Origin of the sequence: Streptomyces sp. NPDC006743, assembly GCF_040703815.1 — a bacterium.
Lineage (GTDB): Bacteria > Actinomycetota > Actinomycetes > Streptomycetales > Streptomycetaceae > Streptomyces.
Map to the genome: position 1 here is coordinate 1 of NZ_JBEYJA010000023.1, position 57,018 is coordinate 57,018.

At 74.5% G+C, this 57,018-nt stretch carries 48 protein-coding genes and 1 pseudogene (1 of these 49 only partly in view); 31 read left to right on the plus strand and 18 right to left on the minus strand.

What is annotated here, in order from left to right; genetic code table 11:
• Positions 1-248: 248 nt before the first annotated feature.
• The 12 genes from ABZ719_RS19955 (at position 249) to ABZ719_RS20010 (ending at position 15,640) form a co-directional block, all read left to right on the plus strand.
• Entirely contained in the window at positions 249-788 is a 540-nt protein-coding gene (locus tag ABZ719_RS19955) for a GNAT family N-acetyltransferase (protein ID WP_366726590.1), read from the plus strand.
• Between the two features lie 269 nt (positions 789-1,057).
• Positions 1,058-1,783, plus strand: a complete 726-nt coding sequence (locus ABZ719_RS19960; protein WP_366726502.1) for an FAD binding domain-containing protein — start codon at positions 1,058-1,060, stop codon at positions 1,781-1,783.
• 766 nt (positions 1,784-2,549) lie between these two features.
• A complete protein-coding gene (locus ABZ719_RS19965) occupies positions 2,550-3,611 on the plus strand; it encodes a cytochrome c oxidase assembly protein (RefSeq protein ID WP_366726503.1) in 1,062 nt (353 codons plus the stop codon).
• A 444-nt stretch (positions 3,612-4,055) separates the two neighbouring features.
• Positions 4,056-7,133, plus strand: a complete 3,078-nt coding sequence (locus tag ABZ719_RS19970) for an FAD-linked oxidase C-terminal domain-containing protein (RefSeq protein WP_366726504.1) — start codon at positions 4,056-4,058, stop codon at positions 7,131-7,133.
• A 56-nt stretch (positions 7,134-7,189) separates the two neighbouring features.
• Positions 7,190-9,013: a thiamine pyrophosphate-requiring protein gene (locus ABZ719_RS19975; RefSeq protein WP_366726505.1), complete on the plus strand. Its 1,824-nt coding sequence runs from the start codon at positions 7,190-7,192 to the stop codon at positions 9,011-9,013.
• Positions 9,014-9,101: 88 nt separating this feature from the next.
• Entirely contained in the window at positions 9,102-10,868 is a 1,767-nt protein-coding gene (locus ABZ719_RS19980; RefSeq protein ID WP_366726506.1) for a glycoside hydrolase family 15 protein, read from the plus strand.
• 11 nt (positions 10,869-10,879) lie between these two features.
• On the plus strand, positions 10,880-11,902 hold the full coding sequence (locus ABZ719_RS19985; RefSeq protein WP_366726507.1) for an SDR family oxidoreductase: 1,023 nt from the start codon (positions 10,880-10,882) through the stop codon (positions 11,900-11,902).
• Positions 11,903-11,912: 10 nt separating this feature from the next.
• Entirely contained in the window at positions 11,913-12,170 is a 258-nt protein-coding gene (locus tag ABZ719_RS19990) for a hypothetical protein (protein ID WP_366726508.1), read from the plus strand.
• Between the two features lie 127 nt (positions 12,171-12,297).
• Positions 12,298-12,876: a MarR family transcriptional regulator gene (locus ABZ719_RS19995; RefSeq protein ID WP_366726509.1), complete on the plus strand. Its 579-nt coding sequence runs from the start codon at positions 12,298-12,300 to the stop codon at positions 12,874-12,876.
• A 421-nt stretch (positions 12,877-13,297) separates the two neighbouring features.
• A complete protein-coding gene (locus ABZ719_RS20000) occupies positions 13,298-13,978 on the plus strand; it encodes an ABC transporter permease (RefSeq protein ID WP_366726510.1) in 681 nt (226 codons plus the stop codon).
• A 31-nt stretch (positions 13,979-14,009) separates the two neighbouring features.
• Positions 14,010-14,684, plus strand: coding sequence for an ABC transporter permease subunit (locus tag ABZ719_RS20005; RefSeq protein WP_366726511.1), 675 nt, complete (start codon positions 14,010-14,012; stop codon positions 14,682-14,684).
• Between the two features lie 26 nt (positions 14,685-14,710).
• Positions 14,711-15,640 (plus strand): ABC transporter substrate-binding protein, encoded by a 930-nt coding sequence (locus tag ABZ719_RS20010; protein ID WP_366726591.1) that lies wholly within the window; start codon positions 14,711-14,713, stop codon positions 15,638-15,640.
• A 106-nt stretch (positions 15,641-15,746) separates the two neighbouring features.
• Here the strand turns inward: ABZ719_RS20010 and ABZ719_RS20015 are convergent, their stop codons facing one another.
• From ABZ719_RS20015 to rhaI, 7 genes are all read right to left on the minus strand, one after another.
• Positions 15,747-16,901, minus strand: coding sequence for a betaine/proline/choline family ABC transporter ATP-binding protein (locus ABZ719_RS20015; RefSeq protein ID WP_366726512.1), 1,155 nt, complete (start codon positions 16,899-16,901; stop codon positions 15,747-15,749).
• 22 nt (positions 16,902-16,923) lie between these two features.
• Complete coding sequence (locus tag ABZ719_RS20020; RefSeq protein ID WP_366726513.1) at positions 16,924-17,571, minus strand: LUD domain-containing protein; 648 nt, start codon at positions 17,569-17,571, stop codon at positions 16,924-16,926.
• Positions 17,568-19,046, minus strand: a complete 1,479-nt coding sequence (locus tag ABZ719_RS20025) for a lactate utilization protein B (protein ID WP_366726514.1) — start codon at positions 19,044-19,046, stop codon at positions 17,568-17,570. The genes ABZ719_RS20020 and ABZ719_RS20025 overlap by 4 nt, the downstream gene beginning before the upstream one ends.
• On the minus strand, positions 19,043-19,798 hold the full coding sequence (locus ABZ719_RS20030; protein ID WP_366726515.1) for a (Fe-S)-binding protein: 756 nt from the start codon (positions 19,796-19,798) through the stop codon (positions 19,043-19,045). Before ABZ719_RS20030 ends, ABZ719_RS20025 begins: the two co-directional genes overlap by 4 nt.
• 138 nt (positions 19,799-19,936) lie before the next feature.
• Positions 19,937-21,376, minus strand: a complete 1,440-nt coding sequence (locus ABZ719_RS20035) for a rhamnulokinase family protein (protein ID WP_366726516.1) — start codon at positions 21,374-21,376, stop codon at positions 19,937-19,939.
• Between the two features lie 8 nt (positions 21,377-21,384).
• Entirely contained in the window at positions 21,385-23,424 is a 2,040-nt protein-coding gene (locus tag ABZ719_RS20040; RefSeq protein WP_366726517.1) for a bifunctional aldolase/short-chain dehydrogenase, read from the minus strand.
• Positions 23,425-23,658: 234 nt separating this feature from the next.
• Positions 23,659-24,819, minus strand: coding sequence for an L-rhamnose isomerase (gene rhaI, locus ABZ719_RS20045; RefSeq protein ID WP_366726518.1), 1,161 nt, complete (start codon positions 24,817-24,819; stop codon positions 23,659-23,661).
• 272 nt (positions 24,820-25,091) lie between these two features.
• Here rhaI and ABZ719_RS20050 point away from each other — a divergent pair, with 272 nt between their 5' ends.
• The 7 genes from ABZ719_RS20050 (at position 25,092) to ABZ719_RS20080 (ending at position 33,045) form a co-directional block, all read left to right on the plus strand.
• A complete protein-coding gene (locus ABZ719_RS20050; RefSeq protein ID WP_366726519.1) occupies positions 25,092-26,606 on the plus strand; it encodes a sugar ABC transporter ATP-binding protein in 1,515 nt (504 codons plus the stop codon).
• Positions 26,603-27,643, plus strand: a complete 1,041-nt coding sequence (locus ABZ719_RS20055; RefSeq protein WP_366726520.1) for an ABC transporter permease — start codon at positions 26,603-26,605, stop codon at positions 27,641-27,643. The genes ABZ719_RS20050 and ABZ719_RS20055 overlap by 4 nt, the downstream gene beginning before the upstream one ends.
• The gene (locus tag ABZ719_RS20060; RefSeq protein WP_366726521.1) at positions 27,636-28,679 is read left to right on the plus strand and encodes an ABC transporter permease; all 1,044 of its coding nucleotides are present in this window, start codon (positions 27,636-27,638) and stop codon (positions 28,677-28,679) included. Before ABZ719_RS20055 ends, ABZ719_RS20060 begins: the two co-directional genes overlap by 8 nt.
• Before the next feature lie 55 nt (positions 28,680-28,734).
• On the plus strand, positions 28,735-29,820 hold the full coding sequence (rhaS, locus tag ABZ719_RS20065; protein ID WP_366726522.1) for a rhamnose ABC transporter substrate-binding protein: 1,086 nt from the start codon (positions 28,735-28,737) through the stop codon (positions 29,818-29,820).
• A 19-nt stretch (positions 29,821-29,839) separates the two neighbouring features.
• A complete protein-coding gene (locus tag ABZ719_RS20070) occupies positions 29,840-30,160 on the plus strand; it encodes an L-rhamnose mutarotase (RefSeq protein ID WP_366726523.1) in 321 nt (106 codons plus the stop codon).
• 458 nt (positions 30,161-30,618) lie between these two features.
• Positions 30,619-31,644, plus strand: a complete 1,026-nt coding sequence (locus tag ABZ719_RS20075) for a LacI family DNA-binding transcriptional regulator (protein ID WP_366726524.1) — start codon at positions 30,619-30,621, stop codon at positions 31,642-31,644.
• Positions 31,645-31,743: 99 nt separating this feature from the next.
• Entirely contained in the window at positions 31,744-33,045 is a 1,302-nt protein-coding gene (locus ABZ719_RS20080) for an alpha/beta fold hydrolase (RefSeq protein ID WP_366726525.1), read from the plus strand.
• A gap of 118 nt (positions 33,046-33,163) precedes the next feature.
• Here the strand turns inward: ABZ719_RS20080 and ABZ719_RS20085 are convergent, their stop codons facing one another.
• Positions 33,164-34,207 (minus strand): alcohol dehydrogenase catalytic domain-containing protein, encoded by a 1,044-nt coding sequence (locus tag ABZ719_RS20085; RefSeq protein WP_366726526.1) that lies wholly within the window; start codon positions 34,205-34,207, stop codon positions 33,164-33,166.
• A 624-nt stretch (positions 34,208-34,831) separates the two neighbouring features.
• Here ABZ719_RS20085 and ABZ719_RS20090 point away from each other — a divergent pair.
• The 4 genes from ABZ719_RS20090 (at position 34,832) to ABZ719_RS20105 (ending at position 39,045) form a co-directional block, all read left to right on the plus strand.
• Positions 34,832-36,061 (plus strand): GNAT family N-acetyltransferase, encoded by a 1,230-nt coding sequence (locus ABZ719_RS20090; protein WP_366726527.1) that lies wholly within the window; start codon positions 34,832-34,834, stop codon positions 36,059-36,061.
• A 263-nt stretch (positions 36,062-36,324) separates the two neighbouring features.
• Complete coding sequence (locus ABZ719_RS20095; protein ID WP_366726528.1) at positions 36,325-37,254, plus strand: sigma-70 family RNA polymerase sigma factor; 930 nt, start codon at positions 36,325-36,327, stop codon at positions 37,252-37,254.
• Between the two features lie 58 nt (positions 37,255-37,312).
• Positions 37,313-38,152 (plus strand): alpha/beta hydrolase, encoded by an 840-nt coding sequence (locus ABZ719_RS20100; RefSeq protein ID WP_366726529.1) that lies wholly within the window; start codon positions 37,313-37,315, stop codon positions 38,150-38,152.
• A 44-nt stretch (positions 38,153-38,196) separates the two neighbouring features.
• Positions 38,197-39,045: a pentapeptide repeat-containing protein gene (locus tag ABZ719_RS20105; protein ID WP_366726530.1), complete on the plus strand. Its 849-nt coding sequence runs from the start codon at positions 38,197-38,199 to the stop codon at positions 39,043-39,045.
• Here the strand turns inward: ABZ719_RS20105 and ABZ719_RS20110 are convergent.
• Complete coding sequence (locus tag ABZ719_RS20110; RefSeq protein WP_366726531.1) at positions 39,007-40,533, minus strand: cytochrome P450; 1,527 nt, start codon at positions 40,531-40,533, stop codon at positions 39,007-39,009. The two genes, ABZ719_RS20105 and ABZ719_RS20110, sit on opposite strands and share 39 nt — an antisense overlap.
• A 142-nt stretch (positions 40,534-40,675) precedes the next feature.
• Between ABZ719_RS20110 and ABZ719_RS20115 the strand changes: the two genes are divergently transcribed.
• Together ABZ719_RS20115 and ABZ719_RS20120 are read left to right on the plus strand one after the other, a co-directional pair.
• Entirely contained in the window at positions 40,676-41,284 is a 609-nt protein-coding gene (locus ABZ719_RS20115) for a TetR/AcrR family transcriptional regulator (RefSeq protein ID WP_366726532.1), read from the plus strand.
• A 269-nt stretch (positions 41,285-41,553) separates the two neighbouring features.
• Positions 41,554-42,279 carry a DUF2470 domain-containing protein gene (locus ABZ719_RS20120; protein WP_366726533.1) on the plus strand — a complete coding sequence of 242 codons (726 nt, stop codon included), beginning with the start codon at positions 41,554-41,556 and terminating at the stop codon, positions 42,277-42,279.
• Here the strand turns inward: ABZ719_RS20120 and ABZ719_RS20125 are convergent.
• The 3 genes from ABZ719_RS20125 to ABZ719_RS20135 all read right to left on the minus strand — a co-directional run bounded on the left by ABZ719_RS20125 (position 42,247) and on the right by ABZ719_RS20135 (position 45,520).
• A complete protein-coding gene (locus ABZ719_RS20125; RefSeq protein ID WP_366726534.1) occupies positions 42,247-43,491 on the minus strand; it encodes a lactonase family protein in 1,245 nt (414 codons plus the stop codon). The two genes, ABZ719_RS20120 and ABZ719_RS20125, sit on opposite strands and share 33 nt — an antisense overlap.
• Before the next feature lie 160 nt (positions 43,492-43,651).
• Positions 43,652-44,905, minus strand: a complete 1,254-nt coding sequence (locus ABZ719_RS20130) for an aromatic acid exporter family protein (protein WP_366726535.1) — start codon at positions 44,903-44,905, stop codon at positions 43,652-43,654.
• Between the two features lie 120 nt (positions 44,906-45,025).
• Complete coding sequence (locus ABZ719_RS20135; RefSeq protein WP_366726536.1) at positions 45,026-45,520, minus strand: FBP domain-containing protein; 495 nt, start codon at positions 45,518-45,520, stop codon at positions 45,026-45,028.
• A gap of 102 nt (positions 45,521-45,622) precedes the next feature.
• On the opposite strand from ABZ719_RS20135, the gene ABZ719_RS20140 reads away from it, so the two are divergent.
• Both ABZ719_RS20140 and ABZ719_RS20145 read left to right on the plus strand, forming a co-directional pair.
• Complete coding sequence (locus ABZ719_RS20140) at positions 45,623-46,615, plus strand: DUF3626 domain-containing protein (RefSeq protein ID WP_366726537.1); 993 nt, start codon at positions 45,623-45,625, stop codon at positions 46,613-46,615.
• 111 nt (positions 46,616-46,726) lie between these two features.
• Positions 46,727-48,013, plus strand: a complete 1,287-nt coding sequence (locus tag ABZ719_RS20145) for an ROK family transcriptional regulator (protein WP_366726538.1) — start codon at positions 46,727-46,729, stop codon at positions 48,011-48,013.
• Between the two features lie 162 nt (positions 48,014-48,175).
• Here the strand turns inward: ABZ719_RS20145 and ABZ719_RS20150 are convergent, their stop codons facing one another.
• The 3 genes from ABZ719_RS20150 to ABZ719_RS20160 all read right to left on the minus strand — a co-directional run bounded on the left by ABZ719_RS20150 (position 48,176) and on the right by ABZ719_RS20160 (position 50,466).
• The gene (locus tag ABZ719_RS20150; RefSeq protein WP_366726539.1) at positions 48,176-48,985 is read right to left on the minus strand and encodes an SAM-dependent methyltransferase; all 810 of its coding nucleotides are present in this window, start codon (positions 48,983-48,985) and stop codon (positions 48,176-48,178) included.
• A 331-nt stretch (positions 48,986-49,316) separates the two neighbouring features.
• Positions 49,317-49,595: a DUF397 domain-containing protein gene (locus ABZ719_RS20155; RefSeq protein WP_366726540.1), complete on the minus strand. Its 279-nt coding sequence runs from the start codon at positions 49,593-49,595 to the stop codon at positions 49,317-49,319.
• A gap of 4 nt (positions 49,596-49,599) precedes the next feature.
• The gene (locus ABZ719_RS20160; RefSeq protein ID WP_366726541.1) at positions 49,600-50,466 is read right to left on the minus strand and encodes a helix-turn-helix transcriptional regulator; all 867 of its coding nucleotides are present in this window, start codon (positions 50,464-50,466) and stop codon (positions 49,600-49,602) included.
• Between the two features lie 374 nt (positions 50,467-50,840).
• Between ABZ719_RS20160 and ABZ719_RS20165 the strand changes: the two genes are divergently transcribed.
• The 3 genes from ABZ719_RS20165 (at position 50,841) to ABZ719_RS20175 (ending at position 52,620) form a co-directional block, all read left to right on the plus strand.
• Positions 50,841-51,371 carry an ATP-binding protein gene (locus ABZ719_RS20165; protein ID WP_366726542.1) on the plus strand — a complete coding sequence of 177 codons (531 nt, stop codon included), beginning with the start codon at positions 50,841-50,843 and terminating at the stop codon, positions 51,369-51,371.
• Positions 51,368-52,315 carry a DUF6624 domain-containing protein gene (locus tag ABZ719_RS20170; RefSeq protein WP_366726543.1) on the plus strand — a complete coding sequence of 316 codons (948 nt, stop codon included), beginning with the start codon at positions 51,368-51,370 and terminating at the stop codon, positions 52,313-52,315. Before ABZ719_RS20165 ends, ABZ719_RS20170 begins: the two co-directional genes overlap by 4 nt.
• A 110-nt stretch (positions 52,316-52,425) precedes the next feature.
• Positions 52,426-52,620 (plus strand): hypothetical protein, encoded by a 195-nt coding sequence (locus ABZ719_RS20175; RefSeq protein WP_366726544.1) that lies wholly within the window; start codon positions 52,426-52,428, stop codon positions 52,618-52,620.
• A 281-nt stretch (positions 52,621-52,901) separates the two neighbouring features.
• Here the strand turns inward: ABZ719_RS20175 and ABZ719_RS20180 are convergent, their stop codons facing one another.
• Positions 52,902-53,930 (minus strand): SDR family oxidoreductase, encoded by a 1,029-nt coding sequence (locus ABZ719_RS20180; protein ID WP_366726545.1) that lies wholly within the window; start codon positions 53,928-53,930, stop codon positions 52,902-52,904.
• A gap of 172 nt (positions 53,931-54,102) precedes the next feature.
• On the opposite strand from ABZ719_RS20180, the gene ABZ719_RS20185 reads away from it, so the two are divergent.
• On the plus strand, positions 54,103-55,068 hold the full coding sequence (locus ABZ719_RS20185; RefSeq protein WP_366726546.1) for an alpha/beta hydrolase: 966 nt from the start codon (positions 54,103-54,105) through the stop codon (positions 55,066-55,068).
• Between the two features lie 60 nt (positions 55,069-55,128).
• Here ABZ719_RS20185 and ABZ719_RS20190 read toward each other — a convergent pair whose 3' ends face one another.
• Together ABZ719_RS20190 and ABZ719_RS20195 are read right to left on the minus strand one after the other, a co-directional pair.
• The gene (locus ABZ719_RS20190) at positions 55,129-56,103 is read right to left on the minus strand and encodes an SDR family NAD(P)-dependent oxidoreductase (RefSeq protein ID WP_366726547.1); all 975 of its coding nucleotides are present in this window, start codon (positions 56,101-56,103) and stop codon (positions 55,129-55,131) included.
• Between the two features lie 625 nt (positions 56,104-56,728).
• Positions 56,729-57,018 (minus strand): annotated as a pseudogene (locus ABZ719_RS20195) (FUSC family protein); its annotated part runs 781 nt beyond the window's last position; the annotation flags it as partial.

The following is a 57,018-nucleotide window of genomic DNA, read 5'->3' on the forward strand; positions in this document are numbered from 1 at the left end:
CCACCCCCCAGGTCATCCACTCGACAGGGGGCAACAGTCATACCGGGCCCGGAGGCCAGCGGCCCTCTTGCAGGACCGCGAAGAAGATAACGGGGGGCCGGGTACGTACCAGGTGCTCGGCCTGGTCGAGGACCGCTCCGGATGTCCTTCGGGGCCACCGGTCCCAAGGAGTCGACGATCGCCGTCGGCGGACCGTACGGCGTGAGCTACGCGAGGAAAACGCAGACGGAACGGGGGAGTTGAGCGAAGTGCGTGATCATGTGCCGTTGCCGGCCGGACTGTCGCTGCGCACCTGGGTGCCCTCCGACGCCCGGGCCGTGCTGCGGGCGTTCGGGGAACCCCTGATGGAGCGGCAGTGCGACGCGCCGGTCGCCACGCTCGCGGACGCCGAGCGGTGGATCGAACGGCGGCGCGGCCAGTGGCGCGGTGGGACCGCCTACGCCTTCGCCGTGACCGACGGCGCCGACCAGGCGCTGGGCGGTGTGGCGGTCGGGAGTCCGGACCCGCGGCACGGCACCGGGTGGATCTCCTACTGGACCACCTGCGCGGCCCGCGGCCGGGGCGTGGCGACCCACGGCTGCCGGGGGATCGCCCAGTGGTGCTTCACCGAACTCGGCCTGTTCCGCCTCGAACTGGGGCACCGCACCGACAACCCCGCCTCCTGCCGGGTGGCGTGCGCGGCGGGGTTCGCCGCCGAGGGCGTGCAACGGCAGAAACTCGCCTGGGACGGCGTCCGGTACGACGTCGAGACGCACGCGCGGCTCGCGACCGACCCGTACCCGGTGTAGCCGCGAACGGCTCCGCCCGTACCTCGCGCGGTCGCGAACGGCTCGGCCCGCACCCGGGGCAGTGGGAGCACTGCGCCCGGGGGCGCCGCTGGGCACGAGGGGGAGGAGGCGCGAGGGCACAGGACGTGGACGGCGCGGCGCCCGGCATGCTCGCGTGAGCCCTGTACGCGCCCCCCGGCCGCGCGGCAAGAATGCGCCGTGCCGGACGGGCGGACGACCGAGGGCCCGGCCGCCCGGCACTCCACTTCCAGGAAGGCAGGTCGGCCGCGGTGCTCTTGCGTCTGCCCACATCCGTGTCCGAAGCGCGGCACTGCGTGGCCGAGGGGGCCGTCCCGATAGGCGGGGCGACCTTGGTGTGGGCCACCTGGCAACGCGACGGGTTTCCCGAACAGGCCATGTCCCTGCGGGAGTTGCCCGAGGCCAACGTCATCGGCCCGGAGACACTGGGTGCCGCGGTGGTGCTGCACCGGATCGACGAACGGGTCCCGGAGGTGCTGCGCCGGGCCGCGGCCACCGTCGGCACCGGGGCCGTGCGCCGGACGGCCACCGTCGGCGGCAACCTCGTGGGCAGCTCGCTGCGCTGCCTGCTGCCCGCCGCCCTCGTCCTGCGGGCCCGCGCCACGGTGCTGGACGCGGAAGGCGTCCGGGAGGCCGGTCTGGCCGAGGTCACGGCCAAGGGCCCCCTCCTCCTCGGCCTCCACTGGCGTACCCCGCTCGCCGGCGCGTACCGCAAACTGCCGGGCGAGGCGGGCGGGCCGCCGCCCCTGGTCGTCGCGTCGGCCCTGCACGCCGAGGCGGGGGGAGGCCGTAGTCTCCACGTCGCCGTCCGCGACGGCTACGACGTACGGGACGACAGCGTCGTGTGCGACGGCGGTGCCGCACCCGCGCTCGACGCGCTGCGGACGACCACCGCCTTCGGGGACCTGCCCGCCGCCGCCTGGGAGCAGGTACGCGGCCAGACCACGGACCTCCTCGCCGCAGCCGAGGGGGCGTGATTGGAAGGGGCGTGACCGGACGGGGCGGCGGGCGGGGTGTGACTGGCGGTCGGTGTGACTGACGGGGTGTGGCTGGTCCGGTGCGGCCGGTCGGGCCCGGCCGGTCGGGCCCGGGGGCCTCTTTGCCGGAGTTCCGGAGTCCCACCGTCCCGGAGTCCCGCCGTCCCGTAGTCCGGGCCTCCCGCCGTCCGGCCGTCCCGTTCGGCGTTCCGCGCGATGACGGCTTTCCACGCACTCCCGGCGACGACCTTGGAGGCGCTGGAGGCCGAGGCACGCTCCCTCCTGGACCTGCCGGCCGCCCGCGAGCCGCGGGTGTACGGCCGGTGCGGCCACTGGTGGGCGAAGCCGCCCCCGGCCGCCCAGGGGCGACGGGCCCGGCCCCCGACCCGCCAGAGACGGCCCGCCTGAGAGGCGGCCTCCCGGCGCCCCTGGCGCCCGCGCTCCTCGCCGCGCCCTGTTCGTTCAGACATGAATGAACACCTCGGAGCTGACCGGTGACGCGTCCCTGGCGGCCTCGTCGTGCTGCCGGAGCCTGCGCGGCCGTGACCGCGTGCGCGCGGTTCGGCTGGTCCTTCGCCGCGGCGGGTGCCTCCCGCCCCCCTTCGGCGGCAAGAACGTCACCCCGGTGGCAGCGCCCCGGATCCGCACCGGCCCCGCGCCCCCGCGTCCGGCGGTACCCCGCCGCCGGACGCGGGGGCGCGGGGCGCTACCGTCCCGGGGGACCTGTACCGACTCGTCCCCCGGTGGGCGAAGGAGACCGATACGCATGACGGCGGACGCGATGACCGGCATGTCGCTGCCGGCGGGCCACCTGGCGGAGCCGACGGTGGGCAGGCTGCTCACCTCGTGGCAGCCGGACGTGCCCGCCCTGGTCCTGGTGGCCGTCCTCGGCGGGCTCTACGGGTGGGGCGTGCTGCGGCTTCGCCGCCGGGGCGGGTCCTGGCCGGTGGCCCGCACCGCCGCGTTCGTGCTGCTCGGGCTCGGCGCGCTGGTGGTGGCCACGATGTCGGCGCTGGCCGTCTACGACCACGTCCTGTTCTGGCCGGCCGCCGTGCAGAACGTCCTGCTCGACCTGCTCGCGCCGCTCGGTCTCGCCCTCGGTGACCCGCTGCGGCTCGCCGTCGAGGCACTGCCCGAGCCGCGGGCGGCCCGGGTCCGGAGGGCCGTCACCGGCCGGGTCGTGCGCGTACTGACCTTTCCGCTGGTCAGCACGGCGCTGGTGCTCACCACCGAGCTGGTCGTCTACTTCACGCCGTACTTCGCCACCGCACTGCGGGTGGGCTGGCTGCACCAGCTGATGTACCTGCACCTGCTGGCGGCCGGGTGCCTGTTCGTCGTCCCGGTGCTCACCCGGGAGCAGACCCTGCCCGCCTGGTGCACGCACCCGGTCCGCGCCGCGCTCGTCTTCCTGGACGGCCTCGTCGACGCGGTGCCGGGCGTCGTGGTGATGACCCACGGCACGCTGATCGCCGGTGCCTGGTACCTCCACCACGCTCCCGCCTGGGCCCCCGACGTCCGCCACGACCAGCAGATCGGCGGCGGGGCCATGCTCAGCATCGCGGAACTGGTCGCGCTGCCCTTCCTGCTGGCCGTCCTCGCGCAGTGGGCCCGCGCCGAACGCCTCCAGAACGCGGCCCTCGACCGGCGCCTGGACGAGGAGCGTGGCACGGCACTCGCGACGGCGGGCGCCTCGGCCGCCGGCTCGGTGGACGGTGCTCCGGCGCCGCGCCCGGCCGAACCGCCCGCGCCCGAGCGGGTGCGCCCCTGGTGGGAGACCGAGCACAACGAGGTGGCCGACCGGATCCGCCGCCAGCACGGCGACCACTGAGCCGGCACGGCCCCCGGTGACGCCACCGCGCCCGTGAGGCGGACGGACCGCGCGGTCGCTGACCCCGCGCAGCCGTGGGGCCGCCCCTCGCGCCGCTCCCGTCCCGCCCGCTCACCCGATCGGCCCAGCGTCGGCCGGTGAGCCGCGCCGTCGGTGTGTCCGGTTCGCCGGACCGGTGCGGTGGTGCCGCGCGCCGGGCCGGGGCGCGGTGTCTCATGCGCGCGGAGGGCGTACGCCCCGCCCGCGCACCGTCCGTGAAGGCGTCCGGCGGCCCCGGTCCGGCGCGCGCCGGAAAAGGCACCCTTGCACACTGCAAGGGCGGGTACCCGGGGGAGCGTCGGCGGCACGGGCCCGCCACCCCGGCAGGGCCGGTGACCGGCCACGGAGCCGGCAGGCCCGGGTCGCCGGGACGCCCCGCACGGTCCAGGAAGGCGGTTGCCGCTGATGAGTCGTACACCCCCGCTCGACGCCCCCACGGTGGACGTCACCGCCCTGGAGGCGGCGCTGCGCGAGTCCGTGGACGCCGAGGTCCGGTTCGACGCCGGGAGCAGAGGCGCGTACGTCACGGACGGCTCCAACTACCGCCAGGTGCCGCTCGGCGTGGTCGTGCCCCGCACCGTGGAGGCGGGCGCGGAGGCCGTGGCGGTGTGCGCCCGGTTCGGGGCCCCGGTCCTCTCCCGCGGCGGCGGCACCAGCCTGGCCGGGCAGTCCACGAACACCGCCGTCGTCATCGACTGGACCAAGTACTGCCACGCGCTGATCTCCGTCGACCCCGACGCCCGCACCTGCGTGGTCGAACCCGGCATCGTCCTGGACGAGCTGAACCGGCGCCTTTCCGACCACCGTCTCCAGTTCGGCCCGAAACCCTCCACGCACAGCCACTGCGCGCTCGGCGGCATGATCGGCAACAACTCGTGCGGCGCGTCCGCGCAGGCGTACGGGAAGACCGTCGACAACGTGCGCCGGCTGGAGATCCTCACCTACGACGGCCTGCGGACGTGGGTGGGCCCCACCTCCGAGGCCGAGCGGGCCCGGATCGCCGCCGAGGGCGGCCGCAAGGCCGAGATCTACGCCGGGCTCGACCGCATCGCCACCGAGTACCTGGCGGACATCCGGCGCGGCTACCCGAAGATCCCGCGCCGGGTCTCCGGCTACAACCTCGACTCCCTGCTGCCCGAGAACGGCTTCGACGTCGCCCGCGCCCTGGTCGGCAGCGAGGGCACCCTGGTGACGGTCCTGCGGGCCGAACTGGAACTCGTGCCGGTGCCGCCGTACCAGTCGATCCTGGTCCTCGGCTACGAGGACATCTGCCGGGCCGGGGACGACGTCTCCCGGGTGCTCGAACACTGCTCGCCCAGCCAGCTGGAGGCACTGGACGGGCGGATGGCGCAGCTGATGCGCGAGGAGGGCGCCTACCTCGACTCCCTGCGCGTCCTGCCGAAGGGCGACAGCTGGCTGCTGGTGCAGTTCAGCGGGGACAGCCAGGAGGCCGTCGACGAGCAGGCGCACGCCCTGCTGCGCGCCCTCGGCCGCAGCGAGAAGGATCCGGACGTCGCCTTCTCCGACGACCCGGAGCGCGAACAGGAGATGCTCAAGGCCCGCGAGGCGGGACTCGGCGTGACCGCGCGGCCCCCGGACGACCGGGAGACCTGGGAGGGCTGGGAGGACTCCGCCGTGCCGCCCGAGCGCCTCGGCGACTACCTGCGCGACCTGAAGAAGCTGTTCGAGGAGTTCGACTACGACCACCCCTCGCTGTACGGGCACTTCGGGCAGGGCTGTGTGCACACCCGGATCCCCTTCGGGCTGAAGACGGCCGAGGGCGTCGCCGACTTCCGCCGTTTCCTGGAGCGCGCCGCCGACCTCGTCTCGTCCTACGGCGGCTCGCTGTCGGGCGAGCACGGCGACGGCCAGTCCCGGGGCGAGCTGCTGGTACGGATGTTCGGGCCGCGTCTGGTGACCGCGTTCGGCGAGCTGAAGAGGCTGTTCGACCCGGGCGACCGGATGAACCCGGGCAAGATCGTCGACCCGAACCCGGTCGACGGCCAGCTCCGCCTCGGCGCCGACTGGCGGCCGGCCACACCCGAGACGCACTTCGGCTACCCGGAGGACGACCACTCCTTCACCCGCGCGGTGATGCGCTGCGTCGGCATCGGCAACTGCCGCAGCCACGAGGGCGGCGTCATGTGCCCCTCCTACCGCGCCACCTGGGAGGAGGAGCACTCCACCCGGGGCCGGGCCCGGCTGCTGTTCGAGATGCTCGACGGCCACGCGGACTCCACGGTCACCGACGGCTGGCGCTCCACCGAGGTCAAGGACGCGCTCGACCTCTGCCTCGCCTGCAAGGGCTGCAAGTCGGACTGCCCGGTCAACGTCGACATGGCCACCTACAAGGCCGAGTTCCTCTCCCACCACTACGAGGGCAGGCTGCGTCCGCCCGCCCACTACTCCATGGGCTGGCTGCCGCTGTGGGCCCGCCTCTCCCGCGTCGCCCCCTCCCTGGTCAACACCCTCCTGCGCGCGCCCGGCCTGTCCCGGGCGGGCAAGGCGCTGGCCGGGGTGGCCGAGGAGCGGCAGGCCCCCGTGTTCGCCCGGCAGTCCTTCCTCGAGTGGTGGCGGGAACAGGACGCCGAGGAACCCGACCCCGCCGACCCGCGGACCGTGGTGCTGTGGCCCGACACCTTCAGCACCTACTTCCACCCCTCCATCGCGATCTCGGCCGTACGGGTCCTGCGCGACGCGGGCTTCAAGGTCGCCGTCCCCACCGAACCGGTGTGCTGCGGCCTCACCTGGATCTCCACCGGGCAGCTCGACACCGCCAAGAAGGTGCTGCGCCGCTCCCTCGACGTGCTGCGCCCCTACCTGGACGCGAGCACGCCGATCATCGGCCTGGAACCCTCCTGCACGGCCGTCTTCCGCTCCGACGCGACCGAGCTGATGCCCGCCGACCTGGACGTCAAGCGGCTGGCCGGCCAGGTGCGCACCTTCGCCGAGCACCTGGTGCACCACGCGCCCGACGGCTGGCAGCCGCCGAAGCTGTCCCGGCAGGCCACCGTGCAGACCCACTGCCACCAGCACGCGATCATGAAGTTCGACGCGGACCGGGAACTCATGCGCCGCGCCCACCTCGACGCCGACGTCCTGGACGAGGGCTGCTGCGGCCTGGCCGGCAACTTCGGTTTCGAACGCGGCCACCACGAGGTCTCCATGGCCGTCGCGGAACAGGGCGTCCTGCCCGCCGTCCGCGCGGCCGCCCCCGACAGCCTGGTCCTCGCCGACGGCTTCAGCTGCCGCACCCAGATCGAACAGGGCGGCACCGGCCGCCGCGCCCTGCACCTGGCCGAGGTGCTTGCCCTCGGCCTGGACGGGAACCTGCCCCAGGAGCAGCCCGAACGGCTGGCCACCCGGCCCGCCGAACCGTCCCGCGCGGCCCGCTGGGCGGCCACCGCGGGCGTCGCGGCCCTGACCGCGGCGGCCGTCACCGCGGCCGGCCGGACAGCCGTCCGCTCCCTGCGCCGCCCCTGACCGGGCGCGCCCTGACCGAGCCCTGAGAACGCACCCTCCGGAAAGGTTTTCCGCACATGTCGAAGAAAGTCTCCGACCACCTCCTCGAGCGTCTGCGCGACTGGGGTGTGGAGTATGTCTTCGCCTACCCCGGCGACGGCATCAACGGGCTGCTCGCCGCCTGGGGCCGGGCCGACGACAACCCCCGGTTCATCCAGGCCCGGCACGAGGAGATGGCCGCGTTCGAGGCCGTCGGCTACGCCAAGTTCTCCGGCAAGGTCGGCGTGTGCGCGGCCACCTCCGGCCCCGGCGCCATCCACCTGCTCAACGGCCTCTACGACGCCAAGCTCGACCACGTCCCGGTCGTCGCGATCGTCGGCCAGACCAACCGCAGCGCCATGGGCGGCTCCTACCAGCAGGAGGTCGACCTGCTGAGCCTGTACAAGGACGTCGCCTCCGACTTCTGCGAGATGGTCACCGTCCCCGAGCAGCTGCCCAACGTGCTGGACCGGGCGATGCGCACCGCCATGGCCCGCCGCTCGGTGTGCGCCGTGGTCATCCCCGCCGACGTGCAGGAACTCGACTACTCGCCGCCCGAGCACGCCTTCAAGATGGTCCCCTCCAGCCTCGGCATGTCGCACTACGCGCCGGTCCCCTCCGACGAGGACCTCACCCGCGCGGCCGAGGTGATCAACGCGGGCGAGAAGGTGGCCATCCTCGTCGGGCAGGGCGCGCGCGGGGCCCGGCAGGAGGTCATGGCGGTGGCCGACCGGCTCAACGCCGGCGTCGCCAAGGCGCTGCTCGGCAAGGACGTGCTGGACGACGAGCTGCCCTACGTCACCGGGGCGATCGGCCTGCTCGGCACCAGGCCGTCGTACGAGATGATGGAGAACTGCGACACGCTGCTCGTCATCGGCTCCTCCTTCCCGTACACCCAGTTCATGCCGGAGTTCGGGCAGGCGCGGGCCGTGCAGATCGACATCGACCCGCACATGGTCGGCCTGCGCTACCCGTTCGAGGTGAACCTCGTGGGCGACGCCCGCGAGACGCTGACCCGGCTGCTGCCGCTGCTCAAGACGAACAAGAACAAGAGCTGGCGCAAGACCATCGAGAAGGACGTCGCGCGGTGGTGGGAGGTGATGCAGCGGCGGGCCGCCGTCGACGCCGAACCCATCAACCCCGAGTACGTCGCGCACGCCCTGAGCGACCTGCTGCCCGACGACGTCATCCTCGCCTCCGACTCCGGCTCCGCCGCCAACTGGTACGCCCGTCACCTCAAGCTGCGCGGCGCCATGCGCGGCTCGCTGTCCGGCACGCTCGCCACCATGGGCCCCGGAGTGCCGTACGTCATCGGCGCCAAGTTCGCGCACGGCGACCGTCCGGCGATCGCCCTGGTCGGCGACGGCGCCATGCAGATGAACGGCATGGCCGAGCTGATCACCATCGCCAAGTACTGGCAGGAGTGGCAGGACCCGCGCCTGATCGTCGCCGTCCTCAACAACCAGGATCTCAACCAGGTCACCTGGGAGATGCGCGCCATGGCCGGCGCTCCTCAGTTCCTGCCCTCCCAGTCGATCCCCGACGTCGCCTACGCCGACTTCGCCCGCTCGCTGGGCCTGAACGGCATCCGGGTCGAGGAACCGGACGGCGTCCGCGGCGCCTGGGAGAGCGCGCTCAGGAGCGACAAGCCGTGCGTGCTGGACTTCGTCACCGACCCGGCCGTGCCGCCCATCCCGCCGCACGCCACCCTCGACCAGATCGAGGCCGCCGCGACCTCCGTCCTCAAGGGCGACAGCGACCGCGCCGGCATGGTCCGCCAGGGCTTCAAGGCCAAGGTGCAGGAGTTCCTGCCCGGCGGCCGGCACCGCTCGGACCGGCCGGGCGCCGAGGAGGGCCGGTGAGGCACGGTCCGGTGACGGCGGGGGCGGGCGCCGCGGTGCCCGCCCCCGCCGCGCGGACCTCCACGACACACGGTGAGGCCCCGCGGACATGAGCACCACATCCTTCCCCCCGCACGCACTGCACGACTACGCGCTGCTCGCCGACGGCGAGCGCGGCGCCCTCATCGGCCAGGACGGCGCGGTCAACTGGCTGTGCGCGCCGACCTGGCACGACGACGCCGTCTTCGCCTCCCTCATCGGCGGCCGGGGCGTCTACGCGGTCACCCCGCGCGGCCGGTACGTCCCCGGCGGCTACTACGAGGAGGGCACCCTGATCCGGCGCAGCCGCTGGATCACCACCGACGGGGTGATCGAGTGCCGCGAGGCCCTCGCCTTCCCCGGCGAGCGGGACCGCCTCGTCCTGCTGCGCCGCCTGATGGCCGTCGACGGCACCGCGCACGTGCGCGTCGTCCTGGACGCCCACGCCGACTACGGCCGCGCCCCCTCCTCCGTCCCGCACCGGGACGACGACGGCGTCTGGCACGTCAACTCCGGCCGCCACCGGCTGCGCTGGCAGGGCGCCCCGACGGCGACCGTCCGCGCCGAGGGCCTGACCGCCGACCTGGTCCTGGCACCCGGCGAGCACCACGACCTGGTCCTCGAGTGCTCCGACGCGCCGCTGCCCCGCACCCCGCCCCGGGCCGGCCACGCCTGGGCCGCCACCGAACAGGCCTGGCGGGAGAGCGTGCCCGCCCTGGACCGGACCGTCGCCCCCGGCGACGCCCGCCGCGCCTACGCCGTGCTGCGCGGGCTGACCACGCACGGCGGCGGCATGGTCGCCGCGGCCACCACCAGCCTGCCCGAACGCGCCGAGGCGGGCCGCAACTACGACTACCGGTACGTGTGGATCCGCGACCAGAGCCTGGCCGGGCAGGCGGCGGCCGCCGCGGACGCCCCCGAACTCCTGGACGCCGCCGTCCGTTTCGTGCGCGAACGGCTGCTGGACGACGGCCCCGGCCTCGCCCCCGCCTACACCGTGCACGGCCGGCCGGTCCCCGGCCAGCGCGAGCTGGACCTGCCCGGCTACCCCGGCGGCTCCAGCCGGATCGGCAACCACGTCGAGAAGCAGTTCCAGCTGGACTGCTTCGGCGAGGCGCTGCTGCTGTTCGCCGCCGCCGAACGCGCCGGCCGCCTCGACACCGACGGGCGGCGGGCCGCCGAGGTCGCGGTCCGGGCGATCGCCGAACGGTGGCGGGAACCCGACGCCGGTATCTGGGAACTGGACCCCGAGCACTGGACCCACAGCCGGCTCACCTGTGTCGCCGGACTGCGCGCCCTGGCCGCTGCGGCACCGCGCGCCGCCGGGACCGGCACCTGCGACCGGCTCGCCGACACCCTGCTCGCCCACACCGCCGCCACCAGCGTGCACCCCGACGGCCACTGGCAGCGCACCCCCGACGACCCCAAGGCCGACGCCGCGCTGCTGCTGCCCCCGCTGCGCGGCGCCCTGCCCGCCGACGACCCGCGCACCCGCGCCACCCTCGCCGCCTGCCGCGACCAGCTCGCCCAGGACCACTTCATGTACCGCTTCCGGCACGACGACCGGCCCCTGGAAGAGGCCGAGGGAGCCTTCCTGCTGTGCGGGTTCGCCATGGCGCTCGCCGAGCACCAGCAGGGCAACGAGACCGACGCCTACCGCTGGTTCGAACGCAACCGCGGAGCCTGCGGATCGTCGGGACTGTACGCGGAGGAGTTCGACGTCGCCCAGCGGCAGTTGCGCGGCAACCTTCCCCAGGCCTTCGTCCACGCCCTGCTGCTGGAGGCCGCCGCCCGCCTCCCGAAGGAACCGAGTTCACCGGCGGACACCGCCGGGTAAGGAGCCCACCCATGCCCCAGACCGTCGTCATCACCGGTGCCAGCGCCGGCATCGGCCGCGCCACCGCCCGCCTGTACGGCAGGCGCGGCGCCAACGTCGTGCTGCTGGCCCGCGGCCGGGCCGGCCTGGACGCCGCCGCGCAGGAGATCGAGGCGCTCGGCGGCCGGCCCCTCGTCCAGGTCACCGACACCTCCGACGCCGGGCAGGTCGAAGCCGCCGCCGACGCCGCCGAGGAGGCCTTCGGCCCCGTCGACGTATGGATCAACTGCGCGTTCAGCAGCGTCTTCGCGCCCTTCGACGAGATCACCGCCGAGGAGTACGAGCGGGTGACCCGGGTGACGTACCTGGGCTTCGTGAACGGCACCCGGGCCGCGCTGAAGCGGATGCTGCCCCGCGACCGCGGCACCATCGTGCAGGTCGGCTCCGCGCTCGGGGAGCGGGCCATCCCGCTGCAGTCGGCGTACTGCGGCGCCAAGCACGCCATCAACGGATTCACCTCCTCGCTGCGCACCGAACTCCTGCACCGCGGCAGCAAGGTCCGGGTGACCGTCGCCCAGATGCCGGCCGTCAACACCCCGCAATTCTCCTGGGTCCGCTCCCGGCTGCCCAAGCACCCCCAGCCGGTGCCGCCGATCTACCAGCCGGAGGTCGCCGCCCGCGGGGTCGTGCACGCCGCCGACCACCCCGGCCGCAAGCAGTACTACATCGGCGCCAGCACCGTGGCCACCGTCTGGGCCAACCGGCTCGCCCCCGCCCTCCTCGACCGCTACCTGGCCCGCACCGGCTTCGACTCCCAGCAGACCGACCAGGTGGCGCCGACCGGCGAGAGCAACCTCTTCGAACCGCTGGACCGGCCCGGGGGCGACGACCGCGGCGCCCACGGCGCCTTCGACGACTCGGCGCACAGCCGCTCCCTGGAAGCCGCCCTGGCCCGCCACCCCGCCGCCGTCGCCTCCGTGATCGCCGTCGGCGCCGTCGGTGCCGTGGCCGCGAGGGCGGCGCTGGGCAGGGGCGCCCGCTCCGACGCCGCGTGAGGAGACCGCGATGACCCTGACCGAACGCCCGCACCGCCTCCTCGACGAGGCGACCGACATCGTGGCCATCGTGGGCGGGGTGACCCGCGACCGGGCCCGTGCCGTGCTGCGCGCGATGGCCGCGCACACCCGCATCAAGGAGCAGCACGTGGCCGAACTCGTCGTCGAATGGGCCACGTCGGGGCGGCTGCCGGCCGACCTGCTGCGCGAGCTGAGACACCAGCTCGACAGCGGGCGCGGGGCCCCGGCCCCCGGACCGGCCCGCTGACAGGAGGGCGGTGCGCGCGGCGACGGGACGCCGGGACAATCCCTGCCGGGCACCGTTGTCCTCTGCAATGATGCTCCGCGCCTGATCGTTTCCGCCCGTACGGGCGGAGCGGCGGAAGGGGGACACCATGGCACAGCGTGACACCGACCGGGGACGGACCCGGTCCGGTGGCCGCTTCGGGCAGGCCGCGCTCGACCGTGAGGCCGAGGAGCTGAGCGTGGCCGTGATGGCCGCGTCCCGGCTGTTCGTGGCGATCTCCGCCCGCGCCCTGGCGTCCACCGCGGACTCGCTGACCCTGCCCCAGCTGCGGGCGCTGGTGGTGCTGGACACCTGCGGACCGGTCAAGCTGGTCGTGCTCGCCGCCACCCTGGGCGTCAACCCGTCCACCGCGCTGCGCATGGTGGAACGCCTGGAGGCGCTCGACCTCGTCGACCGCAGGACCAACCCGGCCAACCGGCGCGAGGTCGTGCTGAGCCTCACCGGCGGCGGCCACGAACTGGTCAGCCGGGTCCTCGACCGGCGCCGTGCCGAGATCCGCCGCCTGGTGCAGCGGCTGCCCGCCCAGGAACGGGCCGCGCTGGTCCCCGCCCTGCACGCGCTGACGGAGGCGGCGGGGGAGACGGCGGTGGACGCCTACGACGACGCGCGCAGGGACCGCGGCGTCGTGGACGACGCCCTGGACCCGGCCGCCCCGCCGGACACGTGAGCCGGGCGCACCGGGGCGGACGGGCGCCTGCCGGGCCCGGCGAGCGAACGGGAACGCCCGCCCCGGCGGGCGACACGCTTTCGGCGCTGCCCCGAAGGAGCAGCGCTCTCCCGCCGGGGCGGCCATCGCGTCCACGGCCGGAGCGCGCGCCACCCGACACCCCGTCGGCGCTGTGGGCCACCGGGCCTTCACGGTCCCGCCGTCCGGTCCGGCCGCGTACCCCGGCTGCGCCGACCCGCCCGGCCCCGGAGGACCCGACACCACGGCGGACCTCACGTGTTCCAGGCTGAGCGAGCCCCTTCCGGTGACCGCACGGCAACCGCCGTCGCTGCCGTGGGCTCCTGGCCCCGGGTACCCGGCGACGCCCCGGACGGGCCACCACAACGAGCCGAACCGGTGGAGCACCCGCTGCAATGGACGGGTGACCGCGCCCCCCGACGACTGCCTCGCGCGCAACGAATGGATCTGCGGTGCCTACCTGAGCACCCGACGGCACATGCTGCTCGACGCCGTGCTCCAGCACCTGCGCCTGACCGCCCTGGCCGTGCTCATCGGGCTCGTCGTCGCGCTCCCGCTCGCTGTGCTCGCCCGCCGCCTGCGCTGGACGGCGGCCCCCGTGCTGGCCCTCACCACCGTCCTCTACACCATCCCCTCACTGGCCATGTTCTCCCTGCTCCTGCCCCTGTACGGCCTGTCGGCCGGCCTCGTCGTCGCGGGCCTGGCGCTGTACTCGCTCACCGTGCTCGTCCGCAACCTCCTCGCCGGACTGCGCGCGGTGCCCGAGGAGATCCGGCAGGCGGCCCGCGGCATGGGATACGGTCCCGTCCGGCTGCTGCTCGCGGTCGAACTGCCGCTCGCCCTGCCCGCCGCGACGGCCGGACTGCGCGTCGCCACCGTCTCGGCGGTCTCCCTGGTCACCGTGGGCGCGATCGTCGGCTTCGGCGGGCTCGGCAACCTCATCTACGCGGGCATGAACACCTACTTCAAGGCCCAGGTGCTCACCGCCTCCGTGCTGTGCGTGGTGATCGCCGTCGCCGCCGACCTGCTCCTGCTCGGCGTCCAGCGCGCGGTCACCCCCTGGACCCGGGCGGCGCGCCGGTGACCCGCGCGGCGGGGGAGAGGGCCCCGCGCCCATGAGCACGCTCACCGACGCCTGGGGATGGCTCACCGACCCCGCGCACTGGACGGGCGAGGACGGCATCGCGCACCGCCTGCTCCAGCACCTGCTGCTCACCGTCGTCTGCCTCGCCGTCAGCTGCCTGATCGCCCTGCCGGTCGCGCTCGTCCTCGGCCACCTCGGCAAGGGCGGCGCCCTCGCCGTCAACATCTCCAACGCCGGCCGCGCCGTGCCCACCTTCGCCGTCCTCGTCCTGCTGCTGCTCACCCCGGTCGGCCGGTGGGGCGAGGGACCCACGGTCGTGGCCCTCGTCCTGTTCGCGGTGCCGCCGCTGCTGACCAACGCCTACGTCGGCATGCGGGAGGTGGACCGCGACGTCGTGCGGGCGGCGCGCGGCATGGGGATGACCGGCGGCCAGACCCTGCGGCGCGTCGAACTGCCCCTGGCGCTCCCGATGGTCCTGAACGGGGTGCGGATCGCCGCCGTGCAGCTCGTCGCCACCGCCACCATCGCCGCCCTGGCCGGCGGCGGCGGCCTCGGCCGGATCATCACGGCCGGCTTCAACCTGGCCGACACGCCGCAGGTGGTGGCGGGCGCCGCCCTCGTCGCCGCGTTCGCGCTGGCCGTCGAGGCCGCCTTCGAGGCCGCCGAACGGCTGGCCCCCCGACACGGCCGGGGCGGCACCCGGTGACAGCCCCCGCCGTACGCCCGCCGGCCCTGCTGCTCCTGCTGCTCCTGCTCGGCCCGCTCGCCGCCTGCGCCGCCGGCCCGTCCCTGGAGGACCGCGGCCGGGTCACCGCACCGCCCGGCGACAGCAGACACCTGACCGTCGGGTCCGCGGGCTTCACCGAGAGCGACCTGCTCGCGCAGATGTACGCCCTGCTCCTGGGCCAGGCCGGGTACAGGACGTCCCTGATCACCGTCGCCAACCGCGAACTGTACGAACCGGCCCTGGAGTCCGGCCGGATCGACGTCGTCCCCGAGTACGCGGCCACCTTCGCGGACTGGCTGAACGCCAAGACCCACGGCGCCGACGCGCCCCCGGCCGGCTCGCCCGATCTCGCCGCCACCATGAAGGCCCTGCGCGCCCTGGCCGCCCCCCGCGGCCTGACCGTCCTCGACCCCGGCCGGGCCGTCGACCAGAACGCCTTCGCGGTGAGCCGCGCCTACGCCCGCGCGCACGGCCTGAAGACCCTCGGCGACCTCGGCGCCTCGGGCCTGAAGGTGCGGCTCGCCGCGGGCGACGAGTGCGTGCGGCGGCCGTACTGCGCACCGGGGCTGAGGAAGACGTACGGCATCGACGTCACCGGCGTCGACCCCAAGGGCGTCGGCACCGTCCCCGCGAAACAGGCGGTGGCCGGCGGCCGCGACCAGCTGGTGCTCACCACGACCACGGACGCCACCCTGGACGCCTTCGGTCTCGTCCTCCTCGCCGACGACAAGCATCTGCAGAACGCCGACTACGTCGTCCCCGTCGTGAACCGCGCCCGCGCCGGGGGCCGGGCGGTGACCGAGGTGCTCGGCAGGCTCAACGCCGTCCTCACCACCGCCGACCTCGCCGCGCTGAACCAGCGCGTCGACGACTGGCGCCGCCTGCCCTCCGACGTGGCCCGCGCCTACCTGAAGGAGAAGGGCCTGCTGAAGTGATCCGGCGCGGACGTCTTCGACGCGCCCGCACGCCCGGTGCGCGCCCCCGGCCCGCCGCCCGGCGCGCGGTCAGGCACACCGAGTCGAAGCCGATGTGCCCACCGGGTCAGGCGTCCGCCACCGAGTCGAAGCCGACCTGCCCGCGCGGCACCCCGCGCGCGTCCGCGTCCACCGAACGGCGCAGCGCCTCGTGCAGCTTCGCCGGAGTCAGCACGCCGAGGAAACGCGCACCGTCCAGCACGGCGACCCAGCCCGCGTCGTGCTGGAGCATCACCCCGAAGGCCTGTTTCAGCGGGGCGCCCACCGGCACCCACGCGTTCATCCGGTGCGCCAGGTCACCGACCGCGCCGCCCGCGCCCAGCGCGTCCAGGCCGACCCAGCCGTGCAGGTTCCCGAAGGTGTCGAGGACCACCGCCCAGCGGGCGCCCGCGGCCCGCAGCCGTCCGGCCGCGCGCTCGGCCGGCTCGTCGAGCCGGGCGACCGGCGGCTGCTCCAGATCGCCTTGTTCGACCGCCGTGACCGACATCCTCTTCAGACCGCGGTCGGCGCCCACGAACGAGGCGACGTACCCGTTCGCCGGAGTGCCCAGCACCGCGGCGGGCGTGTCGAACTGCTCGATGCGCCCCTGCCCGTACACGGCGATGCGGTCGCCGAGCCGCACCGCCTCCTCGATGTCGTGGGTGACCAGCAGCACCGTCTTGCGCACCGCGGCCTGCATGCGCAGGAACTCGTCCTGCAACTGCTCGCGCACCACCGGGTCCACCGCCCCGAACGGCTCGTCCATCAGCAGCACCGGCGGGTCCGCGGCCAGCGCCCGCGCCACGCCGACCCGCTGCCGCTGACCGCCCGAGAGCTGCTCGGGGTAGCGCGGCCCGTACGTCGCCGGGTCCAGGCCCACCAGCTCCAGCAGCTCGGCGGCCCGCGCCCGCGCCCTCGCCCGCTTCCAGCCCAGCAGCGCGGGCACGGTCGCGGTGTTGTCGAGGACCGTGCGGTGCGGGAAGAGACCGACCTGCTGGATGACGTAGCCGATCCGGCGGCGCAGCCGCACCGGGTCGACGGCGGCGACGTCCTCGCCGTCCACGAGGACGCGGCCCGAGGTCGGTTCGACGAGCCGGTTGACCATCATCATGGTGGTGGTCTTGCCGCACCCGGACGGCCCGACCAGGGTGACGAGTTCGCCCTCGGCCACCTCCAGGTCGAGGCCGTCCACGGCCGTGGTCCCGTCCGGGTACCGCTTGGTGACCTGCTCGAACCGGATCATGTTCTCACGCTAGCCGCGTCCTTCACTCCCCGCTCACCAGCACCACCTCCAGGGTGCGCGGTCCGTGCACCCCCTCCACCCGGTCCAGCTCGATGTCGCTGGTCGCGGAGGGGCCGGAGATCCAGGTCAGCGGGCGCCGCGGATCCAGACGGGCCAGGGCCTCGGGCACCGAGGAGACCACCTGGCCCGGGACGCGGACGACGCAGACGTGGTGGTCGGGGACGAGCGTGATCCGGCGGCGGCCCTGGCCGGCGGAGCCGTCCAGCACGATCGTGCCGGTCTCCGCGACGGCGACCGCGCAGCCGGTGACCACACTGTCGACGCGGTCCAGTTCGTGCGGCGAGCTGTCCGCCCGGTCCTCGACCCGCGTCACCCGTGCCTGCGCCGTCCACGCCTCCTCCAGGCCCGGCGGCACCAGGACGGTCGCCGAGCCCCGCTCGGCGAGCAGCCGGGCGATCAGGGCGGGCAGCCCGGCCGCGTCGGTGCGGTGCACCAGCGCCCGGTAGTCGGCCAGGTTCGCGGCCAGCAGCTCGACCGTCGCCGGGACGTCCAGGTCGCCGTGCCGGCGCAGATAGTCCCGGACGACCGCCTGCTCGTAGGGCGTGTCGTCGGGCGGTACGTCCGCCAGCGCGCGCCGCACCCGGCCCAGGATCCGTTCCCTGCTGCTCACGTCGTGCCCTCCTCGCCGCCGTGCGTACGCTGCCACCAGTCCCGGAACGGCTCCGCGGGCAGCGCGGGCAGGTCCCGGGACCCCGTCCAGGCCCGGCCCGGACCGGGCAGGGTGCGCGGGTGGAAGCGCCGGGTGCGCGACGCCAGCCGCTGGCCGCCGCGCAGCAGGGCCGGGTGGGTGAGGGCGACGCGGGCCGCGCGCATCGCCGCCCGCTCGGCCCGGTGTCCCCGGGCGGGCCTGAGTACCACCTTGTTGCCCTCGCGGGTCGCCCCGCCGCCCTGCGCTACCCGTTCCCGCAGGTGCACCAGGACCTCGGGGATGTCGATGGCGACCGGGCACACGTCGTAGCAGGCGCCGCACAGCGAGGACGCGTACGGCAGGGAGGCGTCGATCGCGCTGCCGGTGCCGCGCAGCTGCGGGCTCAGGACGGCGCCGATCGGCCCGGGGTACACCGAGCCGTACGCGTGCCCGCCGGCCCGCTCGTAGACCGGGCACACGTTCAGGCAGGCCGAGCAGCGGATGCAGCGCAGGGCCTGCCGGCCGACCTCGTCGGCGAGGGTGTCGGTGCGCCCGTTGTCGAGCAGCACGAGGTGGAAGGTGGCCGGCCCGTCCCCGTCGGTGGTGCCGGTCCAGGTGGACGTGTAGGGGTTCATCCGCTCGGCGGTGGAGGAGCGGGGCAGGGTCTGCAGGAAGACCTCCAGGTCCTGCCAGGTCGGCACGATCTTCTCGATGCCGACGACCGAGATCAGCGTCTCGGGCAGAGTCAGGCACATGCGTCCGTTGCCCTCGGACTCCACGACCACCAGCGTGCCGGTCTCGGCCACCACGAAGTTGGCGCCGGAGATGCCGACCTTGGCGCGCAGGAACTTCTCCCGCAGGTGCAGCCGGGCCGCCTCGGCGAGTTCGGCCGGTGCGTCGGTCAGGCCCTCGGGGGCCGGACGCCCCCACTCCTTCATCTCGGAGCGGAAGATGTCGCGGATCTCCCCGCGGTTGCGGTGGATCGCGGGCACCAGGATGTGGGACGGCCGGTCCTTGCCCAACTGCACGATCAGCTCGGCGAGATCGGTCTCGTAGGCGCGGATGCCCTCGGCCTCCAGCGCCTCGTTGAGCCCGATCTCCTGGGTGGCCATCGACTTGACCTTGACGACCTCGCTCTCGCCGGTCGCCCGGACCAGGCCGGCGACGATCCGGTTCGCCTCGGCCGCGTCGACCGCCCAGTGGACGGTGCCGCCGGCCGCGGTGACCGCCTCCTCCACCTGCACCAGGTAGCGGTCCAGGTGGCGCAGCGTGTGGTCCTTGATGCGCCGTCCCGCCTCGCGCAGCAGCGCCCAGTCGGAGACCTCGGCCACCGCCTTGGCCCGTTTGGCGCGGATGGTGTGCGTGGCGTGGTGCAGGTTGCCGCGCAGCGTCGCGTCGCGCACGGCCTCGCGCGCGGCCGCCGGGAACGCCGGCATGCCGACGAACGTACCGCTCATGCCAGGGGCTCCTCTTCCGTGCTCGCCAGGATCTCCGCGATGTGCACCGGCCGCATCCGGCTGCGCAGCCGGGTCATCGTCCCGCCGATGTGCATCAGACAGGAGTTGTCGGCCGCGCACAGCACCTCGGCGCCGGTCGACTCGGCGCCGCGCACCTTGTCGGCGCCCATCGCCGCGGAGACGTCGGGGTTCTTCACCGCGAAGGTGCCGCCGAAGCCGCAGCACTCCTCGGCACCGGGCAGCTCCACCAGTTCGAGACCTTTCACGGCCTCCAGCAGCCGCCGGGGACGGTCCCCGAGACCCAGCGCGCGCAGCCCGTGGCAGGTCGGGTGGTAGGTGACGGTGTGCGGGTAGTACGCCCCCACGTCCGTCACGCCCAGCACGTCGACCAGGAACTCGGTCAGCTCGTACGTCTTCGGCACCACCGGTGCCAGCGCGCGGGCCAGCGAGTCGCCTCGCCCCTCCGCCCGCGCCCGTTCGCCCATGCGCGGATACAGCTCCCGCACCATCGCACCGCAGGACCCGGACGGTGTGACGATCGCGTCGTAGTCCCGGAAGACATCGGAGAACTGCCGGGCCAGCGGCTCCGCCTCGTGCCGGTACCCGGTGTTGTAGTGGGCCTGTCCGCAGCACGTCTGTCCCAGCGGGAAGTCCACCCGGACGCCCAGTCTGGTCAGCAGTTTCACCACCGCGCGGCCGGTGTCCGGATAGAGCGTGTCATTGACGCAGGTCAGGAACAGGGCGACACGCATCGAGGCTCCTTGTGGTCGGTCATCGGACGGGTGAAGCGTAGTCAGGCGGGCAGCGGGGCGGGAGACCCCGGGACCGCTCCGGGCGTGGCGGTGCGGGCGCCCCGCTCCCGGCCCGGCCCCGGCCCCGGCCGGGTGACCTCACGGCGCGGTGCCGAGCCGGGCCCCGGCCGCCCGCCACGCCGCCGCGTCGCCGCGCGGCTCGTACCGCGTCAGCGACCGGGTACGGGCCAGCAGGCGCCGCATCCCCGCCCGGTCACCGACGAGCCCGTGCGCCCGGGCCTGCACCAGCACGTTGCCGAAGGCGGCGGCCTCGGTGGGCCCGGCCACCACCGGCAGCCCGCACGCGTCGGCGGTCAGCTGGCACAGCAGCGCGTTGCGGGTGCCGCCGCCGACGACGTGCACCACGTCGACGGAACGGCCGGCCAGGTGCTGCGCCTGCCCGATCGCCCGCCGGTGGGCGAGCGCCAGGGAGTCGAGGATGCACCGGGTGGTCTCGGCGGGCGTGCCGGGCACCGGCTGTCCCGACGCCCGGCACGCCTCGGCGATCCGCTCCGGCATCCGCCCGGGCGCCAGGAACGCCGCGTCCCCCGCGTCCACCACCGACCGCAGCCCGGGCACGGCCGCCGCCTGCCGCAGCAGCCCGCCCAGATCCGGCTCGCCCCAGGCCCGCAGGCACTCCTGGAGCAGCCACAGGCCCATGATGTTGCGCAGGTAGCGGACGGTGCCGTCGAGCCCGAGTTCGTTGGTGAAGTTCGCGGCGCGGCTCTCCTCGGTGAGGACCGGCGCGTCCAGCTCCAGACCCGCCAGCGACCAGGTTCCCGTGCAGATGTACGCGAACCGCTCGCCGGTGGCGGGCACCGCGGCCACCGCCGACGCCGTGTCGTGCGAGGCGACCGTGGTGACCGGCACCGGTCCGGTGAGCCCGGTCTCCTCCAGCACGGCGGGCCGCAGCAGCCCCGCCGGATCGCCCGGCCGGCGCAGCGGCGCGAACAGGCCGAGGTCGATCCCGAGCCGGTCCGCGACCTCCCGCGACCAGCGCCGCGTACGCGGGTCGACGAGCTGGGTGGTCGAGGCGTTGGTCAGCTCGGTGCCCTCCTCGCCCGTCAGCCAGTACGTCAGCAGGTCGGGGACGAGCAGCAGCCGCCGGGCCGCCGCGAACCGCGCCGTCGAACGGGCCGCCATCAACTGGTAGAGGGTGTTGAACGGGGCGTACTGGATCCCGGTCGCCGCGTACAGCTCCGCGGCCGGCAGCGTCGCCCACACCTTCTCGGCGACACCCTCGGTGCGCGCGTCGCGGTAGTGCACCGGGTTGGCGAGCAGCGCCCCCTCGGCGTCCAGCAGTCCGTGGTCCACGGCCCAGCCGTCGATGCCGACGGAATCCACCGCACCGGCCGCCCGCAGCCCGTCCAGGACGCCCGCGTACAGGCCGAGCACGTCCCAGTGCAGGCCCTCGGGAAGCCGCACCGGCCGGTTGGGGAACCGGTGCGCCTCGGTCAGCTCCAGGATGTCCGGGCCGACGCGGCCGACCATGACGCGCCCGCTGGACGCGCCGAGGTCGACCGCGGCGTACGTCCGCATGTGCGCTCTCACCGCAGGAAGGCGGCGGCGACGCCGGCGTCGACCGGGACGTGCAGGCCGGTGGTGTGGGTGAGTTCGCCGCCGGTCAGCGCGAAGACGGCGTTCGCGACGTGCTCGGGCAGCACCTCCCGCTTGAGCAGGGTGCGCTGGGCGTAGAACTCGCCGAGTCTGTCCTCGGGCACCCCGTAGACGGCGGCGCGCTGCGCGCCCCAGCCGCCCGCGAAGATCCCGGAGCCGCGGACGACCCCGTCGGGGTTGACCCCGTTGACGCGGATGCCGTGCTCGCCCAGTTCGGCGGCGAGCAGACGGACCTGGTGGGCCTGGTCGGCCTTGGTGGCGGAGTAGGCGATGTTGTTCGGACCGGCGAAGACCGCGTTCTTGGAGGCGATGTAGACGATGTCGCCGCCCAGCCGCTGCGCGGTCATCACCCGGGCCGCCTCGCGGGAGACGAGGAAGGAGCCGCGCGCCATGATGGCGTGCTGGAGGTCCCAGTCCTTCGCGGAGGTCTCCAGCAGCGGCTTGGAGACCGAGATCCCGGCGTTGTTGACGACGAGGTCCACGCCGCCGAAGGCGAGGACGGCGGCCCGGAAGGCGGCCCGGATCTGCTCCTCGTCGGTGACGTCCACGGTGACGGCCACGGCCTTGTCGCCGCCGCCGATCTCTTCGGCGACGGCGGTGGCGTTCCCGGCGTTCAGGTCGGCGACGACCACGCAGGCTCCCTCGCCGGCGAGCCGGCGGGCGATGGCCCGGCCGATCCCGCTGCCCGCGCCGGTGACCAGCGCGATACGGGTGGCCAGCGGTTTGGGCTCCGGCATCCGCCGGAGCTTGGCCTCCTCCAGCGCCCAGTACTCGATGCGGAACTTCTCCGCCTCCTCGATCGGCGCGTAGGAGGAGACGGCCTCGGCGCCGCGCATCACGTTGATGGCGTTGACGTAGAACTCGCCGGCCACACGTGCGGTCTGCTTGTCCTTGCCGAAGGAGAACATGCCCACGCCCGGGACCAGGACGATCGCCGGGTCGGCGCCGCGCATGGCGGGGGAGCCGGGCTCGGCGTGACGCTCGTAGTAGGCGGCGTACTCCTCGCGGTAGGCGCTGTGCAGCTCCTCCAGCCGGGCCACGGCCTCGTCGAGGGGGGCGGTGGCGGGAAGGTCGAGGACCAGCGGACGCACCTTGGTGCGCAGGAAGTGGTCGGGGCAGGAGGTGCCGAGCGCGGCGAGCCTGGGGTGCTCGGCGCGGGCGAGGAAGTCCAGTACGGCCTCGCAGTCGGTGAAGTGCCCGACCTGCGGCCGGTCCTGCGAGGCGAGGGCGCGCACGTGCGGCGCCAGCGCGGCGGCGCGCTCGCGGCGCTCGGCCTCGGGCAGCGCCTGGTGGCCCGCGGTCACCGGGCCGAACGGCTCGGGCCTGCCGTGGGCGTCGAGGAAGGCCTGGGCGGTGCGGATGATGTACAGGGAGTTCTGTTCGCACTCCTCGGAGGTGTCGCCCCAGGCGGTGATGCCGTGCCCGCCGAGGATGCAGCCGACGGCCTGCGGGTTGGCCGCCTTGACGGCGGCGATGTCCAGTCCCAGCTGGAAGCCGGGCCGCCGCCAGGGCACCCACACCACGCGGTCGCCGAAGCACTCGGCGGTCAGTTTCTCCCCGTCGGCGGCGCAGGCCAGCGCGATGCCGGAGTCGGGGTGGAGGTGGTCCACGTGCGGCGCGTCGACCAGTGCGTGCATCGCGGTGTCGATGGAGGGGGCGGCGCCGCCCTTGCCGTGCAGGCAGTAGTCGAACGCGGCGACCATCTCGTCCTCGCGCTCGACGCCCGGGTAGACGCCGGTGAGTGCCCGCAGCCGGTCCAGCCGGAGCACGGCGAGCCCGGCCTCGCCGAGGGTGCCGAGGTCACCGCCGGAGCCCTTCACCCACATCAGTTCCAGGTCGCCCCCGGTCACCGGGTCGGTGGCGGTGCCCTTCGCGGACGCGTTGCCGCCGGCGTAGTTGGTGTTGCGGGGATCGGCGCCCAACCGGTGGGAACGGTCGAGGAGGGCGGCGGCTTCGGGGTGAACAGCCATGTCTGTCCGGTCCTTTCGAACGGGGGAGGAGTGAAGCGCCCCGAAAGGGCGCGGGGGGCTGCGCCTTCAAACAGGGCCTGAGCGAAGCGCCCCCGAAGGGGCGCGGGGAACTGCGCGATCAACCACGACCGAGCCGCACCCGGCAACGGACCGGAACCCGGCACACGCGCCGCCGGAGCCGGGAACCCGGCACACGCGGCACCACAGCCGGCGACCCGGCCCGCCCGGCCGTGCTCACGCTCCCCACCCCGCCTGCCGCCCGCCCACCCGTTCGGCGACGATCTTCTCCGCCCACCCGGACCGCCGGTAGGCGTCCAGCGGCTCGGGGTCCAGCCCCATCTCCTCGCGCACCTCCCGGAGCAGGGGCCGCACATCGGTGTTGTACGCGTCCATGAGGACGGCGTTGGCCTCCAGCACGTCCCCCGCGGCCTGGGCGGCGGACAGGGCCGCACGGTCGACCAGCAGCGCCTTGGCCGTGGCCTCCTGGACGTTCATCACGGACCGGATGATCGCCGGGATCTTCGCCTCGATGTTGTGGCACTGGTCGAGCATGAAGGCGACCCCGGGCACCAGCCCGCCGCCGCGGACGACCTCGTACATGATCCGGAAGAGCTGGAAGGGGTCGGCGGCGCCGGCCATCAGGTCGTCGTCGGCGTAGAAGCGCGAGTTGAAGTCGAACCCGCCGAGCCTGCCCTCGCGCAGCAGCGTCGCCACGATGAACTCGATGTTGGTGCCCGGCGCGTGGTGCCCGGTGTCGACGACGACCTGGGCCCTGGGCCCGAGCTTGAGGCAGTGGGCGTAGGCGGTGCCCCAGTCGGGGACGTCGGTGGTGTAGAAGGCGGGCTCGAAGAGCTTGTACTCCAGCAGCATCCGCTGGTCCTCGCCGAGCCGTTCGTAGACCTCGGCGAGGCCCTCGGCGAGCCGGTCCTGCCGGCCGCGGATGTCGTCCTGGCCCGGGTAGTTGGTGCCGTCGGCGAACCACAGCTTGAGGTCGCGCGACCCGGTCGCGTCCATGATGCCGACACACTCCAGCAGGTGGCCGACGGCCTTGCGGCGCACCGCCGCGTCCGGGTGGCAGATGCTGCCCAGCCGGTAGTCGTCGTCCTGGAAGGTGTTGGAGTTCACCGCGCCCAGCCGCACGCCCAGCTCTTCGGCGTGCGCGGCGAGCGCCGCGTAGTCCTCGACCCGGTCCCAGGGGATGTGCAGGGCCACGGTCGGGGCGACGCCGGTGAACTCGTGCACCTTGGCCGCGTCGTCGAGTTTCTCGAACGGGTCGCGGGGCACGCCGGCTTGGGCGAACACCTTGAAGCGCGTCCCCGAGTTCCCGTACGCCCACGACGGTGTCTCGACGGCCTGGGTCTTGAGCGCGGCCTTCACCGCGGCGAGCTCGGTCACTTCAGGGCTCCTGTGACGTCGGTCGGAAAGTCTCCTGGACGACTTCCGTGTGAAACGATTCAGAACGGGAAGCTAGGGGCCCCCGGCGGAGGTGTCAACCCTCCCCGCGCGGGCCGCTGTCCGTGATGCTGCCGTGACCTTCAGGCGTGGCGAGATTTTCGACCCCTACCCATTGACGTGACGTGGGCTACATGCCTAACGTCCCGGCAACCCAGTTGAAACCTTTCACGGCGTGATGCGGCTCTTCGGCCCGCGCCGTCGAGGAGCCCCCAATGACCCACCCGTCCCACACGGGTCCGGCCCCGGTGCTGGCGCTGAAGGACATCTCGAAGTCCTTCGGCGCGGTGCGCGCACTCAGGAACGTGTCCCTGCAACTGTTCCCCGGGGAGGTGCACGCCCTCGCCGGGGAGAACGGTGCCGGCAAGTCGACCCTCATCAAGACCCTCGCCGGGGTGCACCGGCCGGACGCCGGCCAGGTGCTGCTCGACGGCGAGCCCGTCACCTTCCAGGGCCCCGGCGACGCCCGCGACGCCGGCATCGCCGTCATCTACCAGGAACCGACCCTCTTCCCCGACCTGTCGATCGCCGAGAACATCTTCATGGGCCGCCGGCCCCGGCGCTCGCTGGGCCGCATCGACCACAAGGCCACCCGCGCGGCCACCGCCGCCCTGATGCGGCGCCTGGGCGTCGACCTCGACCCCGACCGGCCCGCCCGCGGCCTGTCCATCGCCGACCAGCAGATCGTCGAGATCGCCAAGGCACTCTCCTTCGACGCCCGCGTCCTGATCATGGACGAGCCGACCGCCGCGCTGACCGGCAGCGAGGTCGCCCGCCTCTTCGGCGTCGTGCGCACCCTGCGCGACCAGGGCGCCGCCGTCCTGTTCATCTCGCACCGCCTGGAGGAGATCTTCGAGATCTGCCGGCGGGTGACCACCCTGCGCGACGGGGCCTGGGTCGCCAGTGAACCGCTGACGGGCATGAGCGAGGACGACCTGGTGCGCCGCATGGTCGGCCGCGACCTCGACGAGCTGTACCCCAAGCAGGACGTCACCCCGGGCGAGGTCGCCCTCAGCGTGCGCCGGCTCACCCGCGAGGGCGTCTTCACCGACATCTCCTTCGAGGTGCGGCGCGGCGAGATCGTCGGCCTCGCCGGACTGGTCGGCGCCGGCCGCACCGAGGTCGCCCGCGCCGTGTTCGGCGTCGACCGCTGGGACGCGGGCGAGGTCGAGGTCGACGGCCGCGCCCTCACCAACGGTGCCCCCTCCACCGCGATGGCCGCCGGACTCGCCCTCGTCCCCGAGGACCGGCGCGCGCAGGGCCTCGTGATGGACATGTCGATCGAACGCAACATCGGCCTGACCGGACTGCGCACCACCGCCAGGGCCGGTCTGGTGGACCGCGGCGCCGAGCGCAGCCGCTCCCTGGACTGGGCGGTCCGGCTCCAGGTCAAGTACGCCCGGATCGCCGACGCCGTCTCCACCCTCTCGGGCGGCAACCAGCAGAAGGTCGTGCTCGCCAAGTGGCTCGCCACCGGCCCCAAGGTGCTCATCGTCGACGAACCCACCCGGGGCATCGACGTCGGCACCAAGGCCGAGGTGCACCGGCTGCTGAGCCGGCTGGCGGCCGACGGCGTCGCCGTGCTGATGATCTCCTCCGACCTGCCCGAGATCCTCGGCATGGCCGACCGCGTGCTCGTGATGCACGAGGGCCGGCTGACCGCCGAGATCCCCCGTTCCGACGCCACCGAGGAAACCGTGATGGCCGCAGCCACGGGGAGGGCCGCGTGACCGTGACCGCTCCCGACCCCGCCCCCACCGCCGAGGCGGCCAGGTCCGGCGGCACCCGCCTGGCCGACCGCGTGTTCAGGATGCGCGAACTCGCCATCCTGGCCGTCTTCCTGGTGATGATCGCCGTCACCCAGGCCGGCAACAGCGAGTTCCTCTCCCAGCAGGGCATCAAGGACCTCCTGCTCAACGCGACGATCCTGGTGCTCGTCGCCACCGGCCAGTCGCTGGTCGTCATCACCCGCAACGTCGACCTGTCGGTCGGCTCCACGCTCGGCATCACCGCGTTCGCCGCCGGCACCTACCTGCACGGCGGCGGGAACCCGCTGGTGGCCGTCGTCCTCGCGGTGCTCCTCGGCGTGGGCTGCGGTCTGCTCAACGGCCTGCTCGTCAGCCTGGGCCAGGTGCCCGCCCTCGTCGTCACCCTCGGCATGCTGTACATCATCCGCGGCGTCGACTCCATCTGGGTGGGCTCCCGCCAGATCACCGCGGCCGACCTGCCCGGCGGCTTCGTCGACTTCGGCTCGGGCGGCGTGTGGGCGGTCCCCTACCTCGCGCTGATCGCCCTGGTTCTCCTGGCCGGCACCGCCTACTACCTCAAGCACTTCGGCAGCGGCCGCGAGCTGTACGCGCTCGGCTCCAACCCGGAGGCGGCACGGCTGGCCGGCATCCCGGTGCGCAGGCGGATCCTGGCCGCCTACACCTTCTGCGGCGCGCTCGCCGGTCTCGCGGGCGCCCTGTACCTCGCCCGGTTCGGCAACGTCGACTCCGGCACCGGCAACGGCTACGAACTCACCGTCGTCAGCGCGGTCGTGGTCGGCGGCGTCGTCTTCACCGGCGGCTCCGGCAGCGTCTACGGCGCGGCCCTCGGCGCCCTGCTGCTGACCTCGATCAACAGCGTGCTGCCCGCCCTCGGCGTCAGCTCCGTGTGGGTGCTCGCGATCAACGGCATCCTGCTCCTGCTCGCCATCGCCGTCGACCGGATCGTCGCGCTGCGCGTGGCCTCGGCCCTGAAGAAGAGGAACGCCCGCCATGGCTGACTTCTCCGCGTCCTCACTGACCCGAGCCGTGCGCTGGGACACCGTCGTCGGCGCCCTGCTCGTCGTGGTCCTGCTGTTCTCCTTCGGCTTCGTCGACGGCTTCGGCAACGCCCTCAACCTGTCCTTCCTCATCGGCAACACCCTGCCGATCGCGCTGATCGCGCTGCCGATGACCCTGCTCGTCGTCTCCGGCGAGATCGACCTGTCGGTCGCCTCCACCGCCGGTCTGTCCGGCGCGGTGATGGGCGCCCTGTGGAACCAGGGCATGACCATCGAGACGATCATTCCGCTGTGTCTGGTGCTCGGCGCGGGGTGCGGCCTGGTCAACGGCCTGCTGGTGACCAGGCTCGGGCTGCCCTCCCTCGCCGTGACCATCGGCACGCTGGCCGCCTACCGCGGCATCGCGCAGATCGTGCTCGGCTCCGACGCGGTCACCGACTTCCCCTCGCAGTACCTGGACTTCGCGGCCGGACGCCTCGGCGGCAGCTTCCTCCCGCAGGCCTTCCTGCCCTTCCTCGTCCTGCTGGCCGTCGCCGTCGTCACCCTGCACGCCACCCCGTTCGGCCGGTCGCTGTTCGCCATCGGCGCCGGCGAGGAGGCCGCCCGGTTCGCGGGCATCCGGGTCAAGCGGCACAAGCTGATCCTGTTCACCGCCACCGGCCTCATGTCCGCCCTGACCGGCGTCTTCTGGGCCCTGCACTACGCCAGCGCCCGCTACGACAACGCCACCGGTCTCGAACTCTCCGTCGTCGCCGCCGTGCTGCTCGGCGGCATCGACTTCGACGGCGGCAAGGGCACCCTCGGCGGCGCCGTCGCCGGTGTCTTCCTGCTCGGCGCGCTGCAGAACGTGATGAGCCTGCTGAACGTCTCCGCCCAGTCCCAGATCGTCGTCACCGGCGTCCTGCTGGTCGTCTCCGTGCTCGGCCCCCGGGTCGCCCGCCAGATCGCCCTCGCCCGGGCCGGGCGCCGTGCCGCGGAGCCGGGACCGCGGCCCGCCGCGGCCCCCGGACCACAGGCGCCCACCGCGGCCCCGTGACCGGCGCCACCACGATCTCGTCGAGCCCGTCCTCCCGTACCCGTAAGGAACCCTCATGCGCAGAGCCTCGATCCGCCGCACCGGCGCCGCCCTGGCCGCCGTCACCTCGCTCGCCCTCGCCCTGACCGCCTGCGGCGGCACCACCAAGAACGACGTGAGCAAGGACGGCGGCGCGGCGGCCGCCCCGGCCGGCAAGGCGGACCCGAACGCCGCCACCAAGAAGGGCCTGACCGTCGGCTTCCTGCCCAAGCAGGTCAACAACCCCTACTTCACCACCGCCGACGACGGCGGCCAAAAGGCCCTGGAGGAACTGGGCGAGAAGTACAAGGAGGTGGGCCCCTCCAGCGCCACCGACACCTCCGGCCAGGTCTCCTACGTCAACACCCTCACGCAGCAGCAGGTCGACGCGATGGCCGTGTCCGCCCAGGACCCCGGCGCCCTGTGCACCGCGCTCAAGCAGGCCATGAGCAACAAGATCAAGGTCGTCACCTACGACTCGGACACCAAGCCCGAGTGCCGCAACGCGTTCATCTCCCAGGCCTCCGCCGACGACCTCGGCCGCACCGAGGTCCAGCTGCTGGCCGAGCAGATCGGCTACAAGGGCCGGATCGCGGTCCTGTCCGCCGCGCAGACCGCCACGAACCAGAACGCCTGGATCGACATCATGAAGCAGGAGCTGAAGGACCCCAGGTACAAGGACATCGAGCTGGTCAAGATCGCCTACGGCAACGACGACGCCCAGGCCTCCTTCCAGCAGACCCAGGGCCTGCTCCAGGAGTACCCGGACCTGAAGGGGATCATCTCCCCGACCACCGTCGGCATCAAGGCCGCCGCCCAGTACCTGTCCGGCTCCAAGTACAAGGGCAAGGTCAAGCTGACCGGCCTCGGCACACCGAACGACATGCGCAAGTACGTCAAGAACGGCACCGTGGACGCCTTCGAGCTGTGGGACCCGGCCAAGCTGGGCGAGCTGGCCGCGCGCACCGCCGTCGCCCTGGCCTCCGGGCAGATCACCGGCAAGGAGGGCGAGACCTTCAAGGCCGGCGGCATGGGGTCGTACACCATCGGCAAGGACGGCGTGATCGACCTCGGCAAGCCGACCGTCTTCGACGCCAAGAACATCGACCAGTACGACTTCTGACCCCCGGGCGGTACCTCTCATGCAGCGCGTCTGTTTCCTCCTCGAGATCCGCGAGGACCGGATCGCCGAGTACCGCGCCCGCCACGCGGCCGTGTGGCCCGAGATGCGCGAGGCGCTCTCGGCCACCGGCTGGCACAACTACTCGCTCTTCCTGCGCGAGGACGGCCTCCTCGTCGGCTACCTGGAGACCGAGGACTTCGAGGCGGCCAGGGCCGCCATGGAGGCCACCGACGTCAACGCCCGCTGGCAGGCGGAGATGGCGCCGTTCTTCGCCTCGCCGGACGGCGCCCGGCCCGACGAGGCCATGAAGCCCCTCACCGAGGTCTTCCACCTCGCCTGACCCCCGGAGCAGCGCATGAGAGCGTCGGTCACCCCACGCGGCCGCGGCCGGCCGCACGCTCCGCCCACCCGGCACGAGGACGCCGGGGCACCGGCCGGCACCACCGGCGGCCCCCGCCGGGCCGGCGTCACCCGGCCCGGCGCGGCCCTCGGCCCGCCGCGGCGCGGGGCAGCCCGGCGGGACCGGTCCGGCGGCTCTCCTGGTTCTCCGGCACGGGCCGGTGCCCTCGTCCGCCCCGCCCCCGGCCGCCTCGGCCCCCGCACCGCCCCCTGCGCGGCCGCCCGCCGCACCGCGCACGGCAGCGCCGTCCGCCACCGGCCAAGGCCCGGGAGCACCACGCCCCCACCGCCGCACGTCGCAGGCTGCGCGCTGCCCGTCTGATCCGCTCGGGCGTGCGGGGATGACGGTAACCTGATGGCCCGCCCGCCGCCCACATCCCTCATGGAGGTCCCGCTCCGATGTCCCAGTCGGTGGGTATCAAGGACGTCGCCCGTGCCGCCGGTGTCTCCGTGGGCACCGTCTCGAACGTCATCAACCGCCCCGAGACCGTCGCCACCGAGACCCGCGCCCGGGTGCTCTCGGCCATCGACCGGCTCGGCTACGTCCGCAGCGAGTCCGCACGCCAACTGCGCGCGGGCCGCAGCCGGATCATGGGCCTGCTCGTGCTCGACATGGGCAACCCGTTCTTCGTCGACGTCGCCCGCGGCGCGGAGCGGGCCGCCCGCGACGCCGGGCTGGGCGTGATGGTCTGCAACAGCGCCCAGAGCATCGGCGAGGAGGCCGAGTACCTCGCGCTCTTCGCCGAACAGCGGGTCCGCGGCGTGCTGCTCACCCCCACCGACGCCACCGGCCGCAACATCGCGGCCTTCCGCCGCCACAACATCCCCTTCGTCCTGGTCGACCGGGTCGCCGAGGGAGCCACCGAGTGCTCGGTCTCCGTCGACGACGTGGCGGGCGGCGCCCTGGCCGTACGGCACCTCGTGGACGCCGGGCACCGCTCCATCGCCTACGTCAGCGGCCCGCCCGGCCTCAACCAGGTCCGCGACCGCCGCACCGGCGCCCTGACCGCGCTCGCGGAGGCGGGACTCGGCCCCGACGTGCTGCGCGAACTGCCCACCGAACGCCTCGACGTCGCCGCCGGCCGCGACGCCGGAGCCCGGCTGCTCGGCCTCGCCGACCGGCCCACCGCCGTGTTCTGCGCCAACGACCTGCTCGCCCTGGGCGTCCTGCAGGCCATGTACGCGGCCGGCGTGGGCGTCCCCGACGACCTCGCCATCGTCGGCTACGACGACATCGAGTTCGCCGCCGCCGCGGCCGTCCCGCTCACCTCGGTCCGCCAGCCCGCCGTCACCCTGGGCGCCCTGGCGGCCGGACTGCTGCTGGAGGAGACGGAGACCCGGGGCGGCCCCGAGACGCACGAGCACCGGCGGGTGGTGCTCCAGCCCGAACTGGTGGTCCGCAGCTCCACCCTCCCCGGCCGCTGACCGGCCGTTCAGCACGTTTCCCCCTCCCGCCGACCCGGGGGCGCGGCGGCATGTGCTCCACTGGGACGCGGCCGTAGCACCTCCGTCCTGGGAGAACCGTTGACCGTCAGCTACCACCAGCCCGGCGTCGTCCTCACCGACCGCTTCTTCACCGTGCCGCTCGACCACGACGACCCGGCGGGGGAGACGATCCAGCTCTACGCGCGTGCGGTGGCCGCCCGTGACAAGGCCGACCGCGACCTGCCGTGGCTGCTCTACCTCCAGGGCGGCCCCGGCTTCGGGGCGAACCGGTTCATCGGCAGGCAGGCCTGGCTCGGCCGGGCCCTGCAGGAGTACCGCGTCCTCCTCCTCGACCAGCGCGGCACCGGCCGCTCCACCCCCGCCAACCGCCAGACCCTCCCGCTGCGCGGCGGCCCGGCCGCACAGGCCGACTACCTCACCCGCTTCCGCGCCGACTCCATCGTCCGCGACTGCGAGGCGATCCGCCCCGAGGTCACCGGCGGCGCACCCTGGACCGTCCTGGGCCAGAGCTTCGGCGGCTTCTGCACCGTCCACTACCTCTCCACCCACCCCGAAGGCCTCGACACCGCCCTGATCACCGGCGGCCTGCCCGCCCTGGACGCACACGCCGACGACGTCTACCGCGCCGCCTACCCGCGCATGGAGCGCAAGGTCGCCGCGCACTACGCCCGCTACCCGCAGGACGTCGCCCGCGCCCGCGAGATCGCCGAACACCTCCTCACCCACGACGTGGTGCTCCCCGGCGGACACCGGCTGACCGCCGAGGCCTTCCAGTCCCTGGGCATCATGCTCGGCGGCGCGGACGGCAGCCACCGCCTCCACTTCCTCCTGGAGCAGGCGTTCGTCCCCACCCCCGGCGGACCGGCCCTCTCCGACGCCTTCCAGGAGGAGGTCCGCGGCGCGCTGTCCTACGCCGCCCACCCGCTCTACGCCCTCGTCCACGAGGCCATCTACGCCCAGGACAGCCGGCCCACCGCCTGGTCGGCCGAGCGGGTGCGCGCCGAGTTCCCCCAGTTCGACGCGGCCAAGGCGCTCGCCGGGGACGGGCCGCTGCTGTTCACCGGCGAGACCGTGCACCCCTGGACGTTCGACTGCGACCCCGCGCTGCGGCCGCTGCGCGAGTGCGCCGACCTGCTCGCCGCCCGCACCGACTGGCAGCCCCTGTACGACCCGGCCCGGCTCGGCGCCAACGAGGTCCCGGTCGCCGCCGCCGTCTACCACGACGACATGTACGTCGACACCGGCCACGCCCTGGCCACCGCCCGCGCCGTGCGCGGCCTGCGCACCTGGGTCACCGACGAGTTCGAGCACGACGGGGTGCGGGCCGGCGGCCCCCGCGTTCTCGACCGGCTCCTCGCCCTCGCCCGCGACGACGCCTGACACCGGCCCGCCCCCCCGGCGCCGGGGTGCCGCGAGGAGAACGCCCGGGGCCGGGGCGCCGCGGGTGTGAACGCCAGGTGCCGAGGGGGCGGTCGGGCTCCCCGGCCCCGCGGGTGGGTCAGGGCTTGACGAGAACCTTGAGTGCCTTGCGGTCGGCCATGTCCTGGTAGCCGGCCGGGACGCCGTCGAGGCCGGTCGTGGCGTCGAAGACCTTCCCGGGCCGGATCGTGCCGTCGAGGATGTCGGGCATGAGTTCCTCGATGTAGGCGCGCACGGGCGCGGGGCCTCCGGCGAGGCGGACGTTGTGGCGGAAGAGGCTGCCGAAGCCGACGGGCGCGTCCTCGTACTGGGGGACGCCGACGCGGCTGATCACGCCGCCGGGGCGGACGGCACCGAGGGACTGCTCGTAGGCGGGCATGTTGCCGACGCATTCGAGGACCACGTGCGTGCCGTGCCCGCCGGTCAGCTCACGGACGGCCTCGACGCCTTCCTCGCCACGGGCGGAGACGACGTCGGTGGCGCCGAACTCGCGGCCGAGGTCGGTGCGCGCCCGGTGGCGGCCCATGAGGATGATCTGCTCCGCCCCGAGCCGCTTGGCGGAGAGCACCGCGAGCAGGCCGACGGCGCCGTCGCCGACCACGGTGACGCGCGTGCGCTCGCCGACCCCGCCCGCCACGGCGGCGTGGTGGCCGGTGCCGAGGACGTCGGAGAGGGTCAGCAGGGACGGGACGAGGGCGGAGTCCGCCGCGACGGGCAGCTTGACCAGGGTGCCGTCGGCCAGCGGGACGCGGACGGCATCGGCCTGGCCGCCTTCTTCCGGCTCTCCGTCCCAGAAGCCGGCCTGCGGGTGGGCGCAGGAGGTGTGCAGGCCCTCGCGGCAGAACTCGCAGGCGTTGTCGGAGATCGCGAACGGGGCGACGACGAGGTCGCCGCGCTCGACCGTGGTGACCTCCGATCCGGTGTCCTCGACGACGCCGATGAACTCGTGGCCCATGCGGACCGGGCCGTCCTCGGGGTTCATCGAGCCGTAGGGCCACAGGTCGCTGCCGCAGATGCAGGACGCGGTGATCCGGACCAGGGCGTCGGTGGGCAGCCTGACGGCGGAGTCGGGGACGTTCTCGACGCGGACGTCGCCGGCGCCGTACATGAGGGTTGCGCGCATGAGGTGCTCTCCGGTGGGGGGATCGGGTGGTTCGAAGGTGCGGGTCGGTGGTTCCTGGGCGAGTGCGCGCCCCGGCCGTTCTCAACCCTGACGGGCACGGCCGGCGGGCGCACCCGGAAGCTCCTGGGAGCCGGCCGCGGTGCCGCGGCCGCGGTCCGCGCGGAGGACGGTGGTGGGGATCGGGGCAGAGCGGCGACGGCGGTGCCGGCGACGGCGGGGCCGGTGGGGCCCGGGCCGGAGCCGAGGGCCCGCTGCGAGGACCTTCCGGTGCCGTGCGATCACAGGCACCGGACACCGTCCGCCGATCGGCCCCCACCCCGCTGGCAGCTATCGGACTCCTCGCCTCCCTCGCGGTCCTCCGCCCGGCCGACGGAGTCCGACCGGCCTCGCTGAGCCGGCCGTCCGCGGACGTCCACCCCGCGCGACCGGGCAGCCGTCCAAGGGCGTCCACCCTCGCGACCGGGCAGCCGTCCACGGGCGGCCTTCCCCGCGACCGGGCCCGCGTCCGCCGGGCCGGTCCCCGTCCGCCGCCGTAATTCACTTGCCCCGGCCCCGGGCCGCCGCTGCACTGAGGGCAGACACCGCGCGTCGTGGCGTCGGCAACCCGGGGAGGCAGCGGCGACCATGGACATCCGTCCCACGACCGACAGGGATCTCGGCGTCTTCGTCGACACCGTCCACGCCGCGTTCGGGCGCTTCCCGGAAACCCCCGTCGAGGGCGGCGGGCTGTGGTGGTCGGCGCTCGAGACGGACCGCTGCCTGCTCGCGCTGACCGCGGACGGGCGGCCCGTCGGCACCGCCGCCGCGCACTCCTTCGAGCTGACCCTGCCCGGTGGGAACCTGGTCCCCGCCGCCGGGGTGACCGCGGTCGGTGTCCTCCCCTCGCACCGGCGCCAGGGCGTGCTCACCGCGATGATGCGGCACCAGCTCGACGAGCTGCGGGCCCGGGGGGAGTTCCTTTCCGTGCTGCTGGCCTCCGAGGCCCCGATCTACGGCAGGTACGGCTACGGACCGGCGACCTACACGGCGCGGCTGACGGTGCCGCGTCACGGGGCCGCCCTCGCCGTCCCCCGGGCGCGCGCGGTGGCCGGCGCACCAGCGGCCGGCCCGGACGACGGCTCGGTCGAGATCCTGCGGCGTGCCGAGTGCGGAGCGATCCTGGAAGAGGTCTACGACCGGTACCGCCGCGCCCAGCCCGGCGCGCTGTCCCGGCCGCACCGCTGGTGGGCCCTGCGCGCGGGACAGCCCCCGGTCTCGCCGGCGGCGCGCCACGTCGCTGTGCACCGGGACGCCGACGGTGTCCCGGACGGGTACGCCAGCTACTCGGTCGAGTCCGGCACCCTGACGGTCGACGAGACCATCGCCGCCGACGACGCTGTCTTCACGGCCCTGGCCCGGTTCGCACTCGGCCACGACCTGGTCTCCCAGGTGGTGTTCAGGCACGTCCCGCCCGGTCACCCGCTGCGCTGGCGGTTCGCGGACTTCCGGGCCGGCGAGGTGAGTGGCGACACCGACTGGCTCTGGGTGCGGCTGCTGGACGTCCCGCGCGCGCTGACCGCGCGCGGCTGGTTCACCGACGGCGAACTCGTCCTCGCTCTCCACGACCCGTTCCTCGGCGGACACGACCGCTACCTGCTGACCGTCCGGGACGGCGAGGCGAACTGCGCCCCGACGGACCGCGAGCCCGACCTGTCCCTGGACATCGGCGACCTGGGCGCCGTCTACCTCGGCGGCACCGCTCCGAGCACGCTCGTACGCGCCGGACACGTCCGGGCCCACCGCCCGGGCGCGGTCACCCTCGCCGACGCCCTCTTCCGCGCCGAGCGCGCCCCGCACTGCCTGCACTGGTTCTGACCGCGCCCGCGGCCCCGGACGGCCTCGCCGGCCGGACGGGCCCTGCGCCGTCCGCGCTTTCCTGACCGTGAGCGCCGAGGCGGCGGCCGGACCGTCCGGCGGGGAACCGGCGGTGACCTCCGGATCGTCCGGCCGGTGACGCCCTCCTCGGCCTAGGATGATCGACCGGAGGCGGCGGGACACCGCGCCGACGGGCAGGGCGCAGGGGCGAGCCGGCCGCGGACGAGACGTCCGGGCCCGGGACGGGGAACGGGGATCGGGACATGGTGGACGGCACGACCGGCACGACCGGCACGGCGGCCGGTGAGGAAGCCCTGGCGCGGCGGTTCGAGGAGCACCGGGGCCGGCTGCGCGCGGTCGCCTACCGGATGCTCGGCTCGCTGACGGAGGCCGAGGACGCCGTCCAGGAGACCTGGCTCAAGCTCACCCGCACCGACACCGCCGGCATCGGGAACCTGGCGGCCTGGCTGACCACGGTGACCGGCCGGGTCTGCCCGGACCTGCTGCGCACGCGCGGCGCGCGGCGCGAGGAACCCATCGACGAGACGTTCGTCCCCGACCCCCTCGTGCGGCCCCTGACGACGGCCGACCCGGAACAGGAGGCGCTGCGGGGCGACTCGGTGGGGCTCGCCCTGCTCGTCGTGCTGGAGACCCTGGAGCCCGACGAACGGCTCGCGTTCGTGCTGCACGACCTGTTCGCCGTGCCGTTCGACGACATCGCGCCGGTGGTGGACCGTTCCGCGGCCGCGACCAGACAGCTGGCCAGCCGGGCCCGCCGCCGCGTCCAGGGCGCCACCCCCTCCGCGGAGACCGACCTCGGACGGCAGAGGGAGGTGCTGGAGGCCTTCCTCGCCGCCTCGCGCGGCGGTGACTTCGAGGCACTGGTCGCCGTGCTGCACCCCGATGTGGTGCTGCGGGTCGACGCCGGCGCCCTGGTCCGCGGCGCCGCCGGGTCCAAGGTGGTCCACGGCGCGCGCACGGTGGCGGCGCAGGCGCTCACCTTCTCCCGCTACGCGCCGACCGCGCGCCTGGTGCTGGTCAACGGCGCGGTCGGGCTGGCCAACACCCCCGAGGGCGGCCCGCACTCGGTCATGGGCGTCACCGTCGCGGACGGCCGGATCACCCACCTCTACATCCTGTCCGACCCCGGCCGGGTGGCACACCTCGGGCTGCGCGAGGCCATGGCGGGCTGAACTCCGGCCGCCGCAAAACCGATGGCCCGGCCGGGACGGCGCTGTCGTGGTCGGCGCCATGCCTGTCTTCCCGGCCCACGACGGAACCCGCCTCGCCTGCCACGAGAGTGGTGAGGGCGCGCCGTTGATCTGCCTGCCCGGCGGGCCGATGCGCGCCTCGGCCTACCTCGGGGACCTCGGCGGGCTGTCCGCCCACCGCCGGCTGGTCCGCCTCGACCTGCGCGGCACCGGCGCCTCGCAGTCGCCCCGGGACCCGGCGACGTACCGCTGCGACCGGCTCGTCGGCGACATCGAGGCGCTGCGCGAGCACCTGGGCCTGGAGCGGGTGGACCTGCTCGCGCACTGCGCGGGCGCGAACCTGGCGGCGCTCTACGCGAGCCGCTTCCCCGAGCGGGTCGGACGGCTCGCGCTGATCACACCGAGCGTCGTGGCGGTCGGCATCACCGTCACGGCGGACGTCCGGCTCGCGACCGCACGCCTGCGCGCGGACGAACCGTGGTATCCGCGGGCGTACGCCGCCCTGGAGCACGTCGTGGCGGGCCGAGCCACGGACGTGCGCCGGGAGGCGATCGCCCCCTTCCTGCACGGCCGCTGGGACGACGCCGCGCGGGCGCTGGACGCCGCGGACGCCGAGGAGAAGAACCCCGAGGCCGCCGCGGTGTACAGGTCCGAGGGCGCGTACGGTCCGCAGGCCACCCGGGTCGCGCTCGGCGGGCTGGCCGCCCCCGAGCTGGTGCTCGCGGGCGAGGCCGACCTCAACTCACCGCCGCCCGCGATGGCGCAGTACGCCGGGCCGTTCCCGCACGGCGACCTCGCCGTCCTGCCCGGTGCGGGGCACTTCCCGTGGCTCGACGACCCGGCCCGGTTCGTGGCGGCCACCGCCGCCTTCCTGCGCTGACCCGGCGGTCCGGGGCCCGCCGCGCGGGTCGGTAGGGTGGGGACATGCCAGATCAGACAGCCGAACGGCGCGAGCCGAGCGCGCGGCCCGGACTGCGCGGTGACTGCGCGAACTGCTTCGGGCTGTGCTGCGTCGCCCTGCCCTTCACGGCCTCCGCGGACTTCGCGCGGGACAAGCCCGCGGGCAGGCCGTGCCCGAACCTGGGCGAGGACCACCGCTGCGGCATCCACGCCCGGCTGCGGGACGAGGGCTACACCGGCTGCACGGTCTACGACTGCTTCGGCGCGGGTCAGAAGGTCTCCCAGATCACCTTCGGCGGCCGCGACTGGCGCAGCGGAGAGGCCGGCGCGCTGCGGCAGATGTCCGACGTGTTCCCGGTCGTACGGCAGCTGCACGAACTGCTCTGGTACCTGACCGAGGCGCTCACCCTGCCCGCCGCCCGGCCCGTCCACGCCGATGTGCGCCGGGCTCTCGAGCGGACCGAGCGGCTCACCCTGCTGCCGCCCGAGGGCCTGGCCGCGCTGGACGTCGCCGCCCACCGGCAGGAGGTCAACGTGCTGCTGCTGCGCACCAGCGAACTGGCCCGGGCCGCGGTGCGCGGCAGGAAGAAGGACCGGCGGGGCGCGGACCTGATGGGCGCCCGGCTCAGGGGCGCCGACCTGCGCGGGGCCAGTCTGCGCGGCGCCTACCTGATCGCGGCCGACCTCACCGGCGCGGACCTGCGCGGCGCCGATCTGATCGGGGCCGACCTGCGGGACGCCGACCTCACGGACGCCGACCTGACGGGCGCGTTCTTCCTGACCCAGCCGCAGCTCGCAGCGGCCCGCGGCAGCGCGGGCACCCGGCTGCCCGGGTCAGTCACCCGTCCCGCGCACTGGACAGCGCGGGGCTGACCCGCCCTCGTCGGGCACCGGCACGGCCGCGGTTCGGGCGGGCGCCGTCCGCCGCTCCAGGCGCAGCCGCAGTCCCTGCGGCATGAGGGTGAGCCGTTCGGTCACCTTCAGCCGGTAGTCGGGCCGCACCCGCAGGTCGTAGCGTCGCAGCAGCAGGCCGAGGACCAAGGTGGCCTCGTGCAGGGCGAACTGGCGGCCGATGCACGCCCGTGCCCCGGTGCCGAACGGCTTGAAGACGTGCGGCGGACGGCTCCGTACGGCTCCCGCGTCGAACCGGTCCGGGTCGAACCGCTCCGCGTCCGCGCCCCACACCTCGGGGTCGCGGTGCAGCATCGGCGTCAGCACCAGCGTCCACGCGCCCCGCCGCATGGGGTGTTCCCCGGCGAGCACCGTGTCCCGCAGGGCCTCGCGGGCGAAGGCGGGCGCGGTCGGCCACAGCCGCAGCGACTCGTCCAGCACCCGGCGCACGTACCGCAGCTTGGCGACCTGCTCGTAGCCGGGTGCCGCCGTCTCGCCCCACACCCGGTCCACCTCGGCCCGGGCGCGGGCGGCGACCTCGGGGTGCCGGGCCAGGTGGTACAGCGCGAAGGACAGTGCGCCGGAGGTGGTCTCGTGACCGGCGACCAGGAAGGTGATCACCTGGCGGCGTACGTTCTGGGCCGACAGGTGTTCCCCGGTCACGGGGTGGGCGGTCTCCAGCATCCGGTCGAGCAGGTCCCCGCTCCCGGCGGCGCTGCCCGAGCGCCGGGCGCGCACGAGGTCGTCGACGGTGCGGTTGAGGTGGGCGATGTCGGCCGCGTTGCGCCGGGTCGCGCCGCGCAGCAGGTAGGGGGCGAGCGGGGCCGGGACGGTGTTGAGGCGCTGCGCGTAGGAGAGCGTGCCGACCATCGCGGTGACGAACGGGTGCGGGCGCGGGCGTTCGAAGGAACCGAAGTCGTGGCCGAAGCCGGTGCGCGCGATCGTCTCCAGGGTCAGTTTGGTCATGTCACCGGGCACGTCCACGGTGCGGCCCGCGGCCTCGGCGCGGTCCCAGTGGTCGGTGAGCCGCCCGGCCACGTCCAGCATCATCAGGTGGTAGCCCGCCATCGCCTCGCGGCTGAAGCCGGGGGCCAGTACGTCGTGCGCCAGCTGCCAGTTCGGCTCATGGTTGTAAGCGGTGAACAGCCCGTCCCCGGCGACCGGCCGCAGGTTGGCCACGCCCAGGCCCACGTGCTTGGCGAAGCGGGACTCGTCGGCGAGGTCGGCGACCAGGCGCGCGCCCCAGACGAAGACGAACTCCCTGCCGAACACCTTGCGGCGGAAGATCGGGCCCAGCGAGCGGGCGGAGCGCATCGAGTCCTGCACCGGGGTGCTCCGGTCGACGCCCAGGACATCGCCGAGGAAGGGCACCCGGCGCGGTGGGTGGGGCAGCCGGTGCAGCTCGGGCCAGCCCAGCTCCGCGCTGCGGAATCCTTTCGGCAGTCCGGTTCCGGTCGTCGTCTCCGCCATGCCGCGCGCTCCCCGGTCTCCCTGGGTCCACCGGACCGCCGATCGGGCGCCGTACCGGTCCGGCGGCACGTGTTGGATGTGGGTTCAATAGCGGTTCCCAGTCTGGGCCCGTTGTTGAACCGGCGTCAAGTAGAGTGCGGGAATGGCCGCCAACCAGGGGCAGCAGCGCACGCGCCGCCGGCTCAGCACCGGGGAACGCAGGGAACAACTGCTCTGCGTCGGGGCCCGGCTGTTCTCCGAGAGCCCCTACGACGACGTGTGGATCGAGCAGGTCGCCGAGATCGCCGGTGTCTCGCGCGGACTGCTGTACCACTACTTCCCGACCAAACGGGACTTCTTCGCGGCGGTCGTGGAGCGCGAGAGCACCCGCATGCTGCGGATGACCGCGGCCGCCCCCGGGGTGCCGCTGCGCGAGCAGCTCACGGCCGGCCTGGACGCCTACCTGGAGTACGTCAGCGCCCACGCGCACGGCTACCGGGCCTTCCACCGCGCCGACGCGGCGGGCGACCAGACCGTGCGCCGGGTCTACCGGCGGGCCCTGGCCGCGCAGGAGCGGCAGATCCTGGCGGCGCTCGACGCCGACCCCGAGTTCGGGCCGCTCGCCCGCCGCGCCGACGTGCGGCTCGCGGTCCGGGGCTGGCTGGCCTTCACCACCGCCGTCTGCCTGGAGTGGCTGCGCGGCTCCGAGCTGACGCGCGCGCAGGTGCGGGACCTGTGCGCGCGGGCGCTGCTGGGCGTGCTGACGCCGTAGGCTGCGGCGTCACCCCGGGACCACAGGGCCCGGCGGCGGTCCGCGCCTCCGTGACCCTGGGCCCGGCGTTGGTCAGCGCCCCCGCGATTTTTGGGCCCGGCTGTGGTCCGCGCCGCCGTGACGTCAGGGGGTCCGCGCCCCCGCGGCCTCCCGCGTGCCTCCGTACGCCCCCCGTGGGCTCCCGGTCCGCCGTCCGGCCCGGTTGGCGGGTGTCCCGGTCTCCGATAGGTTAGGCAAGCCTTACCTAATGGCTAGCGAGGAGGTTCCCGATGGGTGGCGGTCACACATGGACGGCGGTGCCCGGGGCGGCGCAGCGCGCGCGGACGGTGCTCGCGCTCGCCTGGTCCTGCGCGGCGACCGCGCAGGGCGGCCGGGAGGAGCTCACCGGCGCGCACACCGTGACCGCGGACGGCCGGGTCCTCCTGCGGCCGCCCGAGGACAGCGCGCTGGGCGCCGCCGCCCTGTGCGCACCGCGCGGGGAACTGCCCGCCGTGCTGGAGTTCGCCGACCCCGCGCCCGTCCCCGTGCGCGACCGGGTCCGCGCCCGGCTGTGGCTCGCCGGGCGCCTCACCCGCACCGGCGACCACCTGGAGTTCCGGCCGAGACGCGTGGTGCTGCGCCAGGCCTCCGGCTCCGTCGTCGTCGACCCGGACGAGTTCGCCGCCGCCGTGCCCGACCCGCTGGCCCCCGCCGAGGGCCGCCTGCTCACCCACCTCGCCGACGCCCACCCCGACGCGGTGCGACGGCTCACCCGGCTGGTCGCACCCGACGCCCTGCACGGCGCGGTCCGGGTCCGGCCGCTCGCCGTGGACCGGCACGGCCTCACCCTGCGCATCGAACGGGCGTGGGCCCACGGCGACGTACGGCTGCCCTTCCACACGCCCGCCGACGACGTCACCCAGCTCTCCGAACGGATGCGCGCGCTGCTCGCCCAGGCGGGCGCCGCATCCTGCCCCCGCGCCCTACAGCGGCAGCGCGCAGACGGCGACGGGTGACGCGAACGGCTCGCCCGCCCGGTGGAGCGCGCCGCTCGCCCGGTCCACGTGGAAGACACTGACCGTGCCCGACTTCTGGTTGGCGGCGAACAGCAGCCGCCCGTCGGGGGAGAGGGCGATCTGGCGCGGGAAGTCCCCCGCGACCGGCACCGTGTCCAGCAGCCGCAGCCGGGCTCCGCCGGCCTCCACGGCGTAGCGGGCGAGCGTGTTGTCACCCCGGTTGGCGAGGTACGCGAACCGGCCGTCCGCCGTGACCGCGAACTGCGCCGGATAGTTCGTGCCCGCCCCCGAGCCGGTGGGCTGCTCCGGCCCGACGGTCAGCCGGCCGGTCGGCGGGTCGTAGGCGCAGACCGCCACGCTGTCGTCGGCCTCGTCGGCCAGGTAGGCGTACCGGCCCTCCGGGTGGAAGGTCAGGTGGCGCGGCCCGGCGCCGGGCCGGGTACGGGCCCGGGAGACCTCGGTGAGCCTGCCCGTCCGCAGATCCAGGCGGTAGGTGTACACCGTGTCCGTACCGAGGTCGACGGCGAGCACGTGGCCGCCGTCCGGACTGGTGACGACCTGGTGCGCGTGCGGGCCCTGCTGCCCCGGGCCGGGCGGCGGGCTGGTGTGCGTCACCAGGTCGCTGCGCTCGCCGAGCGCGCCCGAGCTGTCGATCGGGTGCACGGCCACGCTTCCGGACTGGTAGTTGGCGCTCAGCAGCCAGCGCCCGCCCGGGTGCACGGACAGATGGCAGGGGCCCGCCCCGCCGGTGGCACGGGAGCCGAGCAATCGGTGGTCGGCGAGCCGTACGGCGCTCACCCGGCCCTCCTGGCCCTCGTCGACCGCGTACAGGGTGCGGCCGTCGGGGTGCACGGCCAGGTACGACGGGTCCGCCACGCCGGTCAGCGTGCCCCGGCCCGCCACGGCGCCCGAGACCGGGTCGTACACCGCGAGGCCGATGCCGGTGCCGCCGCCCTCGGCGGAGGTGTAGGTGCCGAGGTAGAGCGGCCGGGGGCGGGACGAGGCGCCCGCGCCCTCCCGGCCGCCCGCGGCAGCCACCGGCGGCCCCGAAGCGGAAGCCGGAGGCGGAGCCGAAGACGGAGGGGGTGACGGCGGGGAGGCCGGGGCCGGGACGGCCGCCACCGCGGCGGCTCCCGTGACGGCCCCGACGAACCGCCGCCTGCTCCACCTGCCGCCCGGTGCGCCGCCCGGCGCGCGCCCACCACTGTCCATGCCGGCACCTCAGATCGTCGTCCGGTCCGATTCGGTCGTCACGGCGGTCCGATTCGGTCGTCCCGCTCACCTTGACCCGCAGGGCCCGCGGCGGGCAAGAGGGACGACGGCCGGCCCGGGTGCCCGGCGCGACGGCCGTTCGCCGCGGGTCGCCGGGCCCTCACAGAGAACGCCGGGCGGCCCTCTCGTGGTTGCGGCGGCTGCGCACCGGGGCCCCCAGCCGGTCCGCGATCCGGGTCAGCCGCGACCGGCGTTCGCGCTGCGCGCGCGTGTGCCGGTCCAGCTCCTCCAGGAGCCGCTGGGAGCGGTGCTCGGTGTCCATCTCGTCGATGATGCGGTCGACCTCGGTGAGCACCGCGCCCTGCAGCTGCCACTGGCCCGCGTCCCGCTGCACCTCCGCCAGCAACTGCTGCGCCAGCTTGTCGCGGGTGGCCGAGGCCTGCCGCAGCTCGGCCGCCAGCCGGGACTCGGCCGACTCGGCGCTCACACTGACGTCGGTGGTCACCAGCACCGCGTAACTGACCACCGCGTCGGAGATCTCGCACAGCAACTGCTGCACCAGCGCTCCCGTCTGCGGCGAGAACAGTGGCTCCGGCTCCCGGGCCTTGGTCAGATCGGTGAAGGTGCGCGCCAGCACCCGCAGGACCACCGTGCAGATCTCCAGCGTGTCCAGACCGGTGCGCAGCACCACCCGGTGCAGCAGGCCCTCGCGGACGCGCGGGTTCAGCCGCAGGCTGTCCTCGGCCTGCCGCAGGGCGGCGTCCACATCGGTGATGTCGTGGTCCAGGCGGCGCGCCTCGTGCAGCCGGGCCGCGGCGCGCTCCACCGGAGTGCCGTCGGCCACCTCCTCGCCCATGTGCAGCATCAGCTGCCGCATCCGGCGCGCCAGCCCCTCGATCGACTCGCCGGCGTGCTCGGTCCACACCGGGGGTGCGAGCAGCAGGTTGCAGCCCATGCCGACCACGGCGCCGATCAGGGTCTCCACGATCCGCGCCCAGGCGGTGCTGCCGACGGTGGTGACGCCGAGGACCAGCATCGCGCTGATCGCCACCTCGGCCACGAACTCGTCGACCCGCACCAGGTGGCCCACGCCGAGACCGGCCAGGATCACCAGGGCCAGACTCCACCAGGTCAGTCCCACCAGCAGGGAGAAGAGGATGGCGACGACCACGCCCGCCACCACCGCGTTCACCCGGCGCACGCTGGTCTTCAGCGTCGCGAACAGGGTCACCTGGACGACCAGCAGGGCCGTCAGGGGAGCGGTGAGCGGCGCGGGCTCCGGGCTCAGCCACTTCGCGATCACATACGCGATCGTCGCCGCGACCGTCGAGCGCAGCGCCTGGACGACCACCGGGTCCCGGTGCCGCTTGACCAGCCGGACAAGGGACGACATCGACTCACTTACCTCGTGCATCCCTTGCGCTCTTCCCCGTTCACACACGCATCGAACCCGGTCATGTCCGGCCGGAAGCAGTCCGGACCGGTCACGGGTGATCCGTGCCGGGCGTCGGCGTCGGGTGTCAGGTGCCGGGTGTCAGGTGTACAGCTTGTCCAGGAACGCGGCCAGGTTGGCGGTCGTCCGGGCGATCTGCTCCTGGAGGGTCAGGCTCTCCTCGAAGCGGGTGCCGGAGACCGGGACCTTCTTGCCGCGCACGTACAGGGAGCAGGCCAGGTCGGTGCACATGTACAGACCGACGGAGTTGCCCTCGCGTCCGGCCGTGCCCGTCTTGCGGGCCGTCATCAGGGAGACCCCGCCGCCGGGGTGCGTGGTCAGACACAGCGAGCACATGCTGCGGTGCAGGAAGCCGCGCTGGGAGGAGGGGAAGCGCAGCGCTATGCCCACCGGCCGGTCCTCCCGCTCGGTGACCAGGTAGCTGCGGTCGGGGGCGCCGGGGTCGCGCCAGCCCAGGAAGTCGAGATCGTCCCAGGGGCGCTCCGTGAGGTCGCGGGGGACCGCCAGGCGCTTGGCCTCGCCCTTCGAGCAGTTCACGAAGGAGGCGCGGATCTCCTGCTCGGACAGTGATCTCATGAAAGGCTCCGGGTGGATCACGGCGACCAGGACCCCGGGGGTCCGGTTGCCTAATAGTGTTAGTTTCATGGCTAGGGTAAGCAGGTTCGGGGAGGGGATCCAATGGATTTCGGCGACGTGCGGTCACCGCGGGCCAGGGCGGCGCTCGCCCACGTGACGGCACGCTCCAGGGGACCGGCCCTCGACGCGGGCCTGCGCATCACCCTGAACTTCCATCCCGACCGGCTCCGCGGGGGAGTGCCCGTCCTGCGGGCCCTGGCCCGCGACGGCGCGTACCACTCGCAGTTCGTCACCGGCACCAGCAACGGCGGACTCACCGCCCACCCCGGCGGGGACCGCTGGCGCTGGGAGAGCCGCATCTTCGGCGGCGCCTACGACGACGCCCCCGCGGCCGACCGGCCCGTCTACGGCGCGCTGGACTTCCGCCGTCAGGTGGTGGGCGCCGCCCCGAGGTTCGGTTCCGCGCACTTCCGGCTCACGGCGGGCGCCCTCGCCCGCGCCACGTTCTGCTACCCCGACAGCGCGGCCGAGCCCGCCGACTTCGGCACCGCCTCGGCCATGGCGCTGATCGCCCTCGCCGAGGCCGACGAGCGCGACGCGCTCGACGACTACATCGAGGCCCAGGTGCACGGCGGCGTCGACCTCGCCCGGGACGTCGAGGCGCTGGTCCTGGACGCGAGCTACCGCGGCACGCCCGTCGAGGCCGACGCCCGGGAACTGCCGTGCCGCCTGGAGTGGCACCCCGGCTACCGTCTCACCGTCGGCGAACTGCGCCGCCACGGCGACTTCCGGGGCGAGGAGTACACCGCGCTGGGGGCGCGCATCGCTCGGGACGGGCTCCTGGACCCGCGGATCATCGGCGACGCGGCCCGCACCGGCCGCCACGAGACGCAGGACCTGAAGATGGTCTGGCACGTCCTCGCCCGCCACGGGGCCCCCGAGGGGGCCGGGACGGCACGCGTCCCGCGCGGCGCCGGCCCGGGGGCGGCGTCCGGCGTCCCGGCTCGGGCGGTGCCCGCTCCGGCTGTGCCCGGTTCCGCCGCACCGGGCCTCGCCGCGGCCGGTCCCACCGCTCCTGAGCTGTCCACACCTTAATTTATTACCTGACCTAAGTGGGTGCGGAAGTCGCGCCCGGACGTGCGGCAGAGGTATGTTGCAGGTCGGACAGGGCAGGGCGGAACGCCGGGTGTCGGACGAGGGAGCCACATGGCGGGGCGGAACGGGCGCACGGTGCGCGATCTCAGGCGGGCCAACCGCACGGCCGTGCTGCAGCGGCTGTACTTCGACGGCCCCCTCAGCCGCTTCGAACTCGGTCCGGCGACCGGCCTCAGCTCGGGCTCGGTCAGCAACGTCGTCGCCGACCTGGTAGCCGACGGCCTGGTGGAGGAGGCCGGCAGCGTCGACTCCGACGGCGGCCGCCCGCGCACCCTGCTGCGGGTGGTCCCGGGCAGCGGGCACATGATCGGCGTGGACGTCGGCGAGACCCGCGTCCGCGTCGAACTGTTCGACCTGACCCTGACCGAACTGGCCCGCACCGAGCGGCCGCTCGCCGCCCAGCGCTACGACGTCGAGGTGATCACCGGTCACATCCGGGACGGCGTCGCGGAGGTCCTGGAGGCGACCGGACTCGTCCCCGAACGCCTCCTCGGTGTCGGCATCGGCGTTCCCGGCATCGTCGAGCACACCCCGGACCGCGGCGCCGTCGTGCACGGCCAGACCATCGGCTGGGACGCGGTGCCCCTGGAGATGCTGCTGCGCACCGCCTGCGGGCTGCCCGACAGCGTGCCCTGCCTCATCGACAACGGCGCCAAGACCCTGGGGCAGGCCGAGATGTGGTTCGGCGCCGGGCGCGGCGCCGGCAACGCAGTCGTGGTGCTCTTCGGTTCCGGCGTCGGCGCCTGCCTGGTCACCCCCGAGGTGGAGCGGGGCCGCGCCGTCGAATGGGGGCACCTGACGGTCCGCGTACGGGGGCGCCGCTGCCGGTGCGGAGCGCTCGGCTGCCTGGAGGCGTACGCGGGCGCGGAGTCGCTGCTGGCCCGCTGGCGCGAGGAGGGCGGGCAGCCGCCGCGCGGCACCGACGAGGAGACCGCGCTGACCGCGATGCTGGCCGCCGCCTACCCCGCGGACGGCGCCGCCGCCGACCCGGTCGCGCTCGCCGTCCTGGAGGAGACCGCCGAGTACCTCGGCGCGGGCCTGTCCGACCTCATCAACCTCTTCCAGCCCGAGCGCATCCTCATCGGCGGCTGGGCGGGCCTCCAGCTCGGCGCCCGCTTCCTGCCCGCCGTGCGCCGCCACGCCACGGCGTACGCGCTGCGCCACCCGGCCGAGAAGGTGACCGTCGAACTGGGCCGCCTCGGCCCCGACGCGGTCACCGTCGGCGCCGCGATCCTGCCGCTCGCCGGCTTCTTCGCCCGCGGTGGCCGCCGTGCCGAACCGGTGCCCGAGGCACGGCCCCCGGCCTGGCAGGCGGCCCTGGACGAGCGCAGGTCCTAGCGGCCCTGGAGAGGACAGGTCCTGGCGGTCCCGCAGGAGCGCGGGTCCTGGCGGCCCCGGAGCAGCGCGGGTCCTGGCGGCTCCGGCGGGAGCGCCGCCTCGCGGCCGTGGTCGCGTGGGCCGCGCCGCACCCGGGCGAGGGCCGGGGGCCGGCTCACCCGGTCACGGTTTGCGGGCCACGCCGCCGTAGATGTCCGTCGGCTCCGGCGTGCTGCCGGGCTCCGGGCGCCACAGCGGGCAGGAGACGATGCCCGGCTCCAGCAGTTCCAGGCCCTCGTAGTACGCGGCCAGCTGCTCCGGGCTGCGCAGCACGTACGGGACCGCGCCGGTGTCGTCGTAGCCCTGCTGGGCCTCCTTGAGCGCCTGGTCGGTGTCGGTGCTGTCGTAGTGGACGAAGCAGCTGCCGGAGGGCAGGGCGGCCTGGAGGCGGCGGACGATCGACTTCGCCTCCTCGTGGTCCTGGACGTGGCCCAGGATGCCCATGAGCATGAGGGCGACCGGCCGGTCGAAGTCCAGGGTCCTCGCGGCCCGTTCGAGGATCCGCTCGGGCTCGTGCAGGTCGGCGTCGATGTACTCGGTGACGCCCTCGGGGGTGCTGGTGAGCAGCGCCTGGGCGTGGCGGAGCACCAGCGGGTCGTTGTCGACGTAGACGATGCGCGCCTCGGGGGCGATGCGCTGGGCGACCTGGTGGGTGTTGTCGTAGGTGGGCAGTCCGGTGCCGATGTCGAGGAACTGGCGGATGCCGAGTTCGCCCGTCACATGGGTCACGGCGCGGATCAGGTACTGGCGGGAGGCGCGGGCCATCGTCTCGATGGTGGGCGCGTGTTCGCGGTAGGCGTCGCCCGCGATCCGGTCCACCTCGTAGTTGTCCTTCCCGCCCATCCAGTAGTTCCAGATGCGGGCCGAGTGGGGCACCGAGGTGTCGATCTTCGACAACGCGTCCTGGTCGGGGGTGGGCCGGCCGTCAGTCATGGGGGTCTCCTGCCGTGCGTCGCGCGGGGGGTTCAAAATACCGCCAACGTCCGTGCGCGCGCCCGCAGTTCGCGCCGTGCGACCGGCGCGGGCGCGGCACCGGGCGCCGGTGCGCACGCGGGGCGGCCCGGACCGGGCCGCGTGCGGGCGCCCCGTGCGGCGCATCGGGCGGGCGGGACCGCCCGCACGGCGGGAGGCGGCGTGCGGGCGGTCCCGGGGCCGGGCCGGTCTGCGGTCCGGGTCCGGTTCGGCCAGGACCCGGACCGCCGCGGCCCGGGTCCGGTGGCGCGAACCGGCGCGCGGGGGCGGTGCGGTGCGGACCGCGGCCCGGTCAGTCGACCAGGAAGTCGGCCAGGCCGGCCTTGGCCCCCTGGAGGAAGGTGAGCATCTCCTCCCGGGTGTAGATCAGCGCGGGTCCCTCGGGGTCGGTGGACTGGCGCACGGCGACCCGGCCGTCGGGCAGGCGCTTGGCCTCGACGCAGGAGCCGCCGTTGGTGCCGCTCCAGGGCTTGTGCCAGCCCTCGGTGCCCAGTTCGGCCGCGGGCATGCCGTTGCGGACCGGTCCCTCGGGCGCCGGGCCTCGGGGGGTCCGTGATGCGGTGGATGCCATGGGATCACAACTCCTTACGCAGTTCGGCCAGGATGTCCTCGGTCCGTGCGACCGGCTCCGCCTGGACCGCCATCCGGTCCAGCACTTCCAGATACGCGCCGACGTCCTGCCGCCGGTCGTAGTAGACGGAGCCCGTGAGGTTCTCGGCGTAGACGATGTCGGGCAGTTCGGAGAAGCCGAAGCGGAAGTGGTGGAAGGGGCCGTAGGCGCCCGGGTGGGCCCCCACGGAGTAACGCATGATCTGGATCCGCACCTTGGGCCGGCGCACCGCCTCCAGCAGCCGGTCCACCTGGGCGCGCATCACCTCGGCGCCGCCGACGGGACGGCGCAGCACGGTCTCGTCCAGGATGGCCCACACGGCCGGGGCGTCCGGCTTGGCGAGCAGGTCCTGCCGTCTCAGGCGCAGGTCCACGCGGCGGGCGAGTTCCTCCTCGGACTCGTTGGGGAAACCGACGCGCAGCAGCGCGACGGCGTAGTCGAACGTCTGCAACAGGCCCGGAACGTAGTGCGGTTCGTACAGGCGGATGACGCTGGCCTCGCTCTCCAGGCTCACGTAGGCCTTGAACCACTCGGGCAGCACGTCGCGGTACGTGTACCACCACCCGGGCTTGTTGGCCTCCCGGGCCATGGCGGCGAAGTCGTCGGCCTCCGCGGCCGGGACGCCGTAGGTGCGCAGCAACTCCTTGACGTACGGGATGCGGAGGCCGACCTCGGCCTTCTCCATGCGGCGGACGGTCAGCGGGGTCACCTCGATGGCCCGCGCGGCGTCCTCGAAGGATATGCCGGCCCGCTCCCGTAACTGCCGCAGACGCTTGCCGAGGACCATCCGCAGGACAGTGGGTGCGCTGCCGCCGGAGCGGTTCTCACTCACCTCTGACCTCCCGGAGCGGCTGTCACAGCGTGCAGTGTGCCACGCTCCCGGCGACCCCGACAGGGTGATACCGAGCTGGCTGAAATTATCAGAACGCAGGTTGCGAGCCGAGTGTGTGCCACATCATAGTGATCCGGGAAGCCCTCGTCCGGAAGGCCTTCGTGACGGTCAACTCCGGTGACGGGTATGGGAACTGATGTTCCGACAGGTGCGGTACGGCTCTGCGGCCGTACGGGACTGCGAGGCGAGAGCTGGATGACCACCGTGACCGACGGACCGTCGGAGAGCCGCGACAGAACCTCGGTCGGGGCGGGTGGTGCGCACCGGCCCGGCCGCGGCGACGGCCCTTGCCTGACGCGGTGTCAGGAGCGGCGATGACCGGCTCCCGTATCCCGCACCGGGCTCCTTCGTCCGCCCCGGCACGCCACGAGGACGACACCGCGGCGGCCCTCGGCGAGGACGTCCCGCCCGGCGGCGCGCCCGGACACGGCGGTGAGCCGGGCCGCCTGTGCTCCACGGTGCCCGCCGACCCTTCCTGGGCCTCGGCCGTCCGGCGCATGGTGACCCAGCACCTCGCCCGGCTGCGGCTGTCCGCCGACCAGTGCGACAGCGCGGTCCTGGCCACGGACGAACTGTTCGCCAACGCCGTCCGGCACGCGAGCCGCGGCCCGCGCGACACCGTCACCCTCACCGTCGAGCGCACCGCGCGCACCCTGCGGGTGACGGTGGCCGACCGTTCGCCGCTGCTGCCCCGGCGCCGTGCGGCGGACGCCGCCGCCGAGTCGGGCCGCGGACTGGCCATCGTGGCCGCGCTCGCCGACGACTGGGGCCTCGCGCCGCCCGAGCCCGGCACCCCCGGCAAGCGAGTCTGGTTCACCCTGAGCCTGCGAGGTGCCGCGTCATGACGGACGGCCCCCTGCGCACCGCGGGAGTGGACACCGTGGCCCGCCCCGGTCCGGCGCCCGGCGATCCGGGGACCGGTGGCGGCCCGGCGGCCGTGGTTCCGGAGGCCGGTGAGCGGACCCCGGGCCCGGCGGGTGACGCGTCGGCCGGCCCGGCGTACGGCGCGCGGGGGAACGCACCGGGGGACGAGGGGCTGCGTCAGGCACTGACGGCCGTGTATGCCAGGCGCGCGGCTTCCGCCCGCACCGTCCCGGCCGCCGGGCGGGGCTCCGGGGCGAGCGACGTGCCCGCGGTGCGGCCGGAGCAGGGCCGCACCGACTGCGAGCGGACCGGGCACGGGCAGGCGGAAGGCGGGACGGCGGGTGCCCGCACCGCAGGCGGGACGCCGGACGGACACCTGTGGCGGGCCCTGTCGGAGATGTACGCGGCCCGCGCGGTCCCGGCCGGCCCCGCCGAGAACGCCTCGCTGGCGGACGAGCTGCTGCGCCGGGCCGACCGGGACCGCAGGCTGACCCGGGAGGCGGGCGCCGCCCCGACGCCGGAACGCCGGCGCGAGGTCGCCCGCTGCCACCGCGACAACGCCGACGCCCTGGAGGAGATCGTGCGCCGCCACGGCTGGCCGACCGCCGACACCGTGGGCCCGCCGGCGTCGACCGCCGCGCTGATGATCCTGCTGCACGCCCCCGGACTGGACCTGCGGCTGCGCTGCCGGGACCTGATCGCCCAGGCCACGGCGGACGGCCGCTGCCCCGCCGTCCACTTCGCGTACATCGCCGACCACTGCGCCGTCGACCTGGGCGAACCCCAGTTCTACGGAACCCGGATCGACCCCGCGACGCTGCGCCCGTATCCCGTCCGCCTGCCCGGGAGCCTCGACGAGCGCCGCCAGGACATGGGGCTCGGCCCGATGGAGGAACAGATGAGGGCGCTGCGGCTGCGCGGCTGAAGGCGGCGGACACCGAAGGTTTCGCAGGTCACCGGGGAGGTACCCGCGCGTCGGCCGCACGCCGTGCGGCCGGCCGCAGTGCCACGCGCCGACCCGCGAAGGAGTACATCGTGACCGGACACCGCTCACCCGTTCCGCGGGACATGCCGGACCAGCAGGCGGACGTGGACGAGGACCCCTGGGAGACGGCGCGGTCCTCGGCGTCCGAACCGGCCCGCGAGGAGCGGCCCGCCCACGGGGCCGCCCGCGACGACGTCCCGGGCGCCGACGAGGAACAACCCGTACCAGACGAACCGTCCGCCTGACGCCCTCCGCCGACCCCCGCCCTCCACCCGCCGCACCCGGTGCGGCACCCGGGACGTCGGTGGCGCCCTCCGGGGGTGGGCCCGGGGCGGGCGGCCGCGGGGGAGAGCCGGTGAGCCGGCCGACGGTGAGCCGTGAGCCGGTCGACGGGCCCGGGCGCGAGCGGGACGTTTCGCCGTCCCGCGCCGGCGCAACGCGCCGCGCACGTGGCGTCCCACGCCCGCCTCCGCCCGCCGGACTCACCCCGCGCCCGCCCCGTTCACCTCGGCTTGCACCACCCCGTTCATCCCACCTTGCGGCCGCGCAGCGGCTCCGTGTCCGCGCCCTCGCCGCGCCGCAGGCCCCGCAGGAACTCCTCGATGACCTCGGTCGCCGTGTGCTGCGGGCGCCAGCCGAGTTCCGTGCGGGCCCGGGTGCAGTCCATCAGGGGCAGCCGCAGCACCGCGTCGAACAGGTGCGGGGAGGCCGGCAGCAGGTGCAGGCCCCAGGCCGCCGCGATCGCGGAGCGTGCGGCGGTGCGCGGCAGCCGCAGGGGCCGGGTGCCGAGCAGCTCGCCGAGCACCCGCGCGTCCAACGGCGGATCGGCGGCCAGGTTGAAGGCACCGCGCACCTCGTGGCGCAGCGCCAGCAGGTAGGCGCGGGCGGCGTCGTCCGTGTGCAGGACCTGGGCGCGCAGGCCGGGGATGTCGGGCAGGAACGGCAGCAGTTCGGGCCGCGCCATCGGCCCGGGCAGGAACCGGCCGCCGAAGATGCGCCGCTGCTCGCTCGCGGACTCGGCCTTGAACAGGAAGCCCGGCCGCATCCGCACCACCCGGACGCCGGGGTGGTCCCGTTCGAACGTGTCCAGGGCCCGTTCGAGGTACGCCTTCTCCCGGGTGTACGCGGCGTCCGGCCAGCCGTGGGTCGGCCACGACTCGTCGACGGCGCGGTCCTTGGGCCCCGGCGAGTACGCCCCGACCGAGGAGGCGTGCACCAGCACCGGTACCCGGGCGGCGGCCACGGCCTCCTGGACACGGATGCCGCCGAGGACGTTCGTGCGCCAGGTCGTCGCCGGATCGTGCGTCGGCTGGAACGCCCACGCCAGGTGGACCACCGCGTCCGCGCCCTCGAACTGCGCGGCCAGGGGCGCCTGCTCCGAGGCGATGTCGACACTTGCCCACTCCGTCCTGGGCGGCGACCACCGCGGGATCCGGCGGGCCAGGCCCCGTACCGAGGCCACCTCCGGATCCTCGGAGAGCAGACGGACGACGCTCGTCCCGACATTGCCGGTGGCGCCCGTGACGACGATCCTGCTGCCCGACACGCTGCTCACGTTCGGCTCCTTCCGGGGACGGTCGAGTGCGGGGCCCGAGTACCCGCTCCCCGCCGGTCGACCCGGCATGACCCCCCGGGTAATCGACCCGCCCAGGACGCGCCGCGACGATGGAAAACGACATCACCGAACGTCGTCACCCGCCCGCAACCGCCTCTCCGGGAGGTCCGCCATGCCGTACTTCACCAGCCCCGCCGACGGCACCCGCCTGCACTTCGTCGACTACGGGCCGGCCGACGGCCCCGTGGCCGTCTTCGTCAACGGCGCCTATTTCGGCACCGGGATGTGGGAGTTCCAGATGCTGCCGCTGGCGCGCCGGGGCGTGCGCTGCGTCGGCCTGGACCGGCGCGGCCACGGCCGGTCGGACGACGTCTGGGGCGGGTTCGACCTGGACACCCTCGCCGACGACCTGCACGGCCTGCTCGACCGTCTGGACCTGCGCGCGGCGACGCTCGTCGGGCACTCGCTGGGCAGCGCGGAGATCGTGCGCTGCCTGACGCGGCACGGCACCGGCCGGGTCGCGCGGGCCGCCTTCGTCGCCGGCATCGCCCCGGGCGTCGTCCGCTCCGCCGGTCACCCCGACGGCTGGGACCCGGACGTCATGCGGGCCTCCCACGAGGTCTTCCGCAGGGACCGGGCGGCGTTCTACGAGGAGGGGGCGGCCCCCTACTTCGCCCTCGGCCGGCCCGGCAACGAGGTGTCGCCGCAGTACGTCCGCCACGTCGTCGACCAGGCCCTGGTGTGCACGGCCCACGCGGCGAACGCCGTCAACGAGCTGGTCGCCACCGTGGACGTCGCCGCGGAGACGGCGAGACTCGACCTGCCGGTCCTCGTCGTGCACGGTGACCAGGACACCTCCGCCCCACTGTCCGCGACGGGCCGCCGGACCGCCGCGCTGGTGCCCGGCAGCACCCTGAAGGTGTACGACGGCGGCGGACACGGCCTGTACGTCACGCACGCCGACCGCCTCACCGAGGACCTGTACTCCTTCATGACCGGTATGACCGGCACGGCGCGGTGGACGGGCGGGACGGGGGCGGTCACCGGGGCGGAGACGGCGAGCGCGACGGACCCCTCGAGCGCGACGGACCTGGCGACGGCCGGGGCAGCCGCGGCGGGTGCTGCCCGGACGGCCTGACGGTGGCGTGGCGGCCCGGTGGCGGTCCGCCGGGCCGCCGCCGGCACGGCGCGGGCGTGCTCAGGAGCGGCCGGCGAACGCGTCGACGCCCGTCAGCTGGGCCGACAGCGCCCACAGACGGGCCGCCTGCTCCGGATCGGTCGCCCAGGGCTTGACGCCGCTGGGATGGGACCCCTCGTCCGGGACCGGCTCGGCGATGTCGCAGTCCTCCAGGTAGACGCCGCCGAGGCCGTCCAACTGGGGGGAGGACGCCGCCCAGACCTGGGTGGCCGCGCCCTGCTGGGGGCTCTTGAAGCCCTCCGGGTTCAGCGGGACGCCCCGCTCGTCCACCCAGCCGCGCTCGAACATCTCCTGGTGGGACAGATGGCGCTGGAGGGGGGTGATGATGGCGCCGGGGTGCAGGGCGAAGGCGCGGACACCGGCGTCCCGGGCGAGCCGGTCGAGATGGACGGCGAACAGGACGTTGGCGGTCTTGGCCTGGCCGTAGGCCATCCACTTGTCGTAACCGGTGTGCCAATGGACGTCGTCCCAGCGGATCCCTGAGAACTGGTGGCCGCGGGAGGAGACCGAGACGACCCGGCCGCCGCCCGCCTCGATCGCCGGCCACAGACGGTTGACCAGGGCGAAGTGACCGAGGTGGTTCGTCGCGAACTGGGCCTCCCAGCCGGGCCCGACCCGGGTCTCGGGGCACGCCATGATCCCGGCGCTGTCGATGACGAGGTCGGCCGTGCGGCCGGAGGCCAGGAACCGCTCGGCGAACACGCGGACGCTGTCCAGGTCGCCCAGGTCGAGGGTGTCCGTCTCGGCACCCTCGATCCCGTGCAGCGCCTCCTGCGCGGCGGTGGGACGGCGGGCGGGGACGAGAACGCGGGCGCCCGCCTTCGTCAGCGCCCGGGTGGTCTCCAGACCGATGCCGGAGTAGCCGCCGGTGACGATCGCCAGCTTTCCGGTGAGGTCGATGCCGCGCAGGACGTCGTCGGCGGTGCTGGTCGCCCCGAAGCCGGAGCCCATCTTGTGCTGTGGCGTAGTGCTCATGCGCGGAACGCTACGGATTGGAGTGCTCTCGAAGTCAAGGGCGCACCCGGCGCGTCACGGCCCGCGGAGGGCGGGCAGGGGAAAGCCCCGGCCGGACGGGGGAATCACGGCCGGGGCGGACCTGGTGTGGGCACGCATGGCGGTCGCCTCTCGGCGAGACGCTCCACAGGGCTTCAGCCGAACGATCGTCCCTGTGGGCAATAGGTGAGGCCCGGGGACACTGTCCCATCCGCACCCACCGTGGGTTCAACGGCGCAAGGGCGCCCGGTGTTCCTGACTCTGCCGCCTTTTGTGGTGATCCGGCTCACTCCGCGGCGGTACGCGACGCCGGGCCGGACACCGGTTCCGATGCCGAGTTCGATGCCGGGCCGGACACCGGTTCCGACGCAGGGTCGGGTGCCGAGCCCGATGCCCGGTCGCCCGCCGAGTCCGATCCCGGGCTCGCCGCAGACGCGTCCCGCGCCGCCGCCGGCGCCGACGCGGGTTCCGCCTCCGCGTCCCGCGCCGGTCCGGGCTCCCTCGCCGGGTCCCGCGCCGGCTCGGGCTCCCTTCCCGGGTCCCGCGCCGGTCCGGATTCCCCCTCCGCCTCCCGCGCCCGGGCGGGTGCCGCGCCGGACGCGGCGCCCGGGACGGTCTCCGCCCACAGGCTCTCCGCCTGCAGCAGCAGCGACCCCAGCACCGTGACCGGGGCCGCCGCCCGGCCCGCGTGCTCCCGCAGCCCGTTCTGCAGCCGCCGGTGCAGCTCCCCTCGTCTCGCCTCCGGTTCCCCGCCGCCGCTCTCGTCGGCGGGGTCCGCGCCGAGCAGCCGGCCGCTCTCCGCGTGACACGCCCCCGCGATCAGTTCCAGCAGGTCGGCATAGGTCCGCAGCACCGCCGGGTCCGGCGGCTCGGGAGCGCGGTCCTGGTCGGCCGCGA

Excerpts from the sequence above, each read along its gene's own strand:
- ABZ719_RS20025 (WP_366726514.1), bottom strand. The coding sequence starts at position 19,046 with ATGAGCGGTACGTTCGTCGGCATGCCGGCGTTCCCGGCGGCCGCGCGC.
- ABZ719_RS20185 (WP_366726546.1), top strand. The coding sequence starts at position 54,103 with ATGCCGTACTTCACCAGCCCCGCCGACGGCACCCGCCTGCACTTCGTC.
- ABZ719_RS20155 (WP_366726540.1), bottom strand. The coding sequence starts at position 49,595 with ATGGCATCCACCGCATCACGGACCCCCCGAGGCCCGGCGCCCGAGGGA.
- ABZ719_RS20140 (WP_366726537.1), top strand. The coding sequence starts at position 45,623 with ATGGATTTCGGCGACGTGCGGTCACCGCGGGCCAGGGCGGCGCTCGCC.
- ABZ719_RS20105 (WP_366726530.1), top strand. The coding sequence starts at position 38,197 with ATGCCAGATCAGACAGCCGAACGGCGCGAGCCGAGCGCGCGGCCCGGA.
- ABZ719_RS20145 (WP_366726538.1), top strand. The coding sequence starts at position 46,727 with ATGGCGGGGCGGAACGGGCGCACGGTGCGCGATCTCAGGCGGGCCAAC.
- ABZ719_RS20135 (WP_366726536.1), bottom strand. The coding sequence starts at position 45,520 with ATGAGATCACTGTCCGAGCAGGAGATCCGCGCCTCCTTCGTGAACTGC.
- ABZ719_RS20035 (WP_366726516.1), bottom strand. The coding sequence starts at position 21,376 with ATGCGGACGTACGCCGCGGTCGACCTCGGCGCGTCCAGCGGGCGCGTC.
- ABZ719_RS19970 (WP_366726504.1), top strand. The coding sequence starts at position 4,056 with ATGAGTCGTACACCCCCGCTCGACGCCCCCACGGTGGACGTCACCGCC.
- ABZ719_RS20015 (WP_366726512.1), bottom strand. The coding sequence starts at position 16,901 with ATGATCCGGTTCGAGCAGGTCACCAAGCGGTACCCGGACGGGACCACG.
- ABZ719_RS20115 (WP_366726532.1), top strand. The coding sequence starts at position 40,676 with ATGGCCGCCAACCAGGGGCAGCAGCGCACGCGCCGCCGGCTCAGCACC.
- ABZ719_RS20040 (WP_366726517.1), bottom strand. The coding sequence starts at position 23,424 with ATGGCTGTTCACCCCGAAGCCGCCGCCCTCCTCGACCGTTCCCACCGG.
- rhaS (WP_366726522.1), top strand. The coding sequence starts at position 28,735 with ATGCGCAGAGCCTCGATCCGCCGCACCGGCGCCGCCCTGGCCGCCGTC.
- ABZ719_RS20165 (WP_366726542.1), top strand. The coding sequence starts at position 50,841 with ATGACCGGCTCCCGTATCCCGCACCGGGCTCCTTCGTCCGCCCCGGCA.
- ABZ719_RS20050 (WP_366726519.1), top strand. The coding sequence starts at position 25,092 with ATGACCCACCCGTCCCACACGGGTCCGGCCCCGGTGCTGGCGCTGAAG.
- ABZ719_RS20100 (WP_366726529.1), top strand. The coding sequence starts at position 37,313 with ATGCCTGTCTTCCCGGCCCACGACGGAACCCGCCTCGCCTGCCACGAG.
- ABZ719_RS20075 (WP_366726524.1), top strand. The coding sequence starts at position 30,619 with ATGTCCCAGTCGGTGGGTATCAAGGACGTCGCCCGTGCCGCCGGTGTC.
- ABZ719_RS20085 (WP_366726526.1), bottom strand. The coding sequence starts at position 34,207 with ATGCGCGCAACCCTCATGTACGGCGCCGGCGACGTCCGCGTCGAGAAC.
- ABZ719_RS19985 (WP_366726507.1), top strand. The coding sequence starts at position 10,880 with ATGCCCCAGACCGTCGTCATCACCGGTGCCAGCGCCGGCATCGGCCGC.
- ABZ719_RS20095 (WP_366726528.1), top strand. The coding sequence starts at position 36,325 with ATGGTGGACGGCACGACCGGCACGACCGGCACGGCGGCCGGTGAGGAA.
- ABZ719_RS20030 (WP_366726515.1), bottom strand. The coding sequence starts at position 19,798 with ATGCGTGTCGCCCTGTTCCTGACCTGCGTCAATGACACGCTCTATCCG.
- ABZ719_RS20125 (WP_366726534.1), bottom strand. The coding sequence starts at position 43,491 with ATGGACAGTGGTGGGCGCGCGCCGGGCGGCGCACCGGGCGGCAGGTGG.
- ABZ719_RS19990 (WP_366726508.1), top strand. The coding sequence starts at position 11,913 with ATGACCCTGACCGAACGCCCGCACCGCCTCCTCGACGAGGCGACCGAC.
- ABZ719_RS20120 (WP_366726533.1), top strand. The coding sequence starts at position 41,554 with ATGGGTGGCGGTCACACATGGACGGCGGTGCCCGGGGCGGCGCAGCGC.
- ABZ719_RS20060 (WP_366726521.1), top strand. The coding sequence starts at position 27,636 with ATGGCTGACTTCTCCGCGTCCTCACTGACCCGAGCCGTGCGCTGGGAC.
- ABZ719_RS19975 (WP_366726505.1), top strand. The coding sequence starts at position 7,190 with ATGTCGAAGAAAGTCTCCGACCACCTCCTCGAGCGTCTGCGCGACTGG.
- ABZ719_RS20005 (WP_366726511.1), top strand. The coding sequence starts at position 14,010 with ATGAGCACGCTCACCGACGCCTGGGGATGGCTCACCGACCCCGCGCAC.
- ABZ719_RS20130 (WP_366726535.1), bottom strand. The coding sequence starts at position 44,905 with ATGCACGAGGTAAGTGAGTCGATGTCGTCCCTTGTCCGGCTGGTCAAG.
- ABZ719_RS20170 (WP_366726543.1), top strand. The coding sequence starts at position 51,368 with ATGACGGACGGCCCCCTGCGCACCGCGGGAGTGGACACCGTGGCCCGC.
- ABZ719_RS19965 (WP_366726503.1), top strand. The coding sequence starts at position 2,550 with ATGACGGCGGACGCGATGACCGGCATGTCGCTGCCGGCGGGCCACCTG.
- ABZ719_RS20190 (WP_366726547.1), bottom strand. The coding sequence starts at position 56,103 with ATGAGCACTACGCCACAGCACAAGATGGGCTCCGGCTTCGGGGCGACC.
- ABZ719_RS20070 (WP_366726523.1), top strand. The coding sequence starts at position 29,840 with ATGCAGCGCGTCTGTTTCCTCCTCGAGATCCGCGAGGACCGGATCGCC.
- ABZ719_RS19980 (WP_366726506.1), top strand. The coding sequence starts at position 9,102 with ATGAGCACCACATCCTTCCCCCCGCACGCACTGCACGACTACGCGCTG.
- ABZ719_RS20150 (WP_366726539.1), bottom strand. The coding sequence starts at position 48,985 with ATGACTGACGGCCGGCCCACCCCCGACCAGGACGCGTTGTCGAAGATC.
- ABZ719_RS19995 (WP_366726509.1), top strand. The coding sequence starts at position 12,298 with ATGGCACAGCGTGACACCGACCGGGGACGGACCCGGTCCGGTGGCCGC.
- ABZ719_RS20110 (WP_366726531.1), bottom strand. The coding sequence starts at position 40,533 with ATGGCGGAGACGACGACCGGAACCGGACTGCCGAAAGGATTCCGCAGC.
- ABZ719_RS20090 (WP_366726527.1), top strand. The coding sequence starts at position 34,832 with ATGGACATCCGTCCCACGACCGACAGGGATCTCGGCGTCTTCGTCGAC.